The 57,671-nt window shown below is 33.5% G+C and carries 46 protein-coding genes (1 of these 46 running past the window's edge); 34 read left to right on the top strand and 12 right to left on the bottom strand.

Annotation, left to right across the window (positions count from 1 at the left end; translation table 11 throughout):
- From Q0856_RS04735 to Q0856_RS04710, 6 genes are all read left to right on the top strand, one after another.
- Window positions 1-1,437, top strand: partial view of an ABC transporter ATP-binding protein gene (locus tag Q0856_RS04735; protein ID WP_298503140.1) — the 3' portion only. Its footprint begins 387 nt before the window's first position; only the last 1,437 of its 1,824 coding nucleotides appear in the window; the start codon falls outside the window, past its left edge; its stop codon occupies window positions 1,435-1,437.
- A gap of 218 nt (window positions 1,438-1,655) precedes the next feature.
- Window positions 1,656-2,030, top strand: a complete 375-nt coding sequence (locus Q0856_RS04730; protein ID WP_298503138.1) for a hypothetical protein — start codon at window positions 1,656-1,658, stop codon at window positions 2,028-2,030.
- Between the two features lie 80 nt (window positions 2,031-2,110).
- Window positions 2,111-2,653 carry an RNA polymerase sigma factor gene (locus Q0856_RS04725; protein ID WP_298503137.1) on the top strand — a complete coding sequence of 181 codons (543 nt, stop codon included), beginning with the start codon at window positions 2,111-2,113 and terminating at the stop codon, window positions 2,651-2,653.
- Window positions 2,654-2,686: 33 nt separating this feature from the next.
- A complete protein-coding gene (locus Q0856_RS04720; protein WP_298503135.1) occupies window positions 2,687-3,214 on the top strand; it encodes a hypothetical protein in 528 nt (175 codons plus the stop codon).
- Window positions 3,204-3,653, top strand: a complete 450-nt coding sequence (locus Q0856_RS04715; RefSeq protein WP_298503133.1) for a hypothetical protein — start codon at window positions 3,204-3,206, stop codon at window positions 3,651-3,653. The genes Q0856_RS04720 and Q0856_RS04715 overlap by 11 nt, the downstream gene beginning before the upstream one ends.
- 96 nt (window positions 3,654-3,749) lie before the next feature.
- Entirely contained in the window at window positions 3,750-4,100 is a 351-nt protein-coding gene (locus Q0856_RS04710; RefSeq protein ID WP_298503131.1) for a DUF6515 family protein, read from the top strand.
- Between the two features lie 26 nt (window positions 4,101-4,126).
- Here Q0856_RS04710 and Q0856_RS04705 read toward each other — a convergent pair whose 3' ends face one another.
- On the bottom strand, window positions 4,127-5,161 hold the full coding sequence (locus Q0856_RS04705) for an oxidoreductase (protein ID WP_298503130.1): 1,035 nt from the start codon (window positions 5,159-5,161) through the stop codon (window positions 4,127-4,129).
- Between the two features lie 72 nt (window positions 5,162-5,233).
- Here Q0856_RS04705 and Q0856_RS04700 point away from each other — a divergent pair, with 72 nt between their 5' ends.
- Complete coding sequence (locus tag Q0856_RS04700) at window positions 5,234-6,451, top strand: RsmB/NOP family class I SAM-dependent RNA methyltransferase (protein ID WP_298503129.1); 1,218 nt, start codon at window positions 5,234-5,236, stop codon at window positions 6,449-6,451.
- A 34-nt stretch (window positions 6,452-6,485) separates the two neighbouring features.
- Here the strand turns inward: Q0856_RS04700 and Q0856_RS04695 are convergent, their stop codons facing one another.
- Complete coding sequence (locus Q0856_RS04695; RefSeq protein ID WP_298503128.1) at window positions 6,486-7,508, bottom strand: glycoside hydrolase family 5 protein; 1,023 nt, start codon at window positions 7,506-7,508, stop codon at window positions 6,486-6,488.
- A gap of 183 nt (window positions 7,509-7,691) precedes the next feature.
- On the opposite strand from Q0856_RS04695, the gene purL reads away from it, so the two are divergent.
- On the top strand, window positions 7,692-11,369 hold the full coding sequence (gene purL, locus Q0856_RS04690; RefSeq protein WP_298503127.1) for a phosphoribosylformylglycinamidine synthase: 3,678 nt from the start codon (window positions 7,692-7,694) through the stop codon (window positions 11,367-11,369).
- A 65-nt stretch (window positions 11,370-11,434) separates the two neighbouring features.
- On the opposite strand, the gene Q0856_RS04685 is transcribed toward purL, so the two are convergent.
- The 4 genes from Q0856_RS04685 to pflB form a co-directional block, all read right to left on the bottom strand.
- Complete coding sequence (locus Q0856_RS04685) at window positions 11,435-14,041, bottom strand: T9SS type A sorting domain-containing protein (protein ID WP_298503126.1); 2,607 nt, start codon at window positions 14,039-14,041, stop codon at window positions 11,435-11,437.
- Between the two features lie 190 nt (window positions 14,042-14,231).
- On the bottom strand, window positions 14,232-15,734 hold the full coding sequence (locus Q0856_RS04680) for a DUF3360 family protein (RefSeq protein WP_298503125.1): 1,503 nt from the start codon (window positions 15,732-15,734) through the stop codon (window positions 14,232-14,234).
- A gap of 83 nt (window positions 15,735-15,817) precedes the next feature.
- Entirely contained in the window at window positions 15,818-16,540 is a 723-nt protein-coding gene (gene pflA / locus Q0856_RS04675) for a pyruvate formate-lyase-activating protein (protein WP_298503124.1), read from the bottom strand.
- Between the two features lie 110 nt (window positions 16,541-16,650).
- Window positions 16,651-18,876 carry a formate C-acetyltransferase gene (gene pflB / locus Q0856_RS04670; RefSeq protein ID WP_298503123.1) on the bottom strand — a complete coding sequence of 742 codons (2,226 nt, stop codon included), beginning with the start codon at window positions 18,874-18,876 and terminating at the stop codon, window positions 16,651-16,653.
- A 344-nt stretch (window positions 18,877-19,220) separates the two neighbouring features.
- Between pflB and Q0856_RS04665 the strand changes: the two genes are divergently transcribed.
- From Q0856_RS04665 to Q0856_RS04635, 8 genes are all read left to right on the top strand, one after another.
- Window positions 19,221-20,993 carry a long-chain fatty acid--CoA ligase gene (locus tag Q0856_RS04665; RefSeq protein WP_298503121.1) on the top strand — a complete coding sequence of 591 codons (1,773 nt, stop codon included), beginning with the start codon at window positions 19,221-19,223 and terminating at the stop codon, window positions 20,991-20,993.
- 106 nt (window positions 20,994-21,099) lie between these two features.
- The gene (locus tag Q0856_RS04660) at window positions 21,100-21,555 is read left to right on the top strand and encodes a MarR family transcriptional regulator (protein ID WP_298476870.1); all 456 of its coding nucleotides are present in this window, start codon (window positions 21,100-21,102) and stop codon (window positions 21,553-21,555) included.
- Between the two features lie 10 nt (window positions 21,556-21,565).
- Window positions 21,566-23,971 carry a 3-hydroxyacyl-CoA dehydrogenase/enoyl-CoA hydratase family protein gene (locus Q0856_RS04655; RefSeq protein WP_298503119.1) on the top strand — a complete coding sequence of 802 codons (2,406 nt, stop codon included), beginning with the start codon at window positions 21,566-21,568 and terminating at the stop codon, window positions 23,969-23,971.
- A 98-nt stretch (window positions 23,972-24,069) separates the two neighbouring features.
- On the top strand, window positions 24,070-25,260 hold the full coding sequence (locus Q0856_RS04650) for an acetyl-CoA C-acyltransferase (protein ID WP_298503117.1): 1,191 nt from the start codon (window positions 24,070-24,072) through the stop codon (window positions 25,258-25,260).
- The gene (locus Q0856_RS18120; RefSeq protein WP_366139595.1) at window positions 25,257-25,406 is read left to right on the top strand and encodes a four helix bundle protein; all 150 of its coding nucleotides are present in this window, start codon (window positions 25,257-25,259) and stop codon (window positions 25,404-25,406) included. The genes Q0856_RS04650 and Q0856_RS18120 overlap by 4 nt, the downstream gene beginning before the upstream one ends.
- A gap of 142 nt (window positions 25,407-25,548) precedes the next feature.
- The gene (locus Q0856_RS04645; protein ID WP_298503115.1) at window positions 25,549-27,354 is read left to right on the top strand and encodes an acyl-CoA dehydrogenase family protein; all 1,806 of its coding nucleotides are present in this window, start codon (window positions 25,549-25,551) and stop codon (window positions 27,352-27,354) included.
- Window positions 27,355-27,644: 290 nt separating this feature from the next.
- Complete coding sequence (locus tag Q0856_RS04640; protein ID WP_298503113.1) at window positions 27,645-30,272, top strand: T9SS type A sorting domain-containing protein; 2,628 nt, start codon at window positions 27,645-27,647, stop codon at window positions 30,270-30,272.
- Between the two features lie 4 nt (window positions 30,273-30,276).
- Entirely contained in the window at window positions 30,277-30,987 is a 711-nt protein-coding gene (locus tag Q0856_RS04635) for a hypothetical protein (protein WP_298503112.1), read from the top strand.
- A 71-nt stretch (window positions 30,988-31,058) separates the two neighbouring features.
- Here Q0856_RS04635 and Q0856_RS04630 read toward each other — a convergent pair whose 3' ends face one another.
- Entirely contained in the window at window positions 31,059-32,858 is a 1,800-nt protein-coding gene (locus Q0856_RS04630) for a glycoside hydrolase family 15 protein (protein ID WP_298503111.1), read from the bottom strand.
- Between the two features lie 96 nt (window positions 32,859-32,954).
- Here Q0856_RS04630 and Q0856_RS04625 point away from each other — a divergent pair, with 96 nt between their 5' ends.
- Complete coding sequence (locus tag Q0856_RS04625) at window positions 32,955-35,162, top strand: bifunctional alpha,alpha-trehalose-phosphate synthase (UDP-forming)/trehalose-phosphatase (RefSeq protein WP_298503110.1); 2,208 nt, start codon at window positions 32,955-32,957, stop codon at window positions 35,160-35,162.
- 76 nt (window positions 35,163-35,238) lie between these two features.
- The gene (locus Q0856_RS04620) at window positions 35,239-36,402 is read left to right on the top strand and encodes an MFS transporter (RefSeq protein ID WP_298503108.1); all 1,164 of its coding nucleotides are present in this window, start codon (window positions 35,239-35,241) and stop codon (window positions 36,400-36,402) included.
- A gap of 331 nt (window positions 36,403-36,733) precedes the next feature.
- On the opposite strand, the gene Q0856_RS04615 is transcribed toward Q0856_RS04620, so the two are convergent.
- The 5 genes from Q0856_RS04615 to Q0856_RS04595 all read right to left on the bottom strand — a co-directional run bounded on the left by Q0856_RS04615 (window position 36,734) and on the right by Q0856_RS04595 (window position 39,979).
- Entirely contained in the window at window positions 36,734-37,153 is a 420-nt protein-coding gene (locus Q0856_RS04615) for a hypothetical protein (protein WP_298476900.1), read from the bottom strand.
- 181 nt (window positions 37,154-37,334) lie between these two features.
- Complete coding sequence (locus Q0856_RS04610) at window positions 37,335-38,327, bottom strand: SPFH domain-containing protein (protein WP_298503106.1); 993 nt, start codon at window positions 38,325-38,327, stop codon at window positions 37,335-37,337.
- Window positions 38,328-38,415: 88 nt separating this feature from the next.
- Complete coding sequence (locus Q0856_RS04605; protein WP_298503104.1) at window positions 38,416-38,979, bottom strand: hypothetical protein; 564 nt, start codon at window positions 38,977-38,979, stop codon at window positions 38,416-38,418.
- 9 nt (window positions 38,980-38,988) lie between these two features.
- Window positions 38,989-39,768, bottom strand: coding sequence for a hypothetical protein (locus Q0856_RS04600; protein WP_298476908.1), 780 nt, complete (start codon window positions 39,766-39,768; stop codon window positions 38,989-38,991).
- 1 nt (window position 39,769) lies between these two features.
- Window positions 39,770-39,979, bottom strand: coding sequence for a hypothetical protein (locus Q0856_RS04595; protein ID WP_298503102.1), 210 nt, complete (start codon window positions 39,977-39,979; stop codon window positions 39,770-39,772).
- Window positions 39,980-40,516: 537 nt separating this feature from the next.
- On the opposite strand from Q0856_RS04595, the gene Q0856_RS04590 reads away from it, so the two are divergent.
- The 16 genes from Q0856_RS04590 (at window position 40,517) to Q0856_RS04515 (ending at window position 57,462) form a co-directional block, all read left to right on the top strand.
- Window positions 40,517-41,848 (top strand): M28 family metallopeptidase, encoded by a 1,332-nt coding sequence (locus Q0856_RS04590; protein WP_298503100.1) that lies wholly within the window; start codon window positions 40,517-40,519, stop codon window positions 41,846-41,848.
- 14 nt (window positions 41,849-41,862) lie between these two features.
- The gene (locus Q0856_RS04585; RefSeq protein ID WP_298503099.1) at window positions 41,863-43,506 is read left to right on the top strand and encodes a M1 family metallopeptidase; all 1,644 of its coding nucleotides are present in this window, start codon (window positions 41,863-41,865) and stop codon (window positions 43,504-43,506) included.
- Window positions 43,507-43,523: 17 nt separating this feature from the next.
- A complete protein-coding gene (gene modA / locus Q0856_RS04580) occupies window positions 43,524-44,333 on the top strand; it encodes a molybdate ABC transporter substrate-binding protein (protein WP_366139594.1) in 810 nt (269 codons plus the stop codon).
- A complete protein-coding gene (locus Q0856_RS04575) occupies window positions 44,326-44,730 on the top strand; it encodes a TOBE domain-containing protein (RefSeq protein ID WP_298503097.1) in 405 nt (134 codons plus the stop codon). The genes modA and Q0856_RS04575 overlap by 8 nt, the downstream gene beginning before the upstream one ends.
- Window positions 44,727-45,398, top strand: a complete 672-nt coding sequence (gene modB, locus Q0856_RS04570) for a molybdate ABC transporter permease subunit (RefSeq protein ID WP_298503095.1) — start codon at window positions 44,727-44,729, stop codon at window positions 45,396-45,398. The genes Q0856_RS04575 and modB overlap by 4 nt, the downstream gene beginning before the upstream one ends.
- A complete protein-coding gene (locus Q0856_RS04565; protein WP_298503093.1) occupies window positions 45,395-46,270 on the top strand; it encodes an ATP-binding cassette domain-containing protein in 876 nt (291 codons plus the stop codon). Before modB ends, Q0856_RS04565 begins: the two co-directional genes overlap by 4 nt.
- Before the next feature lie 233 nt (window positions 46,271-46,503).
- Window positions 46,504-46,914: a methylmalonyl-CoA epimerase gene (gene mce, locus Q0856_RS04560; RefSeq protein WP_298503091.1), complete on the top strand. Its 411-nt coding sequence runs from the start codon at window positions 46,504-46,506 to the stop codon at window positions 46,912-46,914.
- A gap of 38 nt (window positions 46,915-46,952) precedes the next feature.
- On the top strand, window positions 46,953-48,512 hold the full coding sequence (locus Q0856_RS04555; RefSeq protein ID WP_298476928.1) for an acyl-CoA carboxylase subunit beta: 1,560 nt from the start codon (window positions 46,953-46,955) through the stop codon (window positions 48,510-48,512).
- Window positions 48,512-48,874: an OadG family protein gene (locus Q0856_RS04550; RefSeq protein WP_298503089.1), complete on the top strand. Its 363-nt coding sequence runs from the start codon at window positions 48,512-48,514 to the stop codon at window positions 48,872-48,874. Before Q0856_RS04555 ends, Q0856_RS04550 begins: the two co-directional genes overlap by 1 nt.
- A gap of 62 nt (window positions 48,875-48,936) precedes the next feature.
- On the top strand, window positions 48,937-49,356 hold the full coding sequence (locus tag Q0856_RS04545) for a biotin/lipoyl-containing protein (protein WP_298476932.1): 420 nt from the start codon (window positions 48,937-48,939) through the stop codon (window positions 49,354-49,356).
- A gap of 61 nt (window positions 49,357-49,417) precedes the next feature.
- Complete coding sequence (locus tag Q0856_RS04540) at window positions 49,418-50,740, top strand: sodium ion-translocating decarboxylase subunit beta (protein WP_298503086.1); 1,323 nt, start codon at window positions 49,418-49,420, stop codon at window positions 50,738-50,740.
- Between the two features lie 42 nt (window positions 50,741-50,782).
- Window positions 50,783-52,072, top strand: a complete 1,290-nt coding sequence (locus Q0856_RS04535) for an acetyl-CoA hydrolase/transferase C-terminal domain-containing protein (protein WP_298476937.1) — start codon at window positions 50,783-50,785, stop codon at window positions 52,070-52,072.
- 28 nt (window positions 52,073-52,100) lie between these two features.
- Window positions 52,101-53,924: a methylmalonyl-CoA mutase family protein gene (locus Q0856_RS04530; protein WP_298503084.1), complete on the top strand. Its 1,824-nt coding sequence runs from the start codon at window positions 52,101-52,103 to the stop codon at window positions 53,922-53,924.
- Window positions 53,921-56,053, top strand: coding sequence for a methylmalonyl-CoA mutase (gene scpA / locus Q0856_RS04525; RefSeq protein WP_298476944.1), 2,133 nt, complete (start codon window positions 53,921-53,923; stop codon window positions 56,051-56,053). The genes Q0856_RS04530 and scpA overlap by 4 nt, the downstream gene beginning before the upstream one ends.
- Window positions 56,054-56,234: 181 nt before the next feature.
- The gene (locus Q0856_RS04520) at window positions 56,235-56,834 is read left to right on the top strand and encodes a hypothetical protein (protein ID WP_298503081.1); all 600 of its coding nucleotides are present in this window, start codon (window positions 56,235-56,237) and stop codon (window positions 56,832-56,834) included.
- A gap of 142 nt (window positions 56,835-56,976) precedes the next feature.
- The gene (locus Q0856_RS04515; protein WP_298503078.1) at window positions 56,977-57,462 is read left to right on the top strand and encodes a hypothetical protein; all 486 of its coding nucleotides are present in this window, start codon (window positions 56,977-56,979) and stop codon (window positions 57,460-57,462) included.
- Window positions 57,463-57,671 lie beyond the last annotated feature (209 nt).

The raw sequence follows: 57,671 nt of genomic DNA, 5'->3' as shown, positions 1-57,671 counted from the left end.
TACAAAAAAACAGTAGAATTACCATTATCCTTTTATTCTGAAAAAAGAAAAGGAGATACAATTGCTAGAATAACCACAGATGTTTTAGAAATTCAACACTCGTTTCTTTCCATATTAGAATTAATCATTAGAGAACCTTTAACTATATTATTTACTATTATAGCAATGGTTTCCATTAGTGTAAAGCTTACCATTTTTGTATTTATCTTTTTACCAATTTCTGGTTTTTTAATTTCATTATTAGGAAAATCTTTAAAAAGAAAATCAGATAAAGTACAACAAGAACAAGGAGCTTTTTTATCTATTCTAGAAGAAACTTTGGGTGGTTTACGCGTAATTAAAGCTTTTAATGCTGAAGAAAAATTCTCTAGTATATTTCAACGTTCTACAAAACGTTTTTTTAACTTTTCAAATACATTATTAAACAGACAAAATTTAGCTTCCCCAACAAGCGAGTTTTTTGGAATAGCAGCAATTGGTGTCATCCTCTGGTTTGGTGGTCAAATGGTTTTGGTTGAAAAAACCCTAAAACCTGAATTATTTATTGCCTATATGGGATTAGCATATAATATTCTTACTCCTGCAAAAGCAATTAGTAAAGCTTCTTATGGCGTTAAAAAAGGAAATGCAGCAGCAGAAAGAGTATTAGAAATATTAGAGACAGAAAATCCTATTTCAGAAATTACAAATGCTATAAATAAACAAGACTTTACTACTGGAATAAAATTAGAAAACATTTCTTTTAAATATGAAGAGGAATATGTTCTTAAAGATTTTAATCTTACCGTAAATAAAGGAGAAACAGTTGCCTTAGTTGGGCAATCCGGCAGTGGAAAAAGTACCATTGCAAATCTAGTTACACGTTTTTATGATGTTAACCAAGGTGCTATTACTATTGATAATGAAAATATAAAAAACCTAACTAAAAAATCGCTTCGCGGATTATTAGGTTTAGTTACGCAAGACTCTATTTTATTTAATGATACGGTTAAAAATAATATTGGGCTAGGAAAAGAAAATGCTAGCGAAGAAGAAATTATAGCAGCCGCTAAAATTGCAAATGCGCATGATTTTATTTCAGAGCTTCCTAATGGATATGATACTAATATTGGAGACAGCGGAAATAAATTAAGTGGCGGACAAAAACAACGTTTATCTATTGCAAGAGCGGTTTTAAAAAACCCTCCTATTATGATTTTGGATGAAGCAACATCTGCCTTAGATACCGAAAGTGAACGTTTAGTGCAAGATGCATTAGACAAAATGATGCAAAACCGCACTTCTATAGTTATTGCGCACCGTCTTTCTACAATACAAAAGGCAAATACAATAGTGGTTTTACAAAAAGGAGAAATTGTAGAACAAGGAACACACCAAGAGCTTTTAGCTGCTAATGGTGTGTACAAAAAATTAGTAGACATGCAGTCGCTAGGGTAGGAAATTATAATTTTCAATAATGCACTACATACTTAAAATTAATTTTTCCTTTTTAAAAATAATGTGATATAATATTTTATTGCAACAACTATTGTTAAAAACATTTCAATAACTTTATTTAGAATCATTTTAAATAAAATATTTAATAACTATCTTTGTGCTAATAAAACCATCCAAAAAAAATAAATTTTGGTATAGTTAAACTCTATAAGATATAAATGGTATCAAAAAGTATAACCTCTTCTACTGAAAAAAGAATGGTTGAAATAATGCGTTTAATTAGCAAAAAAGGACATTATATTCCTGAAAAAGATATTGAAAAATATTATGCCATTAATTTACTCTATACATTCAAAATAATTGATTATTCATATTATATAAAAGAAAAAAATAGAATTCAAGTCATAATTCAAGGTTGTAATTTTACAGAAGCATATTGCAAGAAACCAAAGAAATTCATTCATGATCAAGAGTGGAAACTTAATCCTCCCCTCTGGCTTAAATCTTCGAAATTTATAAATTCTCAAAAATTTACTATAACCTCTATTATAAATGTTGTTTTTTGGATATTTTTTCTATTAAAAAAATCTTAACTATCTAATAAATGAATATTCAAAGCAGTTAAACCTTTTACTACCTTTATAGTCTAAGCATTAAACGTAAGTAAAAACTATTGATAGAAGAACAAACATTAATAGACGATTTAAAGCAAACCGAAACCCAAGCCAGGGCTTTCGAAAAACTTGTTAACACCTATAAAGAAAGGTTATATTGGCACATAAGGCGTATTGTATTAAATCATGATGACGCCGATGATGTCTTACAAAATACATTTATTAAAGTCTATAGAAACATTGACAACTTTAAAGGAGATAGCAAACTTTACTCTTGGATGTATAGAATTGCGACGAATGAATCTTTGTCTTTTTTAAAGTCGAAATCTAAAAAAATGGGAATAGATAGTGTAGAATTACAAGAAACGTTATTAAATAATTTAGAATCGGACGTTTATTTCGAAGGAGATAAAATTCAATTAAAATTACAAAAAGCAATTGCTACATTACCAGAAAAACAAAAGTTAGTTTTTAATATGAAGTATTTTGATGAAATGAAATACGACGAAATATCCGAAGTATTAGAAACTTCTGTTGGCGGCCTTAAGGCATCCTATCATTTAGCTACGAAAAAGATTGAAGCCTATTTAAAAGAAAATTAAACTATTTTAGAAAAAACAAGTCTAATAAATACCATGAAAGCAACTAATAAAAATAGCGGATTTAAATTACCAGAAAATTATCTGGAAAATTTTAACAACTCCCTGTTAGATAAAATTGCTTCTCAGGAAGAAATGGAAAAAGATAAACTTCCTACTAAAGAAGGTTTTAATGTACCCAATGATTATTTTAATAACCTTCATAAAAACATTGTAGAGAAATTAAATGAAACACCAATAAAGGTAATTTCCATAAAATCTTATAAAAAATATTATTATTTCGCAATTGCAACTGCCGCAATCCTTCTTTTATTAATCGGTATAAATCTAAATAAAACGGAGACATACAATATGAGTGATTTAGCAAATGCCGATATCGACGCATATTTAGAATACGCGGATTTAGACCTTTCTGCTTATGAAATTGCAGAAGTTATGCCTATAGATAATTTAGATATTATCGATGTTCTTGAAGTAGGTATAAAAGAAGAAAACATATTGGACTACTTAGATAGCAATATGGACGATTTTAACGAATTAAATATAGAGAATAATGAGTATTAAAAAAATTATATACGTTTTAGTGTTCTTGGTTACTACGGGTATGTATTGCCAACATAAACCGGGTTATGAAAAAATAAAAGCCCTTAAAATTGCCTATATTACGGAGAAGCTAAACCTAAACAGTAAAGAAGCACAAGAATTTTGGCCTATTTATAACGCGCATGAAGAACAAATTGATAAAATAAGGCGACAAGAAAGACAAGATATTTTTGAGAAGTTAAGAGAAATAGATCAACTATCTGAAAATGATTTAGAAAAACTTCTTGAATTGGATATTTCTTTAAAAGAGCAAAAACATAAATTAGAAACGAAATTTATATCCGATGTTCGGAAAGTAATCTCTGCAAAAAAAACCTTTATTTTATTACAGACAGAAAATGGTTTTAAAAGAAGGTTAATACGCCAGTATAGACAAAAACACAAATCAAATAATCGATAAAACACTAAAAAAAGAGCTTAATAGCTCTTTTTTTAATTAAACCAAACAGAATAAACATAGTCTAAACAGTATAGAAATTCATAAAAAAACAAGGCTATGAAAAATTTAAAATTATTTGCTGTTAGTATAGCAATACTAGGAATTACTTTTTCCGCTAATGCACAAAGAAAGACTGTAAAAATATATCCAAAACATGGTTTGGTAGTCACCAAAATTAAAAAACCAAAAGTAATCACCTACAAAAGTTCTAAATATTATTTTGCTGATGGTGTATGGTATAAAAACAATAGAAGAAAATATATTGTTTGTGCCCCTCCTGTTGGTATTGTTGTTAGAAATCTCCCCAGAGGAAATAAAGTAGTTAAAATCAATGGAAGAAAATTATACAAATACAAAGGTATTTGGTACAAAAAACAAGGAAGAGGATATATTATAGTTAATGTGTAATACATAAGGAGGTTATATAACCTCCTTTATTTTTTAAAATTTAATCTTGCAATTCTATTTTTCCCTGCAGCATAAGCTGTAGTATCGTTCGCAAAACGAAGTGTATAAAAAGATTCCTTAGAAAGTTGCCTCCAGCTTTCTCCCCTATCACTAGAATAAGAAATCCCTGTAAAACCTATAGCAACAATTTCATTCCCATTAGAATTGGGAACAAATTGTACACAACTTTTATAGCCAGGGTCTTTATCATTGGCTATTAATTTCCATGTGCTGCCACTATCTGTTGTTATTGCTTTATTCCTAGTATTAGACTCTGGGTTGGTGTAATCTCCTCCAATAGAAACTCCTATTTTAGCATCATAAAAATCTAAAGAATAAATGCCTTGTGTAGATTCTTCTCCTAAAATAGGAGTTCCTAAAACACGCCAACTAACTCCTTTATTTTCAGAATAATAAATCCTGCTATTTGTGGTAGCTATCCAAACTTTATCTCCTTGCACTTCAATGTTAGTATTACTCGCAGCAAAAGCCCCTTCTTCTCCTACTCCTTCTGGCAAATTTTCACAAGGAATTTTAGACCAACTTTTACCGCCATCTCTTGTAATTAATATGGAAAGGCAACCATTATTACTATCGCCAACGGCTATTCCTTCCTTAGAATTCCAAAAAGTCATTGCATCATAAAAAACATTTTCTCCTTCTTCTTTATATACTAATTCCATTTTACCTGCTTCTCCGGTTTTATATAACAAAGCCGGACTTCCTATAGAAAGCATAAAAAAATCTGTATCCGTATGTGCTACAGACCTAAAATGAGGCTTCTTACCTTCAAAATCTATAGCATTTAGTCGTACTTTATTTGTTGCTAAATCTACAGAACCAAAAACACCTTTGTCCGCAGCAAAAGCTAAACTATTTCCCATAATCTCAATAGCTCTTATACTAACAGAATCCTCATATATAATAGCTACTTGTACAGAAGAAAAAGGTGTTTTTTTCTTTTCTAGATTGCAACCAAATAAAAGCAAAACAAATAATAAAATTGGGAAAGAAAATTTCATGAAGATTAATTTTATCAAAAATAAGTCTATTCACTTCTAATACAATACCTTTGCAGCCTTATTTTTTAAGTGATGAAATTACACAGAAATCTAGTTTTTGCAGTTATAGACGCATTAAATTTAATTTTTAATGAGGACCAATATGCGGATAAAGTAGTACAAAAAGTTTTAAAGTTTGATAAACGTTGGGGCTCTCGTGACCGTGGCTTTATTGCAGAAACTACCTATGATATTGTTCGTTGGAAACGCTTGTACTCTGAAATTGCAGAAGTAAAAGCCCCATATTCCAGACCTAATTTATTCCGTTTGTTTGCTGTTTGGGCTATTCTTAAAGGCATAAAACTACCCGATTGGAAACAATTAGAACCAACTCCAGAAAGAAGAATTAAAGGAAAATTCGATGAGCTTTCTAAAATCAGAAAATTTAAAGAATCTATTCCAGATTGGATGGATGAGCTTTGTGAAAGGTCTTTAGGAGAAAAATTGTGGAATAAAGAAGCTACTGCATTAAACCAACAGGCAGATGTAATTTTAAGAGCAAACACCTTAAAAACATCTAAAGAAAAATTGCGCAAAACACTTATAGAAGCTGGTATCGATGTAGATACTATAAAAGGATATTCTAATGCCCTAAAGTTAGTAGAACGTAGTAACGTTTTTACCTCAGAAGCATTCAAAAAAGGTTTTTTTGAAGTACAGGATGCCTCTTCGCAATTAGTATCAGAATTTTTAGAAGTAAAACCTGGAATGCGTGTTGTAGATACATGTGCCGGAGCTGGTGGAAAAGCATTGCATTTAGCTGCTCTTATGGAAAATAAAGGACAGTTAATTGCTCTAGACATTTATGCTAATAAATTAAAAGAACTTAAACGCAGAGCGAAACGTGCTGGCGCGCACAATATTGAGCCCAGACACATTGACTCTACCAAAGTAATTAAAAAACTACATGGTAAAGCAGATAGGGTTTTAATCGATGCTCCATGTACTGGTTTAGGAATTCTAAGAAGAAATCCAGATGCCAAGTGGAAATTACAGCCAGAATTTGTTGACAAAATAATTACAACACAAAAAGAAATTATCCGTAGTTATAGTAAAATAGTAAAACCAGGCGGACAAATGGTATACGCTACTTGTTCTATTTTACCACAAGAAAACATAGACCAAGTAAAGTCCTTTTTAGGATCAGAAGAAGGTAAAGATTTTGAATTTGTAAAGGACAAAAAAATATTTGCTTCTACTAGCGGTTATGATGGTTTTTACATGGCGTTATTATCTAAAAAAACAGAATAACTCTAATTCTATTTTTAAAATGTATAAACCAAGACTATTTAAAATCTTGGTTTTTTTCTTTTAACTCCGTCTTAACCATTTTTCCAGAAGTAGTTATTTCATCATTGGACCAATTACCAGTTCCAGAAGCTCCAGGATAAAGAGCAGCAGAAGCTTCTTCTTTATCTGCTATAGACCAATTACACCATGAAATTTTATTTTCATCAAGAAAATCCCACCAAATATTAGCCTCAGAAACATCTATAACACCATCGCCAGATGCTTCAGAAACTCCAAACTCTGTTACAAACAAGGCTATATCTGCATTAATAGCTAATGTTGCAATAGCTCTTAATTCCTGTTTATGGGTAGAGGAATAATAATGTAATGTATATGCTATATTATCTTGTTGGATAGGATTAGAAATTACCTCATCTACACGTTGCGACCATAATCTTGTGCCACATACTATAATGTTATTAGCATCATATTTTCGTATCTCTTCAATAACAGCTTCATGATAAGGTTTTAAAACAGTATCCCAAGATACATCTAAGGGCTCATTATAAATTTCATAAATAATATTGGGTTGATTGCCATACTTTTGGGCCACCTCAGAAAAAAAAGTTTTGGCTTCTTCTACATAATCTTCTGCATGATGACTATGCCAATCTACAATTACATACACTCCCGCCTCTATAGCTCCATTAATTACTCTAAAAACTTTTTCCTTTTCAATTTCGGGTCTATAAATATAACTTTCCTCCCCCTCGTCTACTCCCATTGCTGCTCTAACCACAGTAACCTCCCAATCTTCTTTAAGCCAGCTTACTGTTTCTTTGGTGTAATATTGTCCCATCCATTGACTCCAGAACAAAGACATTCCTCTTAATTGTATTGGCTCATTATTTTTATTTACAATTTTATTACCACGAACACTTAATTGTCCGTAGGTACCTACTGCAGAATTAGAATCTACATTCTCTATATCATCATTCTCCATAGCAGAAGAATTATTCTTTTTACAAGAAATGAATATCAAAAACACTACTAATACTACCTGTAAACACCTTTTCATCTCTTTTTTTATTAAAAATACTGTTTTTACAATTAATCTTTATCTCAAAAAATTGTCAAAATCTAGTGCAACAAGCTAAAAGTAATCAACATTTTTTTGCTAATTGTTGATTAATAGGATTGATTTCTTAGATTAAAAAAATGTAAATTTGTGCTTTCTTAAAACTAAACAACAAGAAGCGCAATGATTCATTTTTTCGGGAATGCGACAAACAAAGTTTTTGCAGTACAAACTACCGCTGAACTTTCGGAAGAAACTACAAATAAATTAATATGGTTATTTGGTAACCAACCAAAAATAAACGCGGCGTCTCTAGACGCCTTTTTTATTGGTCCAAGAGCAGCAATGATTACGCCTTGGAGTACTAATGCTACTGAAATAACTCAGAATATGGGAATTACAGGAGTAATTCGTATTGAGGAATTTTATAATGTAGCCGAAGATTTTACAGATTTTGACCCAATGCTTTCTCATAAGTTTGAGAGCTTGAATCAAGAAATGTTTACTATAAATATTAAACCAGAACCAATTCTAGAGATAGAAGATATTGCTGCATATAATGCTCAAGAAGGTCTTGCTCTTAGTGAGGAGGAAGTAACCTATTTAGATAGTGTAGCAAAGAAAATAGGTAGAAAACTAACCGATTCGGAAGTTTTTGGTTTTAGTCAAGTAAACTCAGAACACTGCCGCCATAAAATATTTAATGGTGATTTTGTGATTGATGGCGAACAAATGCCAACTTCTCTTTTTAAATTAATTAAAAAGACATCGCAAGAAAATCATAACGACATTGTTTCTGCTTATAAAGATAATGTTGCCTTTGTAAAAGGCCCAGAAGTAATACAATTTGCACCAAAAACAGCAAATAAGCCAGATTTTTATCAAGAAGAAAAATTCGATTCTGTTATCTCATTAAAAGCAGAAACACACAATTTCCCAACCACAGTAGAACCTTTTAACGGTGCTGCTACGGGTTCAGGCGGTGAAATTAGAGACCGTTTAGCTGGTGGACAAGGTTCATTACCATTAGCAGGAACAGCGGTTTATATGACAGCTTATTCTAGATTAGAAAAAGACAGAAAATGGGAAAATGGATTAGCAGAACGTAAATGGCTATACCAAACTCCAATGGATATTTTAATAAAAGCATCTAACGGAGCATCAGACTTTGGTAATAAATTTGGACAGCCTTTAATTAATGGTTCTGTACTTACGTTTGAACATAAAGAAGAAGAGACTTCTAGTGATAATCCTCGCCGTTTAGGGTTTGATAAAGTTATTATGCAAGCTGGTGGTATTGGTTATGGAAAAGCATCGCAAGCTATAAAAGCAAAACCAGAAGAAGGAGATAAAATTGTTATCCTTGGTGGTGACAATTACCGTATTGGTATGGGTGGCGCAGCTGTTTCTAGTGCAGATACTGGTGAATTTAGTTCTGCCATAGAACTTAATGCCGTACAACGTTCTAATCCAGAAATGCAAAAACGTGCGGCCAATGCAATTCGAGGAATGGTAGAGAGTGATGCCAACCCTATTGTATCTATTCATGATCATGGTGCTGGTGGACATTTAAATTGTTTATCAGAATTGGTAGAAGAAACTGGTGGGAAAATAGATCTAGACAAACTTCCTGTTGGTGACCCTACCCTATCTGCTAAAGAAATTATAGGTAATGAGTCTCAAGAACGTATGGGATTAGTTATTGGTAAAGAAGATACTAGCTTACTTAAAGAGATTGCAGAACGTGAGCGTTCTCCAATGTATGAAGTTGGTGATGTTACTACAGATGACCGTTTTACGTTTGAGTCTAGTACCACAGGGGAAAAACCTATGGATGTAGCTTTATCTGATATTTTTGGAAGCTCTCCTAAAACAGTTTTAACAGATAACACAGTAACTCGTACTTACGATGCACCAGAATATAAATTAGAAAATTTTCATGATTATTTAGAGCAAGTATTACAGTTAGAGGCTGTTGCTTCTAAAGATTGGTTAACAAATAAAGTAGACCGTTGTGTTGGTGGTCGTGTTGCCAAACAACAATGTGCAGGACCATTACAGTTACCACTAAATAACTGTGGTGTTATGGCACTAGATTTTAAAGGAAAAGAAGGTATTGCTACTTCTATTGGGCACTCACCTATTTCTGCTTTAATAGACCCTGCTGCTGGAAGTAAAAATAGTATTACAGAAGCGTTAACAAATATAGTTTGGGCTCCTTTAAAAGACGGATTACAATCTGTTTCCCTATCTGCCAACTGGATGTGGCCTTGTAAAAATAATGGTGAAGATGCACGTTTATACAAAGCTGTTGAAGCGGTGTCTGAGTTTTCTATCGCTTTAGGCATCAACGTACCAACCGGAAAGGATTCGCTTTCTATGAAGCAAAAGTATACCGATGGCGATGTTATTTCTCCAGGTACGGTTATTATTTCTGCTGCTGGTAACTGTAACGATATTACTAAAGTAGTAGAGCCTGTTTTACAAAAAGATGGTGGAGACATATACTACATCAACCTATCACAAGATACCTTTAAACTAGGTGGATCTTCCTTTGCACAAGTATTAAATACCATTGGTAATGAAGCGCCAAATGTAAAAGATGCTGGGTATGTAAAAACGGTATTTAATACGATTCAAACTTTAATTAAAGAAGGACAAGTACTTGCAGGTCATGATGTTGCCTCTGGTGGTTTAATTACCACTTTATTAGAATTATGTTTTGCAGATGTTAATCTAGGAGCCAATTTAGACCTTAGTTCTTTAAACGAACAAGACACTATAAAACTTCTTTTTGCTGAAAACTCTGGTATTGTGTTACAAGCCAAGGATGCATCCATTGAGACTGTTTTAAGTAATGCTAATATCGATTTCAAAAAAATAGGAACGGTTTCTTCTGAAGCTACGCTTACGATTAAAAACGGTGGTATGGAAATGGGCTTAAATGTAAGTTCATTACGAGATACTTGGTTTAAAACATCTTATTTATTAGATGACAAACAAACGGCAAACAACTTAGCAAAAGACCGTTATGACAATTATAAAAACCAAGCATTACAATATACATTCCCTAAGAATTTTACTGGGAAACTAAACCCAAGACCTACAAAACGCCCAAAAGCTGCTATTTTAAGAGAAAAAGGAAGTAATTCTGAGCGCGAAATGGCAAATGCAATGTATTTAGCTGGTTTTGATGTAAAAGATGTACATATGACCGATTTAATTTCTGGTCGTGAAACTCTAGAAGACATTCAATTTTTAGGTGCTGTTGGTGGATTCTCTAATTCGGACGTTTTAGGAAGCGCAAAAGGATGGGCCGGAGCCATAAAATATAATGAAAAAGCAAATGCCGTAATTAAGAATTTCTTTGCAAGACCAGATACACTTTCTGTTGGTATTTGTAACGGTTGTCAATTATTTATGGAGTTAGATTTAATTAACCCAGACCATGAAACACATGGTAGAATGGTACATAATGATTCTAACAAACACGAGAGTAACTTTACATCGGTTAAAATTCAGGAGAACAACTCCATTATGTTATCTTCTTTAGCGGGTAATACTCTAGGCGTTTGGATATCGCATGGAGAAGGTAAATTTAACTTACCATACGGTGAAGACAAATATCAAATTGTTGCAAAATATGGGTATGAAGGTTACCCTTCTAATCCTAATGGAAGCGATTTTAATACGGCAATGATGTGCGATGCTACAGGTCGTCATTTAGTAACTATGCCACACTTTGAGCGTTCTACATTCCCATGGAACTGGGCGCACTACCCTAGTAATAGACAAGATGAAGTTTCACCGTGGTTAGAGGCTTTTGAGAATGCTTATAGTTGGATTATCTCTCATAAATAATAAAAATGGGTTTTAATTCTTTGAAAAAAGAATTAAAACCCATAAATCTATTAACCATTCCGTTTTTATTTAATCACCATTTTTCCACTCCAAGTTTTATCAGAAGTACTACTTAGTTTGTACAAGTAAATCCCGGATGGCAAATTGTTTCTTTGTACTGTTATCTCATTCTGGCCAATAATTGTATTGCCCTTATTTGTTTGTGAGGATAACAAATGCCCTCCTAATGTATATACCTCTAGTGTATATTCTGAAACTTTATCATCATAGAAATATAAAGTAGCTTCAGAAGTTATAGGATTTGGCATTAATACCGATTTCTTAGTATTATTAAGTACAAATTCATATTTCATTTCTTCACTATTAAAATCTAGATTAGAAAGATTTAGCTTTTTGTCTTGTAAACTTCCGTCTTTAGATTTAAGATTAAATGAAATAACTTTTAAACTAGAGAAATTAGTAGTGGCCCCTGTATTATTCTTAAAAACTTCGTCAGGGATAGAAAATTTTGTAACCTCATCTGATAATGACACTTCTGTGGTAAACTCCTCCCCATTTCCTTTTAAAAGTTTAATTTCTAGTTCTCCTGTCCCGGAAGCTTCGAAAGATAAGTTATGGTACTCTGATAAATCTACAGGCAAAAATCTTGGACTAAAGGCTCTGTAAACCCCAATATAATCTTTGGTTGTTCCTTGTAAATTAACATTACGCTCTACTCTATAACCACTTCCTGTATAAGAATCCTGATTCTGACTTACGTTGTAGTTTTGCATAGTTGTTTCCAATCCTGAATCATCTAACCCCCAAGGAGCATCTGCCACAAACAAATCGTCTGGAGTTCCTGCCTTATCCGCACTTATTCTAAAACCAAAATCGAATAAAGAACCTGTATCTACGGAAACAGAATCTATGTACCCATCTAAGTCTGTTTCTAAAGTCATCATATCAGAATCGCTAGTTTCCGTTCGCTTTAAACCTCCTTCTACGTAAATTTCACTAGATCGATTATTATTAACTACTTGCATATTAATTTTGCCATTTCTATAACTGGCAGATTTTACGAATACAGGAGGTGGTGTTGATCCAGTGTAATCTATAATTTCTGTGTTAGCTTCTAATAAGTCTAATATTTCTTCGCCTAAAGAAACTAAATCGTCTATAGAATTAGACCATATTTGAAAGTTGTAATACATGGTATTATCCTTGTAAGCATCTATATTCCAATGCGATTCTATCACAAACTTATCATTCTCGTCTAATCTTGCAGAAAAAGTCAATGCAAACTCAATATTACCATCGTCTTGCTTTATTCTAGACTTAATAAAATCATTCTCTCTAATTTGAATATTAGATACCGACAACAACTCAGCTCCTAGAAAACGGTCGCAAATAAACTTGCTATGTTCATAGACTTTATTCTCTGTTTTAATTACCATTAATGCACTAACAGTTTCTGTATTTTTTAAATAATCTACAGAGTAAATATCCGAGGCATTCGTTAATGCCAATAAATCTGCTGGAGAAGACTCAATAGTACTAGTCTCCCCAATAACATTCAATGGTACTAAAGAATTTAAAGGAATTTGAGAAGGAGAGTATTTTCCACTCTTTTTATAACTAAGACCCTTTTTAATTACTTTAGCCGAAAATTTATCAAATTTATAATTGCTTTTTGCTCTATTATAATTACGCTTACTAATTAAATTTGCTAATCTATCATTACTTTCTAATCCGCCTGAATTTCCTCCTGAAGTGGTCGTAATTACTGGACAAGCGCTAACACCTGAACAAGAAGGATCATCACAATCTACCAAACCATCGCCGTCATCATCTAATCCATTAATACAATCTTCTTGCGGCACTGGTGCTGTTGGACAGCGCGCTCCATCATTCAATGAGCTAGAAGGGCCAAAAGCAAAAATATTAGAAGTCATTGCTCCATTAGCTACAATATTATTTACATTATTAATCTTATATACAGAACCTGTTTGATTTGCTGATATATAAAAATTCCCATCTACATCAAAATAAACTGCTCCATAGGTATAATCAAATCCTGATAGAATAGGTACTTCTCCTAAATCTTCTACATTACCAGTTTCTGCTGTAATTCTATACAGATGATTCGTTTTTTTCTCTACAGTATATAACTTTCCATCTGTAGCGTTAAATGCCCAATCATGAATACTTATACTTTTATTTAATGTGTGTTCACCAACATATTCTAATAAATTATTAGATTCTGGATTTAAATCTATAGAATGGTACGCAGAAGAACCAGAGCGTATATAATAAATTCCGTCAATGCTAATATCCCCAACATATCTATTACCGGTATTCGGTAAATTTGGTATGTTATATATATCCGTAGAAAAGTCATTACCTATACGTACAATAGAAATAGAAGGGGTTGATAAATAGCCCCATAGATAACCATCTGCCGAATTGTATGCAGCTGCATTAATATTTCCCTCGACTATGTCTTCTGCTACCAGATAGGAGCTTCCTGATGCTAAATCTAGAGCATAAATATCGTTTCGTTGAAATAAGTATGCGTTAAAATCGCATTGAAAAGGCTCCGATTGAGCAAAAATAAATGGACTAACAGAAAAAGCAATGAGGAATAAGGTTAGTGCTTTTAAATAAAATTGTTTAATGTAGTTGTGTTTCATTTCTTCTAAGATTTGGGATTCTGTAGATTAAATTCAAATGTAAAAAACAAATAATAAGATTTTTCCTACAATTAGTTGATCGAATGTATATAACTAGATAAAAGTCATTTTATTGTAGACGAATGGAATAATCCGTTCCTAATACCTAACCCCCTCTTTGTTAGATGTCTATTTTAAATAGATGTATGTATTATAAATATGGCAAGATACCATAACTAGATTCTAACATTCCTACAGCAAGCATAGCTACAATACAAATAATTAATATACCCAAAGGAATAACCCATCGATCAACCATGGACAAATTTTTTGGCCGTGTTTTATCACCAATTAACCCATTATTGTCTAAAAACATAGCTAATGCCCATGCCAATACTGGATTTGTTACCATAGCCGCAAAAATGCAAATCCCAGCAGCTTGAGCACATGAACTCTCTTTAACCATTTGAATACCTGCTTCAATCATAGGCAAAAATACCCCAACTAATAATGCTATAGCTCTTACTGGTGGCCACACCGCTACATCCATAGGTGTTCCTAAAATAGCCACTACCATAACCATTATACCCAAAAGAATAGCTCCCCCAGGGATGGGTCTTTTTGCTATAGCCGCAGGTATCATATATGTACCCCAAGAAGATGTAATGTTTCCTCCTCCCACAGCAGTTCCTACCATTTGTCTTATAGAACACATAGTCATGGTATCATCTACATCCATTAGCACTTTTTCAGTTTTTTTAGGATAATTCATTTCCTGAAAAATACGGTGTCCTAAAAAGTCTGGAGACCACATGGCTACCGCTAAAATTGCAAAAGGTAAAGAAGCTATAAAATGTTGTAAATTCGGAAGCCCAAGCATCCAACCTTTATCTGTACTTCCCCACCAATATAAAGGGTTTAGATTTGGCAAACCCATTTCAGTGGTAAACTGAAGATCAAAACTAGCTCCACCAATTAATGCTACAACTAAGGCCGTAATTGCACAGGAAGGAATAGCTAACCAACGCTTTTTAATTCTAGCGAGGTAACTGTACAAAACCACGGTAACGCCTAAAATAGTTAAGCCAAGATACCCCATTGAACCCGCTTCTACAGTTGTTGAGCTAAGTCCCATACTCCATGTCTGGATAGTCTTAATTTGAGTCAAGGCCCCTGAAAATCCCAAAAAAATTAATAATCCGCCAGCAACCCCTTTACTTGTTAAGTTTACCAAACGAGACCCTCCTTTAAAAAGGCTAAGCAAAAGCCCAAAAACACCTATTAATATTGCCAAAGCCAGAGGATGAGCTCCTGCTAAAGCTATACTAGCAATAAGAGGAATCATAGGACCATGGTTTCCTGCTAAATTTGCCCGTGGATTAAAAAATCCAGAAGCCAAAATAACAAACAACAGAGCTGGGATTAGCATCTCTACTCGAGAAACCTCAATGGCAAATTCTTTTCCTAATGTAATATGGTCCCACGCCTCTGTTAATCCATCTGCCCAAGCCATCATTACAGAAGAATACATAGCTATAATACCAAGTGTCCCTGCTAGCGCTGGTACTAAATCTTCCCATTCAAATTTAAAATCTCTTCCTGGAAGGTTTAGTCTATATCTTCTAGGTTTCATTATTTGCAACTCGTGGTCTAAATATTCGGATCGACTAGCAAACTCTGACGCTGGCTTATGCTCTTCTTTATAACTTTTCATCTGTAATTTTATCCCTGTAAATTGACTTTTTTAAAGCTCTTTCCTTCAATGGAAAACTCTAACGTTTTTGTATAAGGGGTATATTAATTAATTTTTACTTCTCTAAAATATTTATCTAAAATTACCGACGCAGCTTCTAGCTCTTCTTTTGTATTTTCTCGTGTATCTTTAAGTTTATAATCCCATCCTAAAGCGTCCCATTTATGTACTCCTAACTTATGGTAAGGCTGTAATTCTATTTTTTCAATGGTTTTATAATTTTTAAAATGCTCTCCTAAGGCGTGTAATAATTCAGGTTTATTTGTAATACCTGGAATTAATACATACCGCAACCACATTTTTTTTCCTGAGTCTTCTCTATATTTAGCCAGACTAAAAGAAATTTCTTTATTTGGTTTTCCTGTTATGAATTGATAGCCATCTTCGGTCATATGCTTAATATCTAGCATAATTAAATCTGCATAATCATCTAATAAATCTTTAGAAAAATGATTCAGTATTCTACCATTAGTATCAATATTTGTATGAATCCCCTCTTCCTTTAATCTTTTAAAAAATGTAATTAACTCTTTGGATTGCAATAAAGGCTCCCCTCCGGAAACAGTAACTCCTCCTTTTTTTCCAAAATATGACTTTAATTTTATGGCCTTTTGTACCAAATCCTCAATAGGATACTCTATACCTCCAGAGGTTTCAATAGAATCTGGGTTATGACAATACAGGCATTTTAACTTGCACCCTTGTAAAAAAACAACCATACGAATTCCTGGACCATCATGAGTTCCGAAAGATTCTATGGAGTGCACTCTTAATATGTTTTCTTTTGTTTTGATTGGAGTAAGTTTTTTTTTAAATAAGCATCCAAAAAAGAAGTATGGATACTCCTCTTTTAGATGCTCTCAAAATATTAATAAAACTACATGGATTCGTGGAAAGAACGTGTAATAACTTCTAATTGCTGTTCTCTTGTTAGCCTAACAAAATTAACAGCATAACCAGAAACACGAATAGTTAATTGAGGGTACTCTTCTGGGTGCTCCATTGCATCCATTAATGTTTCTTTATTTAAAACATTTACATTTACATGCTGCGCATTTCTAGAGAAATAACCATCCAAAATTGTTGCTAAGTTATCTATCCTATCCTCTTCATTAGATCCTAAAGATTTTGGAACAATAGAAAATGTATTAGAAATACCATCTTGAGAATCTTTATACTGAATTTTAGCTACTGAATTTAAGGAAGCTATTGCTCCTTCAGAATCTCTTCCGTGCATTGGATTTGCCCCTGGAGCAAATGGTATTCCACTAGCTCTACCGTCTGGAGTAGCCCCTGTTTTTTTACCATAAGCGACATTAGATGTAATGGTTAATACTGACATTGTTGGTTTTGCATTCTTGTAAACAGATAACTTTTTTAATTCGCTATTAAAATCAGCAACCGCATCAACTGCTAACGTATCTACTCTATCATCGTCATTACCATATTTAGGAAATTCTCCTTCTATTTTAAAATCTACCGTTAAACCTTCTTCATTTCTTATTGGTTTTACTTTTGCATACTTAATTGCAGAAAGTGAATCTGCTACAATAGATAGCCCAGCAATACCATAAGCAATATCAATACTTGGATTTGTATCTATTAAAGCCATTTGAGCTTTTTCATAATAATACTTATCATGCATATAATGAATAATATTCATAGAATCATTATAAACACGTGCTACTTCTTTCATAGCTATTTTATAATTCGCTATTACTTTATCATAATTTAGATACTCGCCATCTAAAGTATCAATACCACTAACCATTAATTTTCCAGTATTCTCACAGCGCCCACCATTAATAGCAAGTAATAGTGTTTTGGCTAAATTAGTTCTTGCTCCAAAAAATTGGATAGATTTGCCTAACTCTTGATACGATACACAACAAGCAATACCATAATCGTCAGAACCGCGATTGGTTCTCATTAAAGTATCATTTTCAAATTGAATAGAAGACGTATCTATGGACACTTTAGCACAATAGTCCTTAAAGCTTTGCGGTAAATTTTCGGACCAAAGAATAGTCATATTTGGCTCCGGCGATGGACCCAAATTGTATAATGTATTTAAAAATCTAAAAGAGGTTTTAGTAACTTTAGTTCTACCATCATCGAACATGCCTCCAATAGCCTCTGTAACCCATGTAGGGTCACCAGCAAATATTTCATCATAGGCGCCCATTCTTAAATGACGAACCATTCTTAACTTCATTACAAACTGGTCAACATATTCTTGCGCCTCTTCTTCGGTAATTATGCCATCATTTAAATCATTTTCAATATAAATATCTAAAAAAGTAGAGACATTGCCTAGAGACATTGCCGCTCCATCTTGTTCTTTTACAGCAGCTAAATAAGCCATATAAGTCCATTGCACAGCTTCTTGCGCATTTTCTGCTGGACGACTTAAATCTAGACCATATTTAGCCCCCAACTCTATCATTTCATTTAGGGACCTTATTTGTTCAGAAACTTCTTCTCTTAAGCGAATAACAGACTCTGTCATTGGGCCTGTTATTTTCTCTAAATCGGCCTGTTTAACTTCTATTAAAAATTTAATTCCGTATAAAGCTACTCGACGATAATCTCCTATTATTCTACCACGAGCATAATTGTCTGGTAAGCCTGTTAAAAAACCTAGTGAGCGAAATTTTTTAATTTCCGAAGTATAAGCATCAAAAACACCATCATTATGTGTTTTTACATACTTAGAGAACAATTCCGTCAGTTCAGCATTAGGTTTCACCCCTTGTTCAGCTAGTGCTTTCTGCACTACTTTAAAACCTCCAAAAGGTTTCATTGTTCTTTTTAATAACTCATCGGTTTGTAACCCTACAATGACTTCGTTTTCTTTATCTATATAACCAGCATTAAATGCACTTACTGTTGAAATTGTTTCTGTATCAACACACCTAACGCCATTGTTTTTTCTTTCTTCTTTAGTGGCTTTTTTACAAACTTCCCAAAGTTTTTTAGTTTTTTCACTAGGACCTACCAAGAATTTATGAGTTCCATGGTAAGGTGTAATGTTACTAATGACAAAATTTCTAACATTGACTTCTTCTGTCCATATTCCGTAATTAAACTGCTTTATTTCCATTATTTAGCTTTATTAATATTATGTAATAATCTATGTATATTTTGATTCAACAAAGGTAAACAAGAGCCATTTTTAGAAACCTGACATTTATCAGTTAACGCAATAAAAATTAAGGATTTAAGTTTCTGCTTTAATGAAAACGTTTGCGGAAATAACATTAAAAAGGAGAGCAACTGTACTACTCTCTTACAGAAACAACCTTCTTAACTATTTAATGAATTTAAAATCTTTATAAAATGTGTTAATTTTCAATAATTACTAAAAAAAAGTATAGAATTTTAACAATCTCATTTTAAAATCCCATTCCCTTTTCTTACTTTGCAATTACTTATCAGAAACTTAGTATGCAAAAAATAACCCGTCTCTTTGACTTCCCTTATTATCAATTAGAAAAATTTAATTTAGAAAAATCCCTCGTTTCTAAACAAAATGGAGAATGGATTTATACTTCAACAAAAGAGTACCTAAGCAAAGCAAACGCTATTAGTAGAGGGCTTTTAAAACTTGGTGTACAACCTAATGATAAAGTTGCAATAATCTCTTTAACTAATAGAACGGAATGGAATATAATGGACGTTGGTGTTTTACAATTGGGAGCACAAAATGTACCTATATACCCAACAATATCCGAAGAAGATTATACCTATGTGCTAAATCATTCGGAAGCGAAGTATTGTTTTGTATCCTGTGACGAGGTATTCAAAAAAGTAAAAGCGGTTAAAAGCAAAACCCCTCATTTAAAAGAAGTATATTCTTTTGATAACTTATCGGATTGTAAAAATTGGAATGAAGTTATAGAATTAGGTGCGGATACTAGTAATCAGGAAGAAGTTGAAAAATTAAAGAATAATGTAAAAGCTGAAGATTTAGCTACGCTTATATATACCTCTGGTACAACTGGTAAACCCAAAGGTGTTATGCTGTCTCATGAAAATGTAGTGAGTAATGCCATAGAAAGCTCCGCAAGATTCCCTATAGAAGATGGAAAAACTAGATCCTTAAGCTTTTTACCTTTATGCCATATCTACGAACGTATGTTAATTTATTTATACCAATATAGAGGTGTATCTATTTACTATGCGGAAGCTATGGATAAGATTAGTGACAATCTTAAAGAAGTACAACCACATGTAATGACTGCTGTTCCTAGACTTTTAGAAAAGGTCTATGATAGTATTATTGCTAAAGGTGCTGCCTTAAAAGGAATTAAAAAAATGATTTTCTTTTGGGCTGTAGAGGTTGGGTTAAAATATGAACCTTACGGACAGAATGGTTGGTGGTACGAGAAAAAACTCGCCCTTGCCCGTAAATTAATTTTTAGCAAATGGAAAGAAGCCCTAGGAGGCCATTTAAATCTTATTGCTTCTGGTAGCGCTGCACTACAACCTAGATTAGCAAGAATTTACAATGCCGCTGAATTTGGAGTTATGGAAGGTTACGGACTTACGGAAACATCTCCTGTAATTTCTGTAAATGATATGCGAAAAAATGGATTCAAAATTACCAGCGTTGGTAAATTAATTGGTCGTACAGAAGTTAAAATAGCCGATGATGGTGAAATATGCGTAAAGGGACCGCAAGTTATGATGGGGTATTACAAAGATCCTGAAAAAACCGCCACAGTAATTATTGATGGGTATTTTCATACAGGTGACATTGGGGAGATTGATGAAAATGGATTCCTAAAAATTACGGATCGTAAAAAAGAGATGTTTAAAACATCTGGCGGAAAATATGTGGCACCTCAATTATTAGAAAACAGATTCAAGCAATCTAGATTCATTGAACAACTAATGGTAGTTGGTGAAGGTGAAAAAATGCCCGCTGCTTTAATTCAGCCAAATTTCGAATTCATTCGAGAATGGGCAAAATTACACCACTTAGCATTGGAGAGTAATGAAGAAATTATTTCGAATCAAAAACTTATAGACCGTATTCAAGAAGAAATTGATTTAGCAAACGAAGACTTTGCAAAATGGGAGAAAGTAAAACAATTTAGACTAACCCCTGATGTTTGGAGTATTGAAGAAGGACATGTAACCCCTACCCTTAAACTTAAAAGAAAAATAATAAAAGAAAAGTATAAAGCCCTGTACAATGATATTTATGGGCATTAATTTATTGTAATACAACAACCTAATACACATTTACATCTATTTTTTTGAAAATTTATTATGCATGCATAATAAATTTTCTTTATATTTGGTTTCCTATACAATTTATATGAAGGAAATAACCATAGATTATGCACTACGTGCCACTTGGCAAGCTGTGACCAAAATGTACAATGAAGAGGCTAAAGAATTTGGCACTACTATGGCAGTCGGTTTTACTCTTTTAAGTATAGATCCAAAAACAGGAACTCCCTCTACTGCTCTAGGCCCTAAAATGGGTATGGAAGCGACAAGTCTTTCTAGAATACTAAAAAGTATGGAAGAAAAAGGACTAATTAAACGTAAACCTAATCCAAACGACGGAAGAGGTGTTTTAATACATTTAACTGATTTTGGTCTGGAAAAAAGAGAAGATTCTAAAAGTGTGGTTTTACGTTTCAATGAAGCCGTTAAAAATAATGTTACCGAAGAACAATTAAAAAACTTTTTTGAAGTAACCGAAACTATTAACAAGCTTATAGCAGACAAAAAAGTCTACACAAAAGATAATAACATTAATAAATAATAGTAATTTAATGAACAAGCATATTAATAAAGTTGCCGTCATTGGTTCTGGTATAATGGGAAGCGGAATAGCATGCCATTTTGCCAATATTGGAGTAGAAGTTTTGTTATTAGATATTGTTCCTAGAGAACTAAATGATAAAGAAAAAGCAAAAGGGCTTACTTTAGAAGACAAAGTAGTAAGAAACCGTTTGGTAAATAACTCGCTTACTGCATCATTAAAATCGAAACCTTCACCTATATATAATCAGAAATTTGCTAGTAGAATTACTACTGGTAACTTAGAAGATGATATTGCTAAAATTGCTAAGGTAGATTGGATTATAGAAGTTGTTGTTGAACGCTTAGATATTAAAAAAATGGTTTTCGAGAATATCGAAAAGCATAGAACCCCCGGAACCTTAATATCTTCAAATACTTCAGGTATTCCAATTAAGTTTATGAGTGAAGGGCGTAGTGATGATTTTCAAAAACATTTCTGCGGAACTCACTTTTTTAATCCTGCTCGTTACTTAAAATTATTTGAAATAATTCCAGGACCTAAAACTTCCCCAGAGGTATTAGAATTCTTAAATAGTTATGGCGAACAGTTTTTAGGAAAAACATCTGTAATAGCAAAAGACACTCCAGCATTCATTGGTAACCGTATTGGTATTTTTAGTATCCAAAGTTTATTCCACTCTGTTAAAGATATGGGAATGACTGTAGAAGAGGTAGATAAATTAACTGGTCCTGTAATAGGAAGACCAAAATCTGCCACTTTTAGAACTGTAGATGTTGTTGGTTTAGATACACTTGTTCACGTTGCTAATGGTATACACGAAAATTGTAAAGAAGATGAACGCTTAGATTTATTTAAACTTCCAGATTTCATCGATACTATGATGGAAAACAAATGGTTAGGGAGCAAATCTGGTCAAGGCTTTTACAAAAAAGTAAAAGGAGATAATGGGAAAAGTGAAATTTTGACTTTAGACTTAGATACGATGGATTATCGTGCTAAAAAAAGAGCAAAATTCGCTACACTTGAGCTTACTAAAACTATTGACAAAGTAGTAGACAGATTTTCTGTTCTTACTGCAGGAAAAGATAAAGCTGGTGAGTTTTACCGTAAAAGTTTTGGAGCCTTATTTGCTTATGTATCGCATAGAATTCCAGAAATTACTGATGAGCTTTACAAGATTGATGATGCTATGAAAGCTGGTTTTGGTTGGGAACATGGTCCTTTCCAAATCTGGGATGCCGTTGGTTTGGATAAGGGAATAGAATTTGCTAAAACAGAAGGCTTAGAAGTTGCTTCTTGGGTAACAGATATGAAATCTGTAGGAATATCCAATTTTTATTCCGTTACCGATGGCGCTACTTTTTTCTATGATATTCCATCGAAATCTATGAAAAAAGTTCCTGGGCAAGATGCTTTTATCCTATTAGATAATATTAGAAAAACTAAAGAAGTATTTAAAAATAGTGGTGTTGTAATTGAAGATTTAGGAGATGGTATTCTAAATGTAGAATTCCAATCTAAAATGAACACCATTGGTGGTGATGTTTTAGCCGGACTTAATAAAGGTATAGATTTAGCCGAAAAAGATTTTCAAGGTTTAGTAGTTGGTAACCAAGCCGCAAATTTCTCTGTTGGAGCCAATATTGGAATGATTTTCATGATGGCGGTAGAGCAAGAGTATGATGAGCTAAATATGGCTATTAAAATGTTTCAAGATACTATGATGCGTATGCGCTACTCCTCTATCCCAACTATATCTGCTCCTCATGGTATGACACTTGGTGGTGGTTGCGAACTTTCACTTCATGCAGACAAAGTTGTTGCCGCAGCAGAAACGTACATTGGACTAGTAGAATTTGGTGTTGGCGTTATTCCTGGTGGTGGTGGTTCTAAAGAATTTGCAGTTAGAGCTTCTGATTTATTTAGTAAAGGAGATGTAGAACTTAACGTTCTTCAAGAGTATTTTTTAACTATTGGTATGGCAAAAGTATCTACCTCAGCTTATGAAGCGTATGATTTAGGTATTCTTGAAAAAGGAAAAGATATTGTTGTAGTAAACAAAGACCGCCAAATAGCAACTGCTAAGGCTCATGCTAAACTAATGGCAGAATCTGGTTACACAAGGCCAGTAAAGCGTAAAGACATAAAAGTTTTAGGAAAACAAGCTCTTGGGATGTTCTTAGTAGGAACAGACTCCATGGAAGCTAGTCACTATATCAGTGAACACGACAAGAAAATTGCTAATAAGTTAGCTTATGTAATGGCTGGTGGAGATTTATCGGAACCTACTAGAGTAAACGAACAGTATTTATTAGACTTAGAAAGAGAAGCTTTCTTATCTCTATGTACCGAACGTAAAACTTTAGAGCGTATACAACATATGTTAAAGACAGGAAAACCTCTACGTAATTAAAATTATGAAGCTATTTGCCATTAGCTATTAGCTGTTGGCACATTTTAAAAAACAACATATTGCTAATAGCCAAAAGCTAGTAGCCAAAAGCAAAAAAAATGAAACAAGCATATATAGTTAAAGCATATAGAACCGCAGTAGGTAAAGCTCCTAAAGGTGTGTTCCGTTTTAAAAGAACAGATGAGCTAGCAGCAGAAACCATTGAGTACATGATGAAGGAGTTGCCAGGTTTTGATAAAAAACGTATTGATGATGTTATTGTTGGAAATGCAATGCCAGAAGGTTCTCAGGGGCTAAACATGGCAAGACTTATTTCTTTAATGGGTTTAGATATTGTAGATGTTCCAGGAGTAACAGTGAATCGTTTTTGTTCTTCAGGAATAGAAACCATTGGTATTGCGACGGCAAAAATCCAAGCTGGCATGGCAGATTGTATTATTGCTGGTGGTGCAGAAAGCATGAGTTCTGTTCCTATGACAGGTAATAAACCAGAACTAAATTACGATTTAGTAAAAGCTGGTCATGAAGATTATTATTGGGGAATGGGAAACACTGCTGAGGCTGTAGCAAATCAATTTAATGTTTCTCGTGAAGACCAAGATGAATTTGCCTACAATTCGCACATGAAAGCGCTAAAAGCGCAAGCCGAAGACCGTTTCCAAGACCAAATTGTTCCTATTGATGTAGAACAAATTTATATTGATGCAAACGGAAAAAAAGCGTCCAAAAAATACACTGTAACAAAAGATGAAGGCCCTAGAAAAGGAACTTCTAAAGAAGTTTTAGGAAAGCTAAGAGCTGTTTTTGCTGCTGGTGGTAGTGTTACCGCAGGTAACTCTTCACAAATGAGTGATGGTGCTGCCTTTGTAATGGTAATGAGTGAAGATATGGTGAAAGAACTAAACCTAGAGCCTATTGCTCGTTTAGTAAACTATGCAGCTGCTGGTGTAGAGCCGCGCATTATGGGAATTGGTCCTGTAAAAGCTATTCCAAAAGCACTAAAACAAGCAGGTTTAAAACAAGAAGATATTGAGCTAATTGAGCTTAACGAAGCCTTTGCTTCACAATCCCTAGCTGTAATGCGAGAGTTAAACCTTAACCAAGATATTGTAAATGTTAATGGTGGCGCAATTGCCTTAGGGCATCCGCTTGGTTGTACAGGTGCTAAACTATCAGTGCAGTTGTTTGATGAAATGCGTAAACGTAACATGCAAGGAAAATATGGGATGGTTACCATGTGCGTTGGAACAGGACAAGGCGCTGCAGGAATTTTTGAGTTTTTAAAATAGGACGAAAATTTAGTAGACAATCAGTTTCTTTACCTTCTAATGTTTCTGACGGTACTAGCAAAAGTTCTGATAAACATTTTACTAATTATTTAGAACATAGTTTAGGCTTTGCCTTTGAAAGGGAAGTACAATTAAAAGTTACTTAAAATAAAAAGCATCTACCTAAAGAAAAGTTCATTGCATTAGAACAAAGAATAAAAGGAAAACAAAAAAATGATATTGAGTTTCAAATCTAGATCACAATAAAATCTTAATTCTTGACTCTTTAATCTAAAAATCTAAATAAAAATGGCAACAGAAGAAAAAGACATACTAAGAGGAGGACAGTTCCTTGTTAAAGAAACACATTGCGATGATATTTTTACGCTTGAGGATTTAACCGAAGAGCATAAAATGATGCGCGATAGTACCAAAGAATTTGTTGATAGAGAACTTTGGGCACATTGGGAGCGTTTTGAGAAAAAAGACTATGCCTATACCGAAGAAACTATGCGTAAAGCTGGAGAACTTGGTCTATTAAGTATTGCTGTACCACAAGCCTATGGCGGAATGGGAATGGGTTTTGTTTCTACTATGTTAGTTTGTGATTATATTTCTGGAGCTACAGGTTCTTTTAGTACTGCTTTTGGAGCACATACAGGAATTGGTACTATGCCTATTACCCTTTATGGTACTGAGGAACAAAAACAAAAGTATGTTCCAAAATTAGCTTCTGGTGAATGGTTTGGAGCATATTGTTTAACAGAGCCTGGTGCAGGTTCTGATGCTAACTCAGGAAAAACAAAAGCAGTTTTATCTGAAGACGGCAAACATTATAGTATTTCTGGTCAAAAAATGTGGATATCTAATGCAGGTTTTTGTAGCGTATTTATTGTTTTTGCAAGAATAGAAGATGATAAAAATATTACTGGCTTTATTGTAGAAAACGACCCTAGTAATGGAATTACGTTAGGAGACGAAGAGAAGAAATTAGGAATACACTCCTCCTCTACTCGTCAGGTATTTTTTAGTGATACTAAAGTTCCTGTAGAAAATATGCTTTCTGCCAGAGGAAACGGATTTAAAATAGCAATGAATGCTCTTAATGTTGGGCGTATTAAATTAGCTGCTGCTTGTTTAGATGCACAACGAAGAGTAATTAGTGAAGCTACCAAATACGCTAACGAGCGTATGCAATTTAAAACACCAATTATAAACTTTGGTGCTATAAAAGCTAAAATAGCAAATATGGCTACTAATTGCTATGCAGGAGAATCTGCTAGTTATAGAGCGGCTAAGAATATAGAAGACAGAATTGCTTTAAGAGAAGCTGCTGGTAACTCGCACCAAGAAGCAGAACTTAAAGGTGTTGAAGAATATGCTATAGAATGTTCTATTCTTAAAGTAGCGGTTTCTGAAGATGTACAAAATTGTACCGACGAAGGAATTCAGATATTTGGCGGAATGGGATTCTCAGCGGATACTCCAATGGAATCCGCTTGGAGAGATGCCAGAATAGCGCGTATTTATGAAGGTACAAATGAAATTAACAGAATGCTTGCTGTTGGCATGTTAGTTAAAAAGGCGATGAAAGGTCATGTAGACTTATTAGGTCCTGCAACTGCGGTTGGTGAAGAGTTAATGGGAATTCCTTCTTTTGACACTCCTGATTTTTCGGAACTTTTTGCTGAAGAAAAAGATATCGTAAAAAGATTGAAAAAGGTCTTTTTAATGGTTGCTGGTTCCGCTGTACAAAAATATGGACCAGAGTTAGAAAATCGTCAACAATTAATGCTATCCGCTTCTGATATATTAATTGAAATTTACATGGCAGAATCTACCATATTAAGAACAGAAAAAAATGCAAAACGTTTTGGTGAAGATGCACAAGCTACCCAAATAGCAATGTCTAAATTATATTTATACACCGCTGTAGATACAATTGTTCAAAAAGGAAAAGAAGCTATTGTTTCTTTTGCGGAAGGAGATGAACAACGTATGATGCTAATGGGACTTAAACGTTTTACAAAATATACAAATCAACCTAACGTAGTAGCTTTACGCACACAAATTGCTACTAAAGTAGCTGCCGATAATGGTTATACCTTTGACTAATTCAAATAAGAAACAACTGTTTTTCTTATAGAAGGAAAAACCGCTCCAAATTGGAGCGGTTTTTTTGTTTTAAAGGCACTCTTATCTTTCCACTAATTTTTATCTTTAGATATTGTGTTAATTTCTATCATTAGTATAGAATCGTTAAAAAATTAAAAAGAGATGCAGACAGCGATTTATCTATAGTACCATCCAAAAATGCAAAAAAGACTATTTGATGCCTAAAACAAATAATATGATACCTTCTTTAAATAAAGATTAAAATAATTTAGTGCTATAAAATTTATAACATGAATACATTTATAAAATTAACTGCCTTATTCTTATGCTTTTCGGCTTATTCAAAAGATATTTATGTGTCAAAAGATGGCAATGATTCCAATTCTGGCACCATAGAATCTCCTTACTTAACAATATCAAAAGCGGCAAGTGAAGCGGTTGCAGGTGATAATGTATTTATAAGAGAAGGTACCTATGAAGAGACCTTATTGCCCGCAAACTCCGGAGAAAATGGAAACCCTATTACTTTTCAGGCCTATCAAAATGAAAAAGTCATTATCACAGCAATGCAAATTTTAAACGATTGGATAGAAGAAGGTGGCGGAATATATAAAACAACCGTGGACTGGGATTTAAAACAAAGAAACTTTGTAATGAACGGAACAGAAGCTTTAGACTTGGCACGTTGGCCAAATAATACCGATGGAGACAGGTTTACATTAAACTCTTTACGAAATGACGGTGGAAGCCAAGACGAAGTTTCTACAAATGCATATTTAACTGATAGTGACATTCCAAACTGGGACTGGGCAAAAGATGGCTCTCTTGTATTTTATGGGGATAGACCAGGTTCTGGTTGGACAACTTGGAGAGCATGGATTAAAAGTAGCGCAAATGGAAGAATAAACTTTGATGCCGTAAAAAATCAATCTTGGATTATATCTGCTCATCCTCCCGGAGATTTAGGAGATTATTATTTAGAAGGGATAAAAGAGGCATTAGATTATCAAAACGAATGGTACTTTGATACTGCTACTAAAGAATTATTTATTCAACTTCCCAATGGAGTTGCCCCCCATAATAATGAAGTAAAAATGGCAAGAAGGGAAAGAACAATAGATTTATCCAATAAAAATTATATTTATATTAAAAACTTAGCTGTATTTGGAGGTACTATAGAAATTTCGGGAACTGGTAATAATTTAAATGGTATCTCCAGTTTTTATGGGAGTATGACAAGAGGTATAAATCCAAATTTTAATTCTGGTGTAAATGCTATTAATGTAGCTTGGAATTCTGTAGATACTTCAATTGAACAATGTGAAGTTGGTTTTGGTGATGGAACAGGTATTTGGGATTCTGGATTAGGTACAACTATAAAAAATTGTTACGTACATAATTTTGATTTTTTAGGTTCCTATGATGCTCCCTTAATGGTAAGAGGTAGAGACAATGCCAAAGTTTTAAATAATACTGTGACAAGAGGTGGTAGAGATGCTTTACAAATAATATCCCAAGGCTCTGAAGTAGCATGGAATGATTTCTCTCATAGTAACTTAATTGCTGATGATTGCGCTTTGTTATACACTATCGGGGAGAATTTAAACATGGATATACACCATAATTGGTTTCATGACGCGCAAAGTCGAGGTAATTTAAAAAAGGCAGCCGGAATTTATTTAGACAATAGTGCTGGTGATGTTCGTGTTTCGAGAAATGTAGTATGGAATGTAGAATGGACGGCTATACAAATAAATTGGAACGGAAAGAATTTAGATATTTTCAATAACACCCTAGTTAAGGCAGAAGGAGGAACAATGGGTGCTTGGCATAAAGAAGGTACTGAGTTTACTAACGTAAAAGTATGGAATAATGTTACCGATAAATTTGCGGTTAATAGTCAAGGAAACCAAGAAACAGAAGCAACTTGGGAACCACAATCCGACAAACAAAACAATTTAGTTAGTAATCTACTATTTAGCGATTTCGAAAACAACGATTTTACATTAAAAGAAAATTCAGAAGCCATAGATTTTGGAAAAGAAATTCCGGGTTACACCGATAATTTTATTGGGGCCAATCCAGATGCTGGCGCATACGAATTTGGAGAACCTGCATGGAAACCCGGTGTCGATTGGAATATAAACCAAGGCCCCACAAACAAATGTTACGGTCTGCCTGGTGAAGGGTGCGTTAGAAATATAATTGCAAATGATAATTTTAAAGTCCTAATTACAGGAGAAACATGTAGTAAAAATAATGATGGTAGTATTCTAATAACGGCTACAAAAAATTTAAACTATGTAGCTACCATTACTGGAGATACACCACTATCGCAAAATTTTACCAACTCTACTTCCTTTGAAAATTTAAAAGCAGGAAATTATGAAGTCTGCCTAACAGTGGATTCTAATCCAGATTTTAGACAGTGTTTTAATCTGGTAGTTGATGAACCAGACGCTTTCGAATTCAATGCAAAAGTATCTCCCAACAACAAACAGGTTAACCTAGAACTTCAAGGCGGAGAACTTTTTAGAATTAATTTAAACGATGTAATTACCGTAACTGACGAAAAAAATATAACTCTAAATCTTAAGAATGGCGAGAATAATTTAGTTATAAAAACCGATAAAGACTGCCAAGGAATTCACGAACAAAAGATTTTTATAAGAGAAAATAATTTCACTATCTATCCCAATCCTATAGAAGATTTATTGAATATTGAAACTAATATTGAATCCGAAAAAATAAATGTTTCCATATACAATCTTTCGGGAAAATTAATGCTAAATAAAAGTTTTGCAAAAAATAGTTCCGCGCCAATTTCCTTAAACATATCTAACCTTTCGGCTGGTATGTATTTAGTAAAATACAACTACAATGGGGAGAGTAAAATAGTGAACCTGATTAAAAAATAAGAAGATGAAAAAAATAGCAGTTATTGGCATAGGATTGTTCAGTATACTAATAATAATGAGTTGCGGAGGCAGCAAAAATGAAACTAATGAAGCTGAATCAGCTATTAAACCACCAGAATCTTCTGTTTTAATATTTCCTTTTAAGGATGAAATTTGCACTACTGGAGAATTTATATCGGATACTGAGAGCGACGTAGAGTTTGAATGGAATTCCTCAGAAAACACAGATTCTTATGAGGTTATCCTAAAAGATTTAAGTACAAATAATGAAGCAACTATTGCCACTAGTAATACAAAAATTAAAATAACTCTAAAGCAGAATAATCCGTATACTTGGAAAGTAATCTCTAAATCTAATAAAACCAATGATAATGCTATTAGCGAGGAGTGGCGCTTATATAATGCTTCTCAAGGAATAAAAAACTATGCCCCTTTCCCTGCTACATTAGTACACCCAGAAGATGAAAATACTATTATTGGTAAAAGCACAAATTTAGAATGGCAAGGAATGGATGTTGACGGATTTGAAGATATAGAATTATATGATATTCTTTTAGGGACTGAAAATCCTCCAACAACACTTTTGAATACCACTACCGAATCAGAAATCGCTAGCGGCACCTTAAACTCAGGAACCTATTATTGGCGTATTACAACTACCGATAAATCTGGAAATAAAACAACATCGCAAATAAATAGTTTTATAGTAGACTAAAATATCTAATAAACAAAAGAGATTCTTTTAAAATTAAAGAATCTCTTTTTCAAAATTTAACAGAATTAAAATTAACTTATTTTTTCTAAAATCTTTTGCTCATCATTTTTCTTAGAAAAAAGAATAGCACACTCTATCATTGCTAAATGCGAGTATGCTTGCGGGAAATTCCCTAATAATCTTTTTGTTTTAAAGTCTATATCTTCACTAAACAACCCAAGATGATTACTGTATCCAAGTAATTTATTAAATAGTGCTAGGGCTTTCTCCTCCTCGCCTATTTTAAACAAACTATTTATAAACCAAAAAGTACATATAGTAAAAGAAGAAGATGGTAATCCAAAATCGTCTTCATTTTTGTATCTATATAATAAACCATCATTACTAAGTTCCTTTTCTATAGCTTTTACAGTACTTACAAATTTAGGATCCTTAGCTTCTATAAAACCATAAGATTCCATCAATAAAACACTGGCATCTAAATCATTAGACCCATAAGACTGTACAAAAGATTCTACTTTAGGATTCCATGCATTTGTATGTATATCTTCTCTTATCTCTTTTTCTAAAAGTTTCCAATCTTCAATTTTATGTGTTTTCCCTAAAATACTAGCAGTCTTTATAGCTCTATCTATAGCAACCCAACAAAGCACCTTAGAAAAGGTAAAATGCCTGTCTTCTGCTCTAAATTCCCAAATACCTTTATCTGCTTCTTTCCAGTGTTTATTTACTATCCAAACAATACCCTTGGTTATTCCCCAAAGCTCTTCACCATTATCTATATCGGTACCAAACTTTACCAACTGCTCATAAATTACATCCATTAGAATGCCATAAATATCATTTTGTGTTTGTTTGTATGCAGCATTACCGATACGCACAGGCTTGGAACCTTTATAACCATCTAAATGATCTAAAGTTTCTTCTGTTAACTTTTTTTGCTTATTAATACCGTACATAATTTGAAGATTCTCATCTTTATCTGGCATTAAATCAATAATAAACTGGAGGTATCTTTTTGCTGAATTTTTATGACCCAATTCAGAAACTACTTTTATTACCATAGAGGCATCTCTAATCCAACAAAAGCGATAATCCCAGTTCCTAACCTCACCAATAGTTTCTGGTAAAGAGGTAGTTACTGCTGCAAGTACAGCTCCTGTTTTATCATATGTTAACATTTTCAATGTCAATGCACTACGTATAATTTGCGCATTAAACTTACTATAGGTAGGAGTGCGATCTACCCAATTTAACCAATAAATCTTTGTTCGTTCTAGCTCTAAGTAAACCTTATGCAAATCTGGAACAAATAATTTCTCATGGTAAGAAAACAAGAAATAACCATCTCTATTAAGCAACATTTCTTCTCCACTTAGGACTTTTTCCTTATCAAAAGAAGTATATAAGAACATTGTATCAAACTGTTCTTGGTTGGTTAAACTAACGATAAAGTTTTCTTTTATATAGGAATTTGTTATTCCTTTAGCATATTCTAATTTTGGATTATACTTTACTGAAAAAGTAGGCCTTCCAAACTTATGTTTTAAATATCGAATAACTTCTGGCGGTGCGTGGTAGTCCTCTTTATTTTTATAATATCTAGGCATAAAATCGTGAACCTCAAAAGCATCTTCTCCATTATTATATGTGGTTATTAAAATACAAGTTTGGGGCTCGTAATTTTGTGATATAGCATAAGTTTCATTTACCAAAATTTCAAAACTTCCACCTTTTTCTTCATCCAGTATTTTTGCAAAAACGGAAGACGAATCAAACTCAGGTAAGCAGCACCAATCCAACGAACCTGTGTTAGAAATTATAGCTGCACTTCTGCAATTTCCAATTATTCCGTAATTTAAGTTGTCCATAATTTCTTATTAAAGTAATTTTGATTGTACTAGAAACTCTAGTATAATATCGTTATTGTAGGAAAAATATTATATTTTCCCATTAAAATTTGTTTCATGAGTAAAACTATAATAATTTCTAATAGACTACCAGTACAATTACAAATTTCTGAAGGTGGTATTGTCGCTACACCAAGTGTCGGGGGTCTTGCTACTGGAATGAAATCTATACATAACAGCGGAAAAAGCCTATGGATAGGGTGGTCTGGATTAACTGATGAAGAAACTCCAGAGGAACTAAATGGTGCTATTGATGAAGCATTGGAAAAACATAATTGCTCCAAAATAAACCTTTCTCAGCAAGAAATGGAAGGATATTATTTTGGTTTTAGTAACAGAACTATCTGGCCACTATTTCATTATTTTATGGAATATACGGAATTTGAACTTAGTTTCTGGGAGTCCTACAAATCTGTTAATCAGAAATTTGCTGATGCAATTATTGCAAATTCTAACGATGACGATATTATTTGGGTACATGATTATCAATTAATGTTAGTTCCCCAAATGGTAAAAGAAAAAAGACCTAATGCGGCTATTGGTTTCTTTTTGCATATTCCTTTTCCTTCTTATGAAATATTTAGAACGCTACCATGGCGTGAAGAACTCTTAACAGGACTTTTAGGTGCAGACTTAATAGGTTTCCATACCTACGATTACGAACGTCATTTTTTAAGTTCAGTAAGAAGGCTTTTAGGACTAGAAGTTAGTTTTAATGATATTAATGCGGGGAATAGAGTTATTAAAGTAGACTCTTTTCCTATGGGTATAGATTATAAAAAGTTCCATAACGCAGCTATTGACCATAACGCATTGGCTCCCGAAAATCGTTCTATATTACAAAAACGTTTGGACGACCATAAAATTTCTTCCCCAGACACCAAATTAATTTTGTCTATTGACCGACTAGATTACAGTAAAGGAATTGCAAAAAGAATTTCTGCTTTTGAATATTTTTTAAACAAATATCCGGAATACAAAGAAAAGGTACGTTTAGTAATTTTAGCCGTACCGTCGAGGTCTAATGTTCCTCAATACCAGTTACTAAAAAAAGAAATTGATGAGTTAGTTGGTCGTTTAAATGGTGAATTATCTACCGTTAATTGGACCCCCATTTGGTATTTTTATCGTTCTATGCCATTTAAGAATTTAATCGATTTATACTGTTCTAGCGATATTGCCTGGTTAACCCCTTTACGAGACGGTATGAATTTAGTTGCCAAAGAGTACATTGCTACAAGAACCGATAAAACTGGAGTTCTAATTTTAAGTGAAATGGCTGGTTCTGCTTATGAAATGAACGAAGCCCTACTAATTAACCCTAATAATTTTGAACACCAAGCCGAGACCCTTAAAAAGGCTATTACCATGCCAAAAAAAGAACAAATGGCTAGGAATATGTTTTTACAAAAAAGACTAGAACGTTATAACGTAGAAGTATGGGCACAAGAATTTATGACCGCTCTTAATAATCAAATAAAAAACAATGAAGCCTTTGTTTCTAGGAAGATTGATAACAAGATTCTAAAGAATATAATTCAAGATTATAGTAAGGCTAAAAATCGTCTTATCTTCTTAGATTATGATGGTACCCTCGCTGATTTTCATGTAGATCCGCAAAAAGCATCGCCAGATGACGCACTTTACGAGGTCTTAGATAAAATACATAACCAAGAAAACACCACCCTATTTTTAATAAGCGGAAGAGATAAACAAACTTTTACCAAATGGTTCTTGCATAAAAAATATAATATGATTGTAGAACACGGGGTTTGGATTTCTAGAAATGGAGATGAATTTTCTATGCTAGAGAAAGTAAAATCGGATTGGATGCATAAAATAAAACCGGTTCTAGAATCCTTTGTAGATCGTACTCCTGGATCATTTATCGAAGAAAAAAATTACTCTTTAGCCTGGCATTATCGAAACACCGACCCTGATTTTGGCGAAAAACGTGCAACCGAATTAAATACTGTACTTACTAGTTTAACCAGTAATGATAGCCTTAGCGTGCTAAACGGCAACAAGGTTATGGAAGTAAAAAGTAGTAATGTTAATAAAGGAAGAGCTGCAGTAAGAGTACTAAGCGAATCTGATTTTGACTTTATTTTTGCCATGGGAGATGACTGGACAGATGAATATATGTTTGAAGAACTGCCGAAAAGCACCATTTCTGTGAAAGTAGGAAGGCAAAAAACCCAAGCAAAATATTTTGTTGCTAACACTAAAAAAGTAAGAGAGTTAATTCAAAAATTTGCCGAGTAACTAGTGTTTTTTTTAAGTAAGTACTTATTAATGTACACGACTACAACCTAGTTAACCATTTTTTTAATCACTTCTATTGCGTAGAAAACCATACATTTTACCTATTATCATAATAGCGCAATTCGCTTGTACTTCTTTATGGTTTGCAGGTAATGCTATTATAGAAACTTTAATAGTAAAAACAGGGCTTGGAATAGAAATAATGGGCTACGTCCTGTCTTCTGTTCAGTTTGGTTTTATTATTGGTACTCTAGTATTTTCTGTTTTTATGGTTGCCGATCGGTTTTCTCCTTCTAGGGTGTTTATGATTTCTGCCTTACTAGCATCCATCTGTAATTTTACAATATTATCAGAAACTATTTCTCCTCTTCATTTACTTTTAGCCAGATTTGGCACTGGCTTTTTCTTAGCTGGTATTTACCCTGTTGGTATGAAAATAGCATCTGATTACTATAAAAAAGGATTAGGAAAAGCTTTAGGATATTTAGTTGGCGCTTTAGTTTTAGGAACTTCTTTCCCTTATTTAATAGATAGTATTACAAACACAGAGGAGTACTCTATTATAATAAAAACCACCTCTTTAATGGCAATAATTGGAGGGCTTCTAATCGGTTTTCTTGTTCCAAATGGTCCCTTTTGCAAACCCATGAATACATTAAAAATTAAAGAAGCAAAAGATGTATTTCAACTAAAAGATTTTAAAAAAGCCGCAATAGGGTATTTTGGACACATGTGGGAACTTTATGCCTTTTGGGCTTTTACCCCTCTTGCTATTAAAACCTACAACCAAATAAACCTTTACTCCTTCCCTATTTCTTTAACAACCGGAATAGTAATTGCTTTTGGAGGGGTTTCCTGTATTATAGGCGGACTACTATCTAAAAGGCTAGGCAGCTATAGAGTTGCTTTAACAGCCTTGTTAGTTTCTGGTATTTTCTGCTTAATTTCTCCTTTGTTATTTCAACTTCCAGCTTTCGTTTTTATTATTTTATGGTGTATTTGGGGCATGGCGGTAACTGCAGATTCTCCGCAATTTTCTAATTTAGTAGCTAAAGCTGTCCCAAAAAAAATAAAAGCAACTGGTTTAACAATATCAACTTGTATTGGTTTTACAATTAGTATTTTAAGTATTGAGTTGCTATCCCTACTTTCTACTAAAATTTCTTCTCCATTTTTATTTCCTTTCTTAGTTATTGGCCCCATCTTAGGGGTATATTTCTTATACCAAAAAAGAAGTTAATTTTTGTTTTGCTTTCCGTTATATACCACCAATAGTATTGGTCTATTCGCTATTATTTCTACCACTTTATTATTCTATTTTTTGTGTCAAAAAAACTTTTATCCAATTAAATAAATAGCACTAATGCCTCTATAAACCAAGTAAAACGGTTAACTATAAACTCTGGAGTAGTACTTAATATCATCTAGAAAAATAGCCGCACAAAGGATGGCTATGCATAAAGGAAACTTTTGAACTCCTAGCCTAAGCTGTTATTTGTGAGCTCGTATCTTCATTAAACCATCAAAAGCTTCAAAACCAAAAGAGAATAGTTTATTTTTTCATAGGTTTATTATATTCCAAATCCACCAATATGTATTTTTATATATTCATTAAATTCTTTTCTTGTTTTTTTGGCAGGTAAACTAGCTGCCAAACATAATTTTCTAAGTTCTCGGCGAATCTTCAGTTGTCCCCTTAATAAAATACCGATAACAACAAAACAAGGAATTAATAATAATACTAGCAAGCCTATTATAATGAATTGATAATCAAAATTACTATCGTATGCTCCAGAGAAAATGAAAAAATTATGAAGTATAGCTATACCTGCAAAGAAAAGAAGTATACGCTGCACTACCCTTGTTTTTTTACAATAAACTATATATTGGTTAAATAAGTTATTAAGCTTATTACCAGGTATTTTTCTTAATAAAGGAAAAACATCTTTTGTATATCCTTTAAAAAGAAGTTCTTGATTCTTTAGACTCATTAAAATTAATCGGTTAAAATTTACTTATTCTGTCGTATTCCGTATTTTAAGTATTTTATATGCTCTCTTTCCTTACTTTTGAGATTCTTAACTTTAAAGAAACACCTCCTACCTTTTTAGAAGGTGCTATCTCAAAATTAGATTTATAATCTTATATTAAAAAATGGTATACACCAGCCTATTACATTTTACTAAGTAACTCTTGTTTTTTAACCTTAAACTCTTCTTCCGAGATTAGCTCATCTTCAAAAAGTTCTTTCAGTTCTTTTAATTTAGCTCTAACGTCTGTTTTGGATGGTTGGTTTTCCTGTGGTGTCATTTGCATATTACCCATAGTATTCCCCATATTCATGCCAGCAAACATTCCCATACTTGCCCCAGCCATTCCCTCATTTTTAGCCATATCTCGCATAGCTTTTAGTTTTTGAAGTTCAGCATAATCCACCCCAGCTATATTTGCTGATTTTACTTCTGCCTGAATGTCACTAATTTCCCCAATACGCTTTTCTGTCTCTGAGTCAAAAGACGTTCCTTCTATCCTAAAATCGAGTAATTTAAACCCTAACTCTTCAAAAATAGGTTTTGTTTTATTCTTTGTTTCTTCTGCAATTAATTCTATATTACTATCTATTTCTGCATATGAAAATTTAGCATTGGCTAAATAATTAGAAATAGGTTGTGTTATTCTAGAGAGAAAGACTTCTTGTAATTGGTCTACGAAATAATCTAATTTACCAATAAGAAAATTAACAAAGAAGGATTTAGCATCTGTAATTCTTATAGAATAATTACCATACCCCCTTAATTGTACGGGGAAACTATAAACAGGATCATTATATTTAATAGGCATACGAGTTCCCCAACGAACATTTAGCATATCTGCTTTTCTATAAAACCAAATTCCTGTTTTATGCTCACTCTCAAAAAAGTTCATAAACTTTTTAATAGTGGTTAAAAAAGGCTTGTTACCTGTTTTTAAATCATAAATTCCCTCTTCATCAAAAACACCTTCTACTTTTCCTTCATAGGTAAAGATACATCCTTGCCCTGGTTGCAAAATTAATTTAGAAGCATTCTTTAATTCATCTCCTTGATCTATAAACTTATAAAATAACTGATATTCTTTAGGGTTCTCCCATTGAATAACCGACCGCATTTGTTTTTTTAATTTCATATATACCTATTTTTAAGTGCAACTTTCTCCTAAAATTCTATATTTTATTAGCTTAAAAAAAATGTTGTATTTCTAAAATTATAATAGTTTAAAAATCTATATCTTCTCCCAAATCTACAGCGTCATTTTTATAATGTTCTGCCCAATAATCTTCCCATTTTTTCATAATACCAGAAATTTCTCTAAACCTTTGCTCATACTCTGGGTGATCAGTATTTAAATATTCTTGAGAATAACTAGAATAATGCATATTCAGTTGCCCCCAATGTTGCAAGTTTAAACCATACTGTTCAATGATTGCAACAGGGTCTATTCCGTGTTGTGATGCTGCGGATTGATGATTTATTATTTTCTGGTACGCATCAAAATCAGGAACTTTAACTAAAAGACTATCTAGAGCAGGAACATCCGATGCTACATTCGCAAATTTACCAACTTTAGGGTTGGTGAAGTATTCACTATAGGTAGTTGCCAAGCTCATGTCTTGGGCCATTAAATCGCCTAATTTACCACCCCATTCTTCGTTAGTTTTTTGCCATACAGGTAATTCAATTCCTAGTATTTTACATATCTCTTCAACATCCATACCTTGTGCTATGTTTCCACAAGCTGCTCCCCAATCTTCAAATGTTACTCCATTAATTGCATCCATTTTATTTAATTATTTAGTTTGTATTTCTTTATATTTTTCAAATTCTGTTTTCTTTCGCTCTAAATCTGCCTCTAACCTATCAGCAACATCTGAATTTAACTTTATTCTTTCGTTAAAATATTTTTCCCAATAAGAATAATAAGCAATTTCGTAAGCATCCCAATAGGCATCATTACGTTCCGATTTTCGGAGTTCCTGAAGCTCATCAAGCTTTATACACATATTGTTATACTCTGGCTGACAGATACTAGCTGCAATATTATCTACAATACCCCAACCAATTTTTATAAACTTAGTTTCTGGCTCTATTGTATTTACGGCATTGCAAAAACCGCAGGTAATATATTGCGCTCTAAAAATGTCTTTCTGTACTTCTATTTGTGCATTACACTGTGAGCATTTAGATTTTTTATTAGCTATTTGTATAGCATGGTTATAGAATTTTTGGGAAATTTCTCCTTCTAATTGCCTCTGGAAATTATCTAAAGCATAGATAAGTTTATGATTTAAATTGTACCCTTTATTATTTTCATCATAATGAAAATCTCCTATCGCTTCCATTTCTGGTTGTACTTTACTATCCCAAACCGTATCTATCTTCTTAATTAAATCATAAACTTGAGCTTTCATTCCGCTCCAAGAACGCATTACTGTTTCATATTCATAATCCGTTTCTACTAACTGCTCATGACAAGCTTCTGCGGCATGCAAGAGAGACTCATTAAATCGTTCTTCAATTTTATGTAAAAAAGAATCCCACCGCTGAATTAATTCTTCTTGAGTAGCCATATTATATATCTGCTTTAAAAGTTTTTACATTTTCCATGAATGGTAATCTACAATAATCGCACTTTGTTAAGTTAGAATTGTTAGGTCTAGGTGCACCACAGGAATTACATTGAACAGTACTAACTTTAGTACTAGTAGAATTTCCTCTATCATGTATTGCACTTTTAGAGTTTTCCGCGTTATTTGTTATTTTTTTAAAAGGATTTCCCATTTCTTTTTGTTATACAAAAGACTATAAATTAATCTTTAAAAAACACCCTGTATTCAGGGTAATTGATAATACTATTGAATAATATTTAAAAAACAACATAAGTAGTTTTGTTATAGTTTTTGACCTATGTAAAGAATTATCTAAACGCAATCTATATAAGAAAATTATGCAAATAGTACCAATCTACTGAATGAAACCTCTTTTTAATCGATAATCGAGATATAAATGCTCCGACGCTTGCGTCGAAATCAATGCTAATTTCCCTTCTAATGCCTCGTGGGCTTGCCCCGAGGTTGTTTACTGTTATATAATAAAAATGCAAACTTTAAATTACTTTTGGCGATTTTAAGAAAGGGGCTATACCTGCGCAGGTTTAAAAGATTATGAAAAAATCTTGTTATGTAGTAATAATGAATATAGCCAAGAAAATTAAATTAATTAACCATAGATATATTTTAAACAAAAGGAGTTAACATTTTTTTAAGAGATAAAATTAAAGTAAAACGTACTTTAGAAAAGTCTAATTAAAAAAACCATATGAGAGTATTAATTTTACTAGGATTTCTGCTCCTATCCAACATTTGTCTAGGCCAAAAAGAAGCAGATATGTATTCTATTATCCATGCCGTTTCTTCGGAAAGAATTAAAAAAGATGTAACTACGTTGGCCAATTTTGGTACAAGGCATACTTTAAGTGATACGGTCTCTAAGACCAGAGGTATAGGTGCTGCTAGACGATGGATTAAAAAAGAGTTTCAAAAAACCTCTAAGAATTGTAATAATTGTTTAGAAGTAACCTATCAAAAAAACTTGATTAAAAAAGGAGAAAACGATAGAATTACAAAAGATGTAGTGGTAGTGAATGTTTTGGCCCTTCAAAAAGGAACAAAATATCCCAATCGCTATATAATCATGAGCGGCGATATAGATTCTAGAGTAAGTGACCCTAACAATTATACTAGTAATTCTCCTGGCGCAAATGACAATGCCACTGGCATGGCAGGTACTCTAGAGGCAGCAAGAGTACTATCGCAATTTAGCTTTGAAAATAGTATACTATATGTAGGCTTATCCGGAGAGGAACAAGGCCTTTTTGGAGGTAAAGGGCTTGCCAATTTTGCCAAAGAAAAAGGCTGGGAAATTATTGGCATTTTAAATAATGATATGATTGGAAACATTACCGGAGTAGATGGTGTTATTAGTAATCGCGATTTTAGAATATTTTCCGAACCTGTTCCCCCAACAGAAACGGAAAAAGAAAGAAAATTACGTAGATTTTATGGTGGCGAAGTAGACGGTATTTCTAGACAATTAGCTCGCTTTGTTTATAAAACTACAAAAAAATATATGCCAGAAATGAATCCTATGCTGGTTTACAGACTAGACCGTTTTGGTCGTGGCGGTCATCATAAACCATTTAATGATGCTGGTTTTGCAGGAATCCGAATTATGGAAGCGCATGAAAACTACACACAACAACACCAAGACATTAGAACCGAAAATGGCATTGCTTATGGAGACGTAGTAGAACATGTAAATTTTGAATACAATAAAAAACTTACAGCTGTAAATGCAATTAGTTTAGCATCTATCGCATGGGCCCCTCCTGCTCCAAAAAAGGTAGAAATTGGAGGTATTGTAGAACCTGCTGCTAAATTTAAATGGAGTAAAGTTGATGGTGCCGTGGGATATAAAATTTATTGGAGAAATACCACCTCCCCTACTTGGGATTATAGTAAATCCGTAGGTAATGTACTAGAACATACACTAGACGGTATTGTTGTGGACAATTATTTCTTTGGTATAGCCGCTATTGGTGCTAACGGTCAAGAAAGTATAGTTACCTTTCCAAACGCTATTTTTAGATAATATTATTTCGTAAAATGAAAATACTAACTTATTTAACTCTCCTACTAGCTTTTGTTTCTGTACAATCGCAAGAGCTCCTTTCTCCTAAGAACTCTTTCACAGAGCAAGACACTTTAAGAGGGAGTATAACACCGGAAAGAGCTTGGTGGGATTTAAATTATTACCATCTTAGCGTAGATGTAAAACCAGAAGAAAAATTTATTAGCGGAAATAATTTAATTCGGTATAAGGTTTTAGAAGAAAAACAAACTCTTCAAATAGACCTACAGCCTCCTTTAAAAATAAGTAAAGTAACCCAAGAAGGAAAAGAATTAAAAGTAATATCTAATGAAAATGCACATTTTATAACCCTTCAAAAAAAACAACGAAAAGGAGATTTTAATGAAATTTTAATTACCTATTCGGGACACCCGAAAGAAGCAGTAAGAGCTCCTTGGGATGGCGGTTTTTCCTGGAAAAAAGATACTAATGGAAAACATTTTATTGCTACTAGTTGTCAAGGATTAGGAGCTAGCGTTTGGTGGCCAAACAAAGACCATATGTACGACGAAGTGGATAGTATGGCCATTAGTGTTACCATCCCTAAAGGGCTAATGGACGTATCTAACGGAAGACTTAGAAAAATAGAAAAAAATAAAACTACAAATACCTATCATTGGTTTGTAAGTAACCCTATTAATAACTACGGAGTAAATCTTAATATTGGAGATTATGTTAACTTCCATGAAGTATACCATGGAGAGAAAGGAAAATTAGATATGGATTATTATGTTTTACGAGATAATCTAGAAAAAGCTAAAGTTCATTTTACCGATGCTCCGAAAATGATGAGAGCTTTTGAATATTGGTTTGGCCCCTACCCTTTTTATGAAGACAGCTTTAAGCTAATAGAAGTTCCCTACCTCGGGATGGAACATCAAAGTTCCGTAACTTATGGTAATAAATACAAGAAGGGATATTTAGGAACCGATTTATCTGCAAGCGGATGGGGATTAAAATTCGATTTTATTATTATTCACGAAGCAGGTCATGAGTGGTTTGCTAACAATATAACTAACAAAGACATTGCCGATATGTGGATTCATGAAGGGTTCACTTGTTACTCAGAAAACCTTTTTCTAGATTATTACTATGGCACCAAAGCTTCCTCTGAATATGTCATAGGACTACGTAGAAACATAGCTAACGACAAACCCATTATAGGGCCATACCATGTAAATAAAGAAGGCTCTAAAGACATGTATTACAAAGGAGCCAATATGCTTCATACCTTACGGCAAATAGTAAATGATGATAGCTTATGGAGAACCATATTAAGAGGTTTAAATAAAGATTTTTATCATTCGATAGTAACTACCCAAGAAATAGAAGATTATTTATGCAGACATACTAAGAAGGACCTAACTTCTTTTTTTGACCAGTATTTAAGAACAGCAAAAATCCCAAAATTACAGTACACAATAAATGGCAACACTTTAAAATATAGATATACCAATGTTGTTTCTGGTTTTAACATGCCATTGCGTATTTTTATAGCCGATAAGGCTATTTGGATTTATCCTACGGAAAATTGGAACTCTAAATCTTTTAAAGAAGATATAGCTTCTTTTAAAACTGATTCCAATTTTTATATTAACAGTACTAAAACAACCGATTAATTCTCCTGAGTAAATTAATAAAATATAGAAACCGTACTATTACCGTTTTAGCAAATAGGATAAGAATTCTTTCTTACTTATTTATTACGGTAGTTTTTTCTATACTTGTTTTCTCTTGCAACCAAAAGAACAAAGAAAACCCTATTATAATTGCAACTGCGGCAAATATGCAAGAAGTAATGGAGTTTCTAATAACAGATTTCACAAAAAAGACAAATATAAAATGCCAATTGGTAGTGAGTTCATCCGGAAAACTTACAGCACAGATAAAAGCGGGTGCCCCTTACCATATTTTAGCCTCTGCAAACATGAAATATCCGGAAGAAATTTATGACTCTGGCCTTGCAATTGGCATTCCAAAAATATATGCGAATGGCAAACTAGTACTATGGACTGCTAACACCAACATAACTCCCTCTATAGCCCTATTAAAAAAGGACAATATAAAACACATTGCTATAGCCAATTCTAAAACAGCACCCTACGGAGCCGCTACAAAAGATGTTTTAGAACATTATAACTTAAATGAAATTCTAAAACATAAGTTTGTGATAGGAGAAAGTATCTCGCAAACCAACCAATTTGTTCATTCGCAAGCTGCAGAAATAGGTTTTACAGCAATGTCTACTATTCTATCCGAAAAACTAGAAAACAAAGGAAAATGGGCCGCTATAGATTCTACTACTTATTCTCCTATTAAACAAGGAATAGTAGTTATAAAACAAGATTTAGAAAGTAATAGAAAAGCGAAAGAATTTTATGCTTATATTTCTTCTAAAGAAGCGCAGCTACTATTAACTAAATTTGGTTATTCCACGCATGAATAGTTTTAAAGGAAATATTAGTAAAGTAACTACGGAAGGGCATTTCTCGGTAATTACAATAGATATTAATACAGAAATATTTCTTAAATCTATTATTTTAGAAACCCCAAAAACAGACCCTTTTTTACATAAAAATAATGCAATATCAGTGCTTTTTAAAGAAACAGAAGTTATTATTTCATTAGACAAAAACAGCAGGGATAGTATTCTGAACAGAATTCCTGGGAACATAAAACATATAGAAAAAGGAGTACTTTTAACCAAAGTAAAGGTTAGTACCTCTGCAGGGATAATTACAGCTATACTAAGTACGTATGCTGTAAATGATTTAGAGTTAACAGTAGAAAAAAAGGTCACTTGCCTCATTAAATGGAACGAAATAATGCTTTCTAAAATATGAATTGGGAACCACTATTATTAACCTTTAAACTGGCTTTTATAACAACACTCTTGTTATTGCTAATTTCCATACCATTATGCTATTGGCTTGCTTATACTAAATCTAGGGTAAAGCCTATTGTAGAAACACTGGTAAGTATGCCATTGGTATTACCGCCTACGGTCCTTGGCTTTTATTTTCTTGTCGTTTTTAGTCCAAATAATGCCCTTGGAAATTGGTTAGATACAGTCATTGGTATTAAATTACTTTTTTCTTTTCCAGGACTTGTTATAGCCTCTATTCTTTATAGTTTACCATTTATGGTACACCCTATTCAATCTGGGCTTGCTGGTATTCCGCACTCTTTAAAAGAAGCAGCTTATGTTATGGGAAAATCCAAACTAGCGACACTATTACATATACTTCTTCCCAATATTAAACCTTCTTTATTAACTGGTATAGTTCTTTCTTTTGCGCACACTATTGGAGAATTTGGCGTTGTATTAATGATTGGCGGAAACATTCCTGGAGAAACAAAAGTGGCTTCTATAGCCATTTACGACGAAGTAGAAGCCTTAAATTATAGCGCTGCCAATTTCTATTCTTTAGTACTCTTTGCTATTACCTTTTGCATCCTTCTAATGGTGTATTTAATTAATGGTGGCTATCTAAAAAAATCTGTGAAATGATTGTTCTACATATTCAAAAAAAATTACAATCTGCAGATGGCACGATGCTTCTTGATCTTAATTTAAAAATTAAAAAAGGACAATTAGTTACTCTCTATGGTGCATCTGGAGCAGGTAAAACATCTACCTTAAGAATGTTTTCTGGATTACTTCCTCCCGAAAAAGGAAATATTACTGTAAACAAGGTTACCTGGTTTAATTCAGATAAAAAAATCAATTTAAAACCTCAACTTAGAAAAATTGGTTATGTTTTTCAAGATTATGCACTTTTTCCCCATATGAGTGTTAAGCAAAATTTAGAATTTGCACTTCAAAAAAATCAACCAAAAGATATAATTCAAGAACTCCTTACCATAATGGAGTTAGATAAACTACAAAATAGAAAACCAGATACACTTTCGGGAGGACAAAAGCAAAGAGTTGCATTAGCCAGAGCTTTGGTACAAAAGCCCGAAATATTACTGCTAGACGAACCTCTCTCTGCCCTAGATACGGAAATACGTATAAAACTGCAAAACTATATTTTAAGGGTGCATAAAAAGTACCATTTAACTACCATTTTAATAAGTCATGATATTGGTGAAATCTATAAATTATCTGATTGGGTTTTTGTGTTTCAGAATGGCATTATAGCGCAAGAAGGAAAACCTTCTGAAGTTTTTACTGATAAAAAACTTAGCGGCAAATTTAAGTTTAAAGGAGAAGTTCTTGCTATAGAAAAGGACGATGTGGTATATATTGTTAGCGTGTTAATTTTTAACGAGATTGTAAAAGTAATAGCTCAAGAATCCGAGATTAAAAACCTAAGTCCAGGAGATACCGTTTTAGTGGCTTCCAAAGCTTTTAACCCCATTATTTTAAAAGTAGAATAAGCGTTTTTAAGTATAAAAATGCGTCATAATAATGCCCTAATAGCATTCTAAAAATTATCCAAGAAATTGTCTAAAATCTTGGTACACCCCATATTTATTACATTTTCTATTTACTATATCGATATCGTATTTTTTTTATTTACATGACTTCTGTCATATAACCCAGAACGGCTTACTTCTAATTTTGTAGTGTATAATATACCTAACAAGAAAACACACAAAATAGTACAATTATGAACATATCTCATATTGAACACCTAGGAATAGCAGTAGACAATTTAGAAGAGTCTATTGCATATTATGAAAAAGTATTAGGCCTTACTTGTTATTCTATTGAAGAGGTTGTTGATCAAAAAGTAAAAACAGCCTTTTTCATGGTAGGGTCTACAAAAATTGAACTTTTAGAAAGCACTTCTCCAGACGGACCTATTGGCAAATTCATAGCAAAAAAAGGGCAAGGAATTCATCATATAGCATTTGCTGTAGAAAATGCTACAAAAGCATTACAAGTAGCAGAAGAAAGAGGTGTTCAATTAATAGATAAAGTCTCTAGAAAAGGAGCCGAAGGATTAGATATAGGTTTTCTACACCCAAAATCTACCTTAGGAGTTCTTACCGAATTATGCTCAAAATCCAAACAATAACGCCTCTTTTAATAAGCAAGTAACCCATATATACTACGATGGCAAATCAAGATAAAATTAACGAACTCATTGAAAAAAGAGCTAAAGCAAAACTCGGCGGCGGTGAAAAAAGAATAGATTCTCAGCACTCTAAAGGAAAGTTAACCGCACGTGAGCGTATTAGTATTCTTTTAGATGAAGATAGTTTTGAAGAGTTTGATATGTTCGTAACTCACAGAACCAAATCTTTTGGATTAGATAAGCAAGTTTTTCTTTCCGATGGAGTGGTTACGGGGCATGGTACCATAGATGGTAGAATAGTTTATGTATTCTCTCAAGATTTCACAGTATTCGGAGGGTCATTATCAGAAACATACGCCTTAAAAATTTGTAAAATAATGGATATGGCCATGAAAGTTGGTGCCCCCGTTATTGGTCTTAATGACAGTGGAGGCGCTCGTATACAAGAAGGAGTTCGTTCTTTAGCAGGGTATGCCGAAATTTTTCAACGTAATATAATGGCTTCTGGGGTTATTCCACAAATATCTTCCATTTTAGGTCCTTGTGCTGGTGGTGCTGTTTATTCGCCAGCTTTGACCGATTTTACAATCATGACAGACCAAACAAGTTATATGTTCGTAACCGGACCAAAAGTGGTTAAATCGGTTACAGGAGAGGTTGTTACCACAGAACAACTTGGTGGTGCAAATATTCACTCTACAAAATCTGGTGTATCTCACTTTTTAGCAGAGAATGACGAAGAAAACCTTCTTCTGGTAAGAAAATTAATGAGTTACTTACCAAGTAATAACTTAGAAGAGCCACCAAGCATTACGTGTTCTGACCCTATTGATAGGTTGGATGATGTTTTGAATGAAATTATACCAGAAAACCCGAACCAACCTTATGATATTGTTGATGTTATTTCTGTTATTACAGATAATGGAGAATTCACTGAAGTACATAGAAATTATGCGCGTAATATTACTGTAGGTTTTGCTCGTTTTAATGGTCATCCTGTGGGAATTGTAGCGAACCAACCTAAATATTTCGCTGGTGTTCTAGATTGTGAAGCCTCTAGAAAAGCTGCTCGTTTTGTTCGTTTTTGCGATGCCTTTAATATTCCTCTAGTAACACTTGTAGATGTACCAGGGTTTTTACCCGGTACTGGTCAAGAATACGCAGGGATAATTCTACACGGAGCAAAACTCTTATTTGCTTATGGAGAGGCTACAGTTCCTAAAGTAACAATTACACTTCGTAAGTCTTATGGCGGGGCTCATGATGTAATGAGTTGTAAGCAACTTCGTGGAGATTTAAACTACGCATGGCCAACCGCAGAAATAGCAGTTATGGGTGCTAAAGGAGCTGTGGAAGTGCTAGAAGGTTCTGCTATTAGAAAAATAGAAGATGCCGATGAAAAACAAGAGTATATTGAGAAAAAAGAAGGAGAGTATAACACCAAATTCGCTAATCCATATGTAGCTGCTAAATACGGATTTATTGATGATGTTATTGAGCCAAGAAACACAAGATTCAGAATTGTTAGAGCTCTAGAACTACTTAGCAATAAGAAAGAAATTAACCCACCCAAAAAACACTCTAATATTCCACTATAATGGCAAACATATTACTATTTACAGACCAAATGAGCCAAGGCTATACTATACTAATTACTGGATTAGTAATTGTATTCTGTGCCCTTTTAACACTCTCTCTGTTTTTTCAGCACGGGTTGCCCGTTATGCTATATCTATATAAGATTATAACTAAAGGAAGAGAGAAAAAGATAAAAGATATTAAAGTAGAAGCAGATAAAGAGTTTACCGGTGAAATAGCCGCAGCCATATCTCTAGCACTACATATGTATTTAAATGAACAGCATGATAATGAGAATGCAGTCTTAACCATTAAACAAGCAAGAAAGTTATACTCTCCATGGAGTTCTAAAATATATGGTATTCAAAATAGAATAAAGTAAAATACCTCGCAACATTTGAATCTCGATTTTCGAGTAAACCGAGTAGCAAAAAAAAACAACTAATGAAAAACTTTGACTTTAAAATAAACCAAAACAGTTACAAGGTTAAAATTGTATCTCAAGAAAACAACAAAATTGCATTAGAAGTAAATGGAACTTCCTATACAGTAGAAATGGCCAAAGAGGTAAAAACTAAAAAAACCCCTACTCTCGTGCGTGCAGCTTCTAAAAGACCCGCAGAGCCAATTAAAGTAAACCCTACTTCTTCTAAAACTAAAATTGTAGCCCCTATTCCTGGAACAATACTTAGCCTAAATATTAAAGTAGGAGATGTTATTAAAGTGGGCGACTCTCTTCTAATTTTAGAAGCTATGAAAATGGAAAACAATATTGTCGCAGAAAAAGCTGGTACGGTAACTACTTTAAATATAGCCGTTGGGCAACAGGTATTACAAAATGAGATACTGATAGAACTAGAATAAAAAATAGAGTCCTTTTTCAATAATACATGAAGATAAAAAATGACTCTTAAAGCGTAAACAAATGAAAAAATTAATAATTCTTTTTAGTGTTCTTTCTGTTCTATTATTTGTAAGACCATTACTTTTCAGTACTACTATAAGTCCAGATTTTAATAACACTTCTGTTACAGTTACCAATACGCCGAAAGCAGACGAAGAGGCTTTTTACTCCGATGCTTTTAAAGGCATAAACCAATTTTACCATTACACAGGTTTTGCTAATGCCAAATGGGGAAATATAATTATGATTCTTATAGGAATTATCTTTATTTATCTTGGAATAAAATACGATTACGAGCCCCTATTGCTAATTCCAATAGGTGCAGGTGTTATTTTAGGTAACATTCCATTTGTTCCTGGAAATCAAACAGGTATATATGAGGCTGGTTCTGTATTTAACTATTTGTATTTTGGTGTGGTAAAAGGCATATATCCACCTTTAATATTTTTGGGTATTGGTGCCATGACCGATTTTTCTTCTCTTATCGCAAACCCTAAATTAATGCTATTAGGGGCTGCTGCTCAGATAGGTGTATTTGCTACTTTTTTAGGGGCTTTATATTTAGGGTTTAACCTACCAGAAGCAGGGGCTATTGGTATTATTGGCGGTGCAGATGGCCCTACAGCAATTTTTCTTTCTTCTAAACTTGCCAATGGCGTTAATCTCCTTCCCGATGGAACCACAGTTAAGAATCTTATTGGTCCTATTGCTATTGCAGCTTATTCCTATATGGCATTAGTTCCTGTAATTCAACCTCCATTAATGCGTTTATTAGTCAATAAAGAAGATCGTAAAATTAAAATGAAACCACCAAGAGCGGTTTCTCAGAAAGAGAAAATGATTTTCCCCGTTGTAGCGTTACTACTAACTACCTTTATATCACCAAGTGCTTTACCCCTATTAGGTATGTTATTCTTTGGTAACTTACTAAAAGAATCTGGTAGAACGGAACGTTTAGCAGATACTGCCCGGACCAAATTAATTGATATAGTTACCATATTATTGGGAGTAACTGTAGGGGCATCTACCCAAGCGGATATATTTATAACTAAAGATTCTATGCTAATCTTTGGACTAGGAGCTATATCCTTTGTTATAGCAACAATGGGAGGTTTATTATTCGCCAAGTTTATGAATCTTTTTCTAAAAGGAAATAACAAAATAAACCCATTAATAGGTGCAGCAGGGGTATCTGCAGTACCAGATAGTGCTAGAGTTGTTCATGCGGAGGCCTTAAAATCGGATCCATCTAACTATTTACTAATGCACGCCATGGCACCAAACGTATCGGGAGTTATTGGCTCTGCAATAGCAGCGGGTATCATTTTAAGTTTCTTAGGATAAAAACAACGTTCATTTTTTTTATAACAACAAAAATTTACTACCATGAAAATACCAAATGTAATGTCAGCTGATGAGGCTGTAAAATTTATAAAATCCGGGAATAGAGTGTTGATCCAAGGAGGTTCTGCTACACCACAGACTCTAATTAGAGCAATGGTAAAACGCGGCCCTCAATTAAAAGGGGTAGAAATTGTTCATTTACACACTGAGGGAGAATGCGGTTATACAGACCCTTCTTTAAAAGATAGCTTTAGAACCAGTGCTTTTTTTATTGGTGGCAATGTCAGAAAAATGGTTGGTAACACCGTAGATTATATTCCTATTTTTTTAAGTGATATTCCAAGTCTTTTCCGTCAAGGGTATATGGACTTAGATGTTGTTTTGGTAAACGTAGCGCCCCCAGACAAACATGGTTTCTGTTCTTTAGGCATTTCTGTAGATATAGTTATTTCTGCTATAGAAAGAGGGAAAAAAGTAATTGCGCAAATAAATCCAAAAATGCCAAGAACTTTTGGAGACGCCATAGTACATTTAAACAAGTTTGATGCTTGTGTTCTTGTAGACGAAGAAATTCATGAAATGAAATTCGTTGCACCTTCAGCCGAAGAAGAAGCAATTGGTAAAAACATAGCTGGTATTATAGAAGATGGTTCTACATTACAAATGGGAATTGGTGGAATTCCTAATGCCGTATTAACATATTTGCATAACCATAAAGATTTAGGAATACATACCGAAATGTTCTCTGAAGGAATTGTAGATTTAGTTGAAAAAGGAATAGTAAATGGTGCCAAAAAGAAAGTAAATCCTTATAAAATTATTTCAGGTTTTGCAATGGGGACTAGACGTTTATACGATTTTATGGATGATAATCCTGAAATTGAAATGCTAGATATTGCCTATGTAAACGATACCGCCATTATTCGCCAAAATCCAAAAGTAACGGCAATAAACTCTGCTATAGAAATAGATTTTACGGGTCAAGTATGCGCTGATTCTATAGGAACTAGAATGTTCTCTGGTGTTGGTGGGCAAATGGATTTTATGCGTGGTGCCGCCCTTTCCGAGGGAGGAAAACCAATAATCGCTGTTACCTCTACAACACATAAAGGGGTTTCTAAAATTGTACCAGCACTTAAACCAGGTGCCGGAGTTGTTACCACCCGTGCGCATGCCAGATTTGTTGCCACAGAGTATGGAGTCGCAGAATTATTTGGCAAAACTTTAAAGCAAAGAGCACTATCTTTAAGAGATATTGCACACCCCGATCATAGAGAGGAATTAGACAAAGCAATCTTCGAAAGATTTGGCAGTAGCAAAATAGTTAACTAACTTAACCATTTTTTTAAAGGATGTTATTATGAGTAATACAAATAAAAAGCTCTTTTCTGATTTTGAGCCCGTTTCCAAGGAGAAATGGATGGAGCGAGTTACCGCAGATTTAAAAGGTGCTGATTTTGATAAAAAATTAGTTTGGAAAAACTTAAACAAAATCAATATTCAGCCATTTTATAATACGGAAGACCATAAGGAATACCTAAAAAATACGGGAGAAAACTCTCCTTCTTTAGTTAATTACAGAAGCATTTATGTTTCCTCCGAAAAAAGAGGAAATGCTTTAGCTCTAGCAGCTATTAAAGAAGGGCATAATGGTATTCTTTTTATAGTAAAAGGAAATATGTCTCCTTCCCGACTTTTAAGAGATATAGATTTAAATACAATTACTATTTCCTTTACTATAAAGAAAAATGCAGCGACTTTTGTTCAGCATTTTAAAAGTTTTATTAAGAGTAGTAAAGTAGACAAAAAGAATCTTACAGGGTTTGTAGACACACAGTTAATATCTAAATACGTCACAAAAGGAGAATTTGGAAAAAAAGCTTTTACAGAAGCCGCTGAAGTATTTTCTCTAGTTGCTAAATATCCTAATTACAAAGCATTAACCATTTCTGCAAGCGAGTATTTAGATTCTGGTGCCAACCAAGTACAAGAAATTGCATATTCTTTAAATTCTTTGGTTTTCGTTATCGATAAATTATCCGAAAAAGGAATTACTCCTCAAGAAGTTTTTGAGAATCTTAATTTTAGATTTGCTATTGGTTTAGAATACTTTATCGAAATCGGAAAATTTAGGGCCTTCAATAACCTACTTCAAGAAATAGCTAAAAAATACCAAGTAACTGACTTTAAACATACTGTACTTGCCAAAACATCTATTTGGAGCAAATCTATTACAGATGCGCACACCAACTTATTAAGAGCTACTACAGAAAGTATGTCTGCCATTCTAGGTAATGTAGATGGGGTTTTAGTAGATCCTTATGATAAAGAATTTAATGAGGTATCCGACTTTTCTAGTAGAATTGCTGGCAATATAACCACTATTTTACAAGAAGAATCTTATTTCGGAAAAGTAGCAAACCCAGTAGATGGTTCTTACTATATAGAAGAAGCTACCCTTGCTATAGCAGAAAAAGCGTTACAATTGTTTCAATCCATAGAATCGGAAGGTGGTTTCTTTAGCAATTTTGAAAAAGAAAAAATACAAGAACAAATAGCAGAAATTAGAGTACATAAACTTAAGCTAATTAGCCAAAGACGGCTTCCAATGGTAGGTATAAATAAATACCCAAACCTTATGGAAAAAGTTTCCTCTGAGCTATTATCTTCTGGCAATACAGAAGGTAATTCTAAAACATTAAAACCACGTAGAGCCTCTTTAGAAATTGAAGCTATGCGTAAAAAAACAGAAGAACTGGTAGAACAAACAAAAGTTAGGCCTGTTGTAGAATTAGCAAGTTTCGGAAACTTAACAATGCGTAAGGCAAGAGCTGCATTTGCCTATGATTTTGTGGGCGTTAGCGGTTATAATGTACAACAAGAAAAAAGCTATGAAAGTGCTGAAGAAGCCGCAGAAATAAGTGCAAAGTCTAATTCTCATGTAGTAGTTCTATGCAGTTCGGACCAAGACTACGAAGAAAAAGCAGTTTCTTTTGTGCAAGCTTTTAGAATTCTAAATAAAGACAAAGTGCTACTGATTGCTGGTAACCCTACAGGTGAATTATTATCAGAATTAACTAAAGCCGGTTTAGATGGTTGCGTTAATTTACGTTCCGACGTGTTGATTACCATTGCAAGCGTTCAAAATAAAATACAGAAAACCTTAAATCCATTAGCCGTATGAGACCCGATTTTTCAGATTTAAAATTAAATACAGCACCGGAAGAAAAGGAAATCGCTTCCGGAAAAGATACTATTTGGAACACACCAGAAGGAATTCCCGTAAAGAAACATTTTGCTAAGGAAGATATTAAAAATGCCGAACATTTAAACTTTGCTGCTGGTGTACCTCCTTTTCTAAGAGGCCCATATAGCGCTATGTACGCCATGCGCCCATGGACTGTACGCCAATATGCAGGATTTTCTACCGCAGAAGAATCTAACGCATTTTACAGAAGAAACTTAGCTGCAGGGCAAAAAGGACTTTCTGTTGCTTTTGATTTAGCTACACACCGCGGTTACGATTCTGATCACCCACGCGTAACTGGTGATGTTGGTAAGGCAGGGGTAGCTATAGATTCTATTTTAGATATGCAGGTTTTATTTGACCAAATTCCGTTAGATAAAATGTCGGTATCCATGACTATGAATGGAGCTGTGCTACCTATTATGGCCTTTTATATAGCTGCAGCAAAAAAACAAGGCGTTGCTTTAGATAAACTCTCTGGTACCATCCAGAATGATATTTTAAAAGAATTTATGGTACGTAACACCTATATATACCCACCATTACCTTCTATGCGTATTATTGGAGATATTTTCGATTATACTACCAAAAACATGCCCAAATTTAACTCTATATCTATTAGTGGCTACCATATGCAAGAGGCTGGTGCCACAGCAGATATTGAATTAGCATATACCTTGGCAGACGGTATGGAATACATAAGAACCGGACTAAAATCTGGTTTAAAAATAGATGAATTTGCTCCTAGATTATCTTTCTTCTGGGCCGTAGGAATGAATCATTTTATGGAGATTGCCAAGATGCGCGCCGCTCGTATGCTTTGGGCTAAAATTATAAAACAATTTAATCCGCAAAACCCAAAATCTATGGCATTGCGTACCCATAGTCAGACTTCGGGTTGGAGTTTAAGTGAACAAGACCCTTTTAATAATGTAGCCCGTACTTGTATCGAAGCTATGGCAGCTAGTTTAGGAGGAACGCAATCCTTACATACCAATGCCTTAGATGAGGCTATTGCCTTACCCACAGATTTCTCTGCTCGTATTGCTCGTAATACGCAGATTTTTATTCAGGACGAAACGCAAATTACAAAAGCGGTAGATCCTTGGGCTGGTTCCTATTATGTAGAATACCTAACCAAAGAAATAGCAGATAAAGCTTGGAAACTTATTGAAGAAGTAGAAGAACTTGGTGGTATGGCTAAAGCCATAGAAACTGGTGTTCCTAAAATGCGTATTGAAGAAGCTTCGGCGCGTAAGCAAGCCCGTTTAGATTCTGGTCAAGATATTTTGGTAGGTGTAAATAAATTTAAAACAAATGAACCTTCGAATATAGAAATATTAGAAGTAGATAATACCGCCGTAAGAGATTCTCAGATTGCGCGGATAAATAAAATGAAAAAAGATAGAGACCAAGCAACAGTAGATGCAAATATTGCCGCTTTATCTAAATGTGCAGAAACTGGAGAAGGCAATTTATTAGAATTAGCTGTGGAAGCTGCCGAAAACTTTGCTACATTAGGGGAAATATCCGATGCTTTAGAAGTACATTTTGGAAGACATAAAGCAGATACTAAATTAATAAGCGGCGTGTATAGTAAAGAAGTAGATAACGATAGTACATTTGTAAAAGCTCAGAAACTGGCAGATCAATTTGCCGAAATAGAAGGTCGTAGACCTCGTGTAATGATTGCCAAAATGGGACAAGATGGGCACGATAGAGGAGCAAAAGTTATAGCCTCTAGTTTTGCCGATTTAGGTTTTGATGTAGATATGGGACCCTTATTCCAAACTCCAGAAGAAGTAGCAAAACAAGCCATAGAAAATGATGTTCATTTTGTTGGAGCATCTAGCTTAGCTGCTGGTCATAAAACTTTAATTCCGCAATTAATAAAAGAATTAGAAAAATTAGGAAGACCAGATATTATGGTCTTTGCCGGAGGGGTAATTCCTGCCCAAGATTATGACTATTTATTAGAACGCAAAGTAGTGGCAATTTTTGGCCCTGGCACTGTAATTTCTGAAGCTGCAATAACCATTATGGAAAAATATTTAGAGTTAGAATAAGCGCTAACCTATTTATGTAAGCCCCTAAAAACTATCGTTTTAGGGGCTTCTTTTTTTAAGATTCCTTTTACTCTCTTAAAATATTTGAAGGAATTTACTTCTTTTAAATAAATTAACTAGATTCGCCATATAAAAGATATATAGATCACTAGTGATTTATATTGAATTGTTACCTGTAATTATGACCAAAAATTTACTTAATCTATTACTTCTGACTATTTTATTAGTCTCAACATCTTGTAAAAAAGAGCTAAAGTCAATGATGGAATTGGAAGTGGATTATAAAGTTGTCGAATTAGAATACGGATTTGACAACTACATGAAAAACTTATTCAATAAATCCGAGCAAATTGTTATTAAACAAAGAAATTTGGTAGTAATAAAAGTTGAAAAAAATGGCTTTACAGAAATTGAGGGTCAGATTATCCATGACAGTCTGATAATTAATGAATTGAAAAAATTCATTATCCCAAGTCCACAAAATGAAACAATGCCCATTACAATTGAAAAAGAGTTTAAACATTCTGGAAAAGTGGACGTAAATAAAAATATCATTGTTTTAGGGATTTATGATAAAGAACTGAACTATGAAAAATATAGGGAGATAAGAAATAAAATTTACATTGCATTTAATCAAGTAAGAAATGAATTTGCATTAGCAAAATTTAACCAATCAACTCAGGAAATTATTGACTCAGACAAAGAATCGGATAATGAAAAGTGGATGGAAATAAATAAAATTTTTCCAATTAGATATACCGAAACCGTAAAAGAAAAATAACTACAGGTAACAATGGCTAAAATTCATTGCTTGCGGATTTCCTAAACGGAAATCACGCGCAAAAAGCTATCTTTAGGTTCGGCTGGATTGTCCTTCGGACGAATCACAGCAACGAACCTTAGCCCAACCGTTACTTGCAATTATGAAAATAATAACCTGCATATTCACCTTTTTTATTACTGTTTCCATTTTTGGACAAGAAATAAATTATTCTAAAGAAGTAATCTCTTTAAATAATTCAAATAAATATTTGCTGCTTATTCGTAATGAAAATCAAGTAATAATTTATAACGGGGTTTTTGATTTGTCTCAATCTTTACCTATAGGCACACATTATTATTTTGGTAACAATGGACAAATTGAACGACTAATGGAATATTCTTTTAGTAACGAATCTTTTGAAGGCGTTCCAATAGTCGTTCAAAAGAGTAGTTTTTTTAATGAGAATCAAGAGCTTGAAAAAGTAATAACAGCAGAAAGATGCACAGAATGTGAATTTTCACCTATTGGAATATGGGAATTTTATAAAAATGGAAAGATTATTGAAAAGTTAGACACCAAGAAAGTGTTAAATATAAAACACGAAGAGTATGAAATTTATTGGTCTCTATTAGAAAACTGTAAGTAACGATGTATATAAAAAATAGGCGAAGCAGTAATAAATTCAAGAATTTTGGCTCATATCAAACGTTGTGCTTAACCGAATGTTCAGTGCTTCGTAGCCGACTACTTTTCATATACTTAACGTAAGCACTAATTATGACCCGTCCTGAAATATGTATACACTAAAACAAATGTATATGTATAAAAATGATGGATATGTGAAACGTTATAGCG

This window comes from uncultured Maribacter sp. (genome assembly GCF_947496775.1).
In the GTDB taxonomy this organism is placed as follows: Bacteria; Bacteroidota; Bacteroidia; order Flavobacteriales; family Flavobacteriaceae; genus Maribacter_B.
The sequence above is the reverse complement of the archived record's forward strand: the minus strand, read 5'-3'. Positions and strand labels throughout refer to the sequence as shown.

Excerpts from the sequence above, each read along its gene's own strand:
- Q0856_RS04590 (WP_298503100.1), top strand. The coding sequence starts at position 40,517 with ATGAGAGTATTAATTTTACTAGGATTTCTGCTCCTATCCAACATTTGT.
- Q0856_RS04640 (WP_298503113.1), top strand. The coding sequence starts at position 27,645 with ATGAATACATTTATAAAATTAACTGCCTTATTCTTATGCTTTTCGGCT.
- Q0856_RS04650 (WP_298503117.1), top strand. The coding sequence starts at position 24,070 with ATGAAACAAGCATATATAGTTAAAGCATATAGAACCGCAGTAGGTAAA.
- Q0856_RS04575 (WP_298503097.1), top strand. The coding sequence starts at position 44,326 with ATGAATAGTTTTAAAGGAAATATTAGTAAAGTAACTACGGAAGGGCAT.
- Q0856_RS04550 (WP_298503089.1), top strand. The coding sequence starts at position 48,512 with ATGGCAAACATATTACTATTTACAGACCAAATGAGCCAAGGCTATACT.
- Q0856_RS04520 (WP_298503081.1), top strand. The coding sequence starts at position 56,235 with ATGACCAAAAATTTACTTAATCTATTACTTCTGACTATTTTATTAGTC.
- Q0856_RS04515 (WP_298503078.1), top strand. The coding sequence starts at position 56,977 with ATGAAAATAATAACCTGCATATTCACCTTTTTTATTACTGTTTCCATT.
- Q0856_RS04695 (WP_298503128.1), bottom strand. The coding sequence starts at position 7,508 with ATGAAAAGGTGTTTACAGGTAGTATTAGTAGTGTTTTTGATATTCATT.
- Q0856_RS04630 (WP_298503111.1), bottom strand. The coding sequence starts at position 32,858 with ATGGACAACTTAAATTACGGAATAATTGGAAATTGCAGAAGTGCAGCT.
- Q0856_RS04730 (WP_298503138.1), top strand. The coding sequence starts at position 1,656 with ATGGTATCAAAAAGTATAACCTCTTCTACTGAAAAAAGAATGGTTGAA.
- Q0856_RS04600 (WP_298476908.1), bottom strand. The coding sequence starts at position 39,768 with ATGGCTACTCAAGAAGAATTAATTCAGCGGTGGGATTCTTTTTTACAT.
- Q0856_RS04635 (WP_298503112.1), top strand. The coding sequence starts at position 30,277 with ATGAAAAAAATAGCAGTTATTGGCATAGGATTGTTCAGTATACTAATA.
- Q0856_RS04665 (WP_298503121.1), top strand. The coding sequence starts at position 19,221 with ATGCAAAAAATAACCCGTCTCTTTGACTTCCCTTATTATCAATTAGAA.
- mce (WP_298503091.1), top strand. The coding sequence starts at position 46,504 with ATGAACATATCTCATATTGAACACCTAGGAATAGCAGTAGACAATTTA.
- Q0856_RS04610 (WP_298503106.1), bottom strand. The coding sequence starts at position 38,327 with ATGAAATTAAAAAAACAAATGCGGTCGGTTATTCAATGGGAGAACCCT.
- Q0856_RS04595 (WP_298503102.1), bottom strand. The coding sequence starts at position 39,979 with ATGGGAAATCCTTTTAAAAAAATAACAAATAACGCGGAAAACTCTAAA.
- Q0856_RS04655 (WP_298503119.1), top strand. The coding sequence starts at position 21,566 with ATGAACAAGCATATTAATAAAGTTGCCGTCATTGGTTCTGGTATAATG.
- Q0856_RS04710 (WP_298503131.1), top strand. The coding sequence starts at position 3,750 with ATGAAAAATTTAAAATTATTTGCTGTTAGTATAGCAATACTAGGAATT.
- Q0856_RS04705 (WP_298503130.1), bottom strand. The coding sequence starts at position 5,161 with ATGAAATTTTCTTTCCCAATTTTATTATTTGTTTTGCTTTTATTTGGT.
- Q0856_RS04535 (WP_298476937.1), top strand. The coding sequence starts at position 50,783 with ATGAAAATACCAAATGTAATGTCAGCTGATGAGGCTGTAAAATTTATA.
- pflB (WP_298503123.1), bottom strand. The coding sequence starts at position 18,876 with ATGGAAATAAAGCAGTTTAATTACGGAATATGGACAGAAGAAGTCAAT.
- Q0856_RS04555 (WP_298476928.1), top strand. The coding sequence starts at position 46,953 with ATGGCAAATCAAGATAAAATTAACGAACTCATTGAAAAAAGAGCTAAA.
- Q0856_RS04645 (WP_298503115.1), top strand. The coding sequence starts at position 25,549 with ATGGCAACAGAAGAAAAAGACATACTAAGAGGAGGACAGTTCCTTGTT.
- Q0856_RS04585 (WP_298503099.1), top strand. The coding sequence starts at position 41,863 with ATGAAAATACTAACTTATTTAACTCTCCTACTAGCTTTTGTTTCTGTA.
- Q0856_RS04565 (WP_298503093.1), top strand. The coding sequence starts at position 45,395 with ATGATTGTTCTACATATTCAAAAAAAATTACAATCTGCAGATGGCACG.
- scpA (WP_298476944.1), top strand. The coding sequence starts at position 53,921 with ATGAGACCCGATTTTTCAGATTTAAAATTAAATACAGCACCGGAAGAA.
- purL (WP_298503127.1), top strand. The coding sequence starts at position 7,692 with ATGATTCATTTTTTCGGGAATGCGACAAACAAAGTTTTTGCAGTACAA.
- Q0856_RS04720 (WP_298503135.1), top strand. The coding sequence starts at position 2,687 with ATGAAAGCAACTAATAAAAATAGCGGATTTAAATTACCAGAAAATTAT.
- Q0856_RS04605 (WP_298503104.1), bottom strand. The coding sequence starts at position 38,979 with ATGGATGCAATTAATGGAGTAACATTTGAAGATTGGGGAGCAGCTTGT.
- Q0856_RS04715 (WP_298503133.1), top strand. The coding sequence starts at position 3,204 with ATGAGTATTAAAAAAATTATATACGTTTTAGTGTTCTTGGTTACTACG.
- Q0856_RS04625 (WP_298503110.1), top strand. The coding sequence starts at position 32,955 with ATGAGTAAAACTATAATAATTTCTAATAGACTACCAGTACAATTACAA.
- Q0856_RS04700 (WP_298503129.1), top strand. The coding sequence starts at position 5,234 with ATGAAATTACACAGAAATCTAGTTTTTGCAGTTATAGACGCATTAAAT.
- modB (WP_298503095.1), top strand. The coding sequence starts at position 44,727 with ATGAATTGGGAACCACTATTATTAACCTTTAAACTGGCTTTTATAACA.
- Q0856_RS04660 (WP_298476870.1), top strand. The coding sequence starts at position 21,100 with ATGAAGGAAATAACCATAGATTATGCACTACGTGCCACTTGGCAAGCT.
- Q0856_RS04680 (WP_298503125.1), bottom strand. The coding sequence starts at position 15,734 with ATGAAAAGTTATAAAGAAGAGCATAAGCCAGCGTCAGAGTTTGCTAGT.
- Q0856_RS04615 (WP_298476900.1), bottom strand. The coding sequence starts at position 37,153 with ATGAGTCTAAAGAATCAAGAACTTCTTTTTAAAGGATATACAAAAGAT.
- Q0856_RS04685 (WP_298503126.1), bottom strand. The coding sequence starts at position 14,041 with ATGAAACACAACTACATTAAACAATTTTATTTAAAAGCACTAACCTTA.
- Q0856_RS04530 (WP_298503084.1), top strand. The coding sequence starts at position 52,101 with ATGAGTAATACAAATAAAAAGCTCTTTTCTGATTTTGAGCCCGTTTCC.
- Q0856_RS04545 (WP_298476932.1), top strand. The coding sequence starts at position 48,937 with ATGAAAAACTTTGACTTTAAAATAAACCAAAACAGTTACAAGGTTAAA.
- Q0856_RS04540 (WP_298503086.1), top strand. The coding sequence starts at position 49,418 with ATGAAAAAATTAATAATTCTTTTTAGTGTTCTTTCTGTTCTATTATTT.